This window comes from Nonomuraea sp. NPDC049504 (assembly GCF_040676845.1).
In the GTDB taxonomy this organism is placed as follows: Bacteria; Actinomycetota; Actinomycetes; order Streptosporangiales; family Streptosporangiaceae; genus Nonomuraea; species Nonomuraea salmonea.
On record NZ_JBFAPT010000039.1, the window covers coordinates 1 to 57,671 of the forward strand.

The following is a 57,671-nucleotide window of genomic DNA, read 5'->3' on the forward strand; positions in this document are numbered from 1 at the left end:
GGCGCATGCGGGCCGGTTGGATGAGGCGCTGGATGATCTGGCGGGTTTCTTCGTCAACACGCTGGTGATCCGGGCGGACGTGTCAGGCGACCCGTTGCTTCGGGAAGTGCTGGGGCGGGTGCGGGAGGCGGCGCTGGGGGCGCTGGCGCATCAGGACGTGCCGTTCGAGCGGTTGGTGGAGGAGCTGGCCCCGTCCCGGTCGCTGGCCCGGCATCCGCTGTTCCAGGTGATGCTCACCGTCCAGAACAACACCGAGGCGACGCTGGACCTGCCCGATGTGGCGGCGTCCGGCATGGTCGCCGGAGAGGTGTCCGCCCGCTTCGACCTCGACTTCAACGTCGGCGAGGTCTTCGACGAGCAAGGAGCCCCGGCCGGGCTCAGGGGGTCGCTGATCGCGGCGACCGACCTGTTCGACGAGGGCACCGCCCACGGGTTGGTGCGGCGGTGGGTGCGGCTGCTCGAACGGTTCGTGGAGGACGCCTCCGTCCGGCTGTCCGACCTCGACGTGCTCGACGCGACCGAGCGCCGGCAGGTCGTACGGGACTGGCAGGGCGAGCTCACCCCGCGCACGCCCACGTCGGTGGTGGAGCTGTTCGAGGCGCGGGCGGAGGCAATCCCCGATGCGGTCGCGGTGGTGTGCGGCGGGGTCGAGGTGACGTACGCGGAGCTGGAGGCGCGGGCGAACCGGCTGGCCCGGCATCTGATCGCGAAGGGCGTGGGTCCTGAGTCTCCGGTGGGGGTCGTGCTGGAGCGCGGGATCGGCGTGGTGGTGGCGATGCTGGCCGTCTGGAAGGCGGGCGGCGTGTACGTGCCGATCGACGTCGAATACCCGGCCGACCGCAGGGCCTGGATGCTGGCCGACGCCGCACCGGTCGTGGTGGTCACCGAGGGAAGGCTGGAGACGCCGCCGGAGGTCGAGCGGGTGACGCTGGACGACTCGGCGACGCTGCCGGACGAGCGGCCGGGCGTCGCGATCGACGGTTCGAGCCTGGCGTATGTGATCTACACCTCGGGTTCGACCGGAGTCCCGAAGGGCGTGGGCGTCGCGCATGCCGGGCTGGTGAACCTGATCGAGGTGTTCGGCCCGGTGATGGGGGTCGAGCCGGGCGTGGGGGTGCTGCAGTTCGCCTCGTTCGGCTTCGACGCCTCGGTCCTGGATGTCGCCGTGACCCTGAGCCGGGGCGGCCGGCTGGCGATCGCCGGCAGGAGCGAGCGCATGGACACGGCACTCCTCAAGGACCTGCTGACCTCCGCCGACGTCCGTGCGGCCAGTGTGGTGCCGTCGCTGCTGGAGGTCGTGGACCCCGCCGATTGGACCGGGGTGGAAACGGTTCTGGTCGGTGCCGAGCCGATCGCGAGCACGACGGCACGGGCCTGGGCCCAGGACCGGAAGCTCGTCAACACCTACGGGCCCACGGAGGCGACGGTGATGGTGACCGCCGGCCCGGTGGAGCACGTCAACGGCGTCGTCCCCTTCGGCCGGCCCATCACCAACACCCGGCTGTACGTGCTGGACGACCACCTGGCCCCGGTGGCCCCGGGCGTCGCCGGCGAGGTCTACATCGCGGGCGTCCAGGTGGCACGCGGCTACGTCGGCCGGCCCTCCCTGACCGGAGAACGGTTCGTGGCGTGCCCGTTCGAGGGCGGCCGGATGTACCGGACGGGCGACGTCGCGAAGTGGACCACCGACGGCGAGCTGGTGTTCGTCGGCCGGGCCGATGAGCAGGTGAAGATCCGCGGCATGCGCGTGGAGCCGGGCGAGGTGCGGGCGGTCCTGGCCGCGCACCCGGACGTGGCCCAGGCGGCGGTGATCGTGCGCGCCGACGCGGGCGAGAAACGCCTGGTCGCCTACGTCGTCGGCGGCGAGGCCGAGAACGTCAGGCGCTACGCCGCCGACCGGCTGCCCGCCCATCTGGTGCCCGCAGCGGTGGTCGTGCTGGACGAGCTGCCGCTGACCGTCAACGGCAAGCTCGACCGCACCGCGCTCCCGGCGCCGCAACAGGAGACCACCACGGCCGCCGGCCCAGTGGGGCTGCACGAGGAGTTGCTGTGCGCCGCCTTCGCCGACGTGCTCGGCAAGCAGCGGGTCGGCGTCCACGACGACTTCTTCGCGCTGGGCGGGCACTCGCTGCTGGCGGTGCGGCTGGTGAGCAGGATCCGCGCCATCCTCGGCGTCGAGGTGCCGATCAGGACGCTGTTCGAGCACCCGACCGTGGCGGGGCTGGCCGCCGGGATCGCCGAAGCCGGCGCGGCCAGGCCGCCGCTGACCCTCCGCGGCCGCCCGGAGCGGGTGCCGTTGTCGTTCGCGCAGCGCCGCCTGTGGTTCATCCACCGGCTGGAGGGCCCGAGCGCCACCTACAACCTGCCCACGTCGCTGCGCCTGACCGGCGAGATCGACAGGGAGGCGCTCGACGCGGCCCTGCGCGACGTCATCGCCCGGCACGAGGTGCTGCGGACGGTGTTCCCGGTCGAGGGCGGCGAGCCGTACCAGCGGATCCTCAGCATGGACGAGCTGGAGTGGGAGCTGCCGGTGGTCCGGGTGGCTCCCGATGAGCTGCATGAAGCGGTGACGCGGGCCGAGCAGCACGCCTTCGACCTGGCCTCCGAGGTGCCGATCAGGGCGTGGCTGTTCGACGCCGGGCCGCAGGAGCAGGTGCTGGTGGTCGTCGTGCACCACATCGCCGGCGACGGCTGGTCGATGACCCCGCTCGGACGTGACCTCTCCCTGGCCTACGCCGCCCGCCGCGCCGGGCAGGACCCGCGGTGGGAGCCGCTGCCCGTCCAGTACGCCGACTACGCCCTGTGGCAGCGTGACCTGCTGGGCGACGAGGACGACCCGGGCAGCCTGCTGTCCCGCCAGGTCGCCTACTGGCGGGAGACGCTCGCCGGGGCACCGGAGGAGCTGACGCTGCCCAGCGACCGGCCGCGCCCGCCGGTGGCCGGTCACCTGGGTCACGTGGTGCCGCTGCACGTCCCCGCCGAGGTGCACGCGCGGCTGCAGGAGGTGGCGCGGGCCGAGGGCGTGACGCCGTTCATGGTGCTGCAGGCCGCGCTGGCCGTCCTGCTGTCCAGGCTGGGCGCGGGCCGTGACATCCCGATCGGCACGGCCAACGCGGGACGCACCGACGAGGCGCTGGACGACCTCGTCGGCTTCTTCGTCAACACGCTGGTCCTGCGTACGGACCTGTCCGGCGACCCCACCTTCCGCGAGGTGCTCGGCCGGGTCCGTATGGCGAGCCTGGGAGCGCTGGCCCACCAGGACGTGCCCTTCGAACGCCTGGTGGAAGAGCTGGCGCCGGCCCGGTCGCTGGCGCGGCACCCGCTGTTCCAGGTGATGCTGACCCTGCAGAACGTCGCCGACGCCGACGTCGACCTCCCCGTCACCGGCGCTGCCCCGGGCGGGGACGCCCGGCTCCAGCCGTCCGCCAAGTTCGACCTGGAGCTGAACCTCAGGGAGACGGCGGACGGGCTGCGCGGCGCGGCGATCCTGGCCGCCGACCTGTTCGAGGCGGGGACGGCGGAGCGGTTCGCGCAGTGGTGGGCCAGGGCGCTGGCCGTGGTGGTGGCCGCACCCGGCACCCGCCTGTCGCAGGTGGACGTGCTGGACACGCACGAGCGTGACCTGGTGCTGCACGGCTGGAACGACACCGGAGCCCCGCAGCCCGGCGGCTCGCTGGTCGAGCTGATCGAGGCTCAGGCGGTCCGGACGCCCGGCGCGACGGCGGTGGTCTTCGACGGGGCCGAGCTGTCGTACAGCGAGCTCGACACCCGCGCCAACCGGCTCGCCCGCCGCCTCATCGAGGGCGGGGCGGGCCCCGAGTCGGTCGTCGGCGTCGCGCTCGAACGCGGCCCCGACCTGGTCATCGCGCTGCTCGGCGTGCTCAAGGCCGGGGCCGCGTACCTGCCGCTGGAGCCCGAGCACCCGGCGTCGCGCATCGCCCTCATGGCGGCGGACGCGCACGCCGGGATCGTCGTGGCCGCCGCGAGCACCGCGCACCTCGTGCCGGACGACGCCGCCTGCCTGCGGGTGGACGAGGCGGCGGACGTGTCGGGCCAGCCGCTGACCGAGGCGGAACGGGGACGGCTCAGCCCCGACCTGCCCGCGTACGTCATCTACACCTCCGGCTCGACCGGCCGCCCCAAGGGCGTGGTCGTCCCGCACTCGGGCATCGTGAACCGGCTGGCCTGGATGCAGCGGCGGCTCCCGCTGACCGGCGACGACCGCGTGCTGCAGAAGACGCCGTTCGGGTTCGACGTGTCGGTGTGGGAGTTCTTCTGGCCGCTGACCGTCGGAGCCGCCCTGGTGGTGGCCCGCCCCGGCGGGCACCGCGACCCCGCCTACCTCGCCGAGCTCATGCGGCGGGCCGAGGTGAGCGTGGCCCACTTCGTGCCGTCGATGCTGGAGGTGTTCCTGCACGAGCCGGGCAGCGCCGGCGTCCCGCTGCGGCAGGTCGTCTGCTCGGGCGAGGCGCTCCCGCAGGATCTGCAGGAACGGTTCTTCGCCCGGCTCGCGGACACCGAGCTGCACAACATGTACGGCCCCACCGAGGCGTCCGTCGACGTGACCGCGTCGCGCTGCCTGCCGGGGCACCCGGTGACGATCGGCGCCCCGGTGGCGGCCACGCGGGCGTACGTGCTGGACGAGAGCCTGCGGCCGGTCCCCGTGGGCGTGCCGGGCGAGCTCTACCTCGCCGGGGTACAGCTCGCCCGCGGCTACGCCGGGCGTCCCGCCCTGACCGCCGAGCGGTTCGTGGCCTGCCCCTACGGCGGGCGCATGTACCGTACCGGGGACCTGGTCAAGTGGAACGCCGACGGCGAGCTGCTGTTCGGGGGCCGGGCCGACGACCAGGTGAAGATCCGCGGCATGCGGGTCGAGCCCGGTGAGATCCAGGCGGTGCTCCAGCGGCACGACCGGGTCGCGCAGGCGGCGGTGGTGATCCGCGAGGACATTCCGGGCGACCCGCGGCTGGTCGCCTACGTCGTCCCGGCCGGCGAGGTCACGGACCTGCCGGGCCACGTGCGGCGGCACGCCCGGCAGTGGCTGCCCGACCACATGGTGCCGTCGGCGGTGGTCGTCCTGGACGCGCTGCCCGTCACGGTCAACGGCAAGCTGGATCGCAGGGCGCTGCCCGCCCCGCAGTACGCCGCCGGCAAGGGCCGTGGCCCCGCCGACGCCCGTGAGGAGCTGCTGTGCGAGGGGTTCGCGCACGTGCTCGGGCTGGAGCGGGTCGGCGTGGACGACGACTTCTTCGCGCTGGGCGGCCACTCGCTGATGGTGGTCACCCTGGTGGAGTGGCTGCGCGAGCGCGGCGTCAGCGTGTCCGTACGGGCCCTGTTCCAGACGCCGACCGTCGCCGGCCTGGCTGTCGCGTCCGGACCCGAGCAGGTGACCGTCCCACCCAACGCGATCCCCGACGACGCCACGGAGATCACGCCCGAGATGCTCCCGCTGGTGGAGCTGTCCCAGGCGGACATCGACCGGATCACGGCGGGAGTACCGGGCGGCGCGGCGAACGTGGCCGACGTCTACCCGTTGGCCCCGCTCCAGGAAGGTCTGCTCTTCCACCACCTGCTCGCCGAGGGCGGCGACGACGCCTACGTGACGCCGACGGTGCTGGCCTTCGAGTCGCGGGCGAGGCTGGACGCCTTCACGGAGGCGTTGCAGCGCGTGATCGATCGGCACGACATCTTCCGCACGGCGGTGAGGTGGGAAGGGCTCCCGGAGCCGGTCCAGGTGGTGTGGCGAACAGCGGAGCTGCCGGTATCCGAGGTCACCGGCGATCTGGTGTCCACGGTCGGCCTGTCGATGGACGTGGGCCGCGCGCCGCTGCTCGACGTGCACGTCACGCAGGACGATGACCGCTGGCTCGCTCTGGTGCGGGTGCACCACCTGGTGCAGGACCACCTCGGCCTCGACCTGCTGCTCGGCGAGGTCCAGGCGTTCCTGGCCGGGCGGGGCGACGAGCTGCCCGAGCCGCTGCCGTTCCGCGACTTCGTCGCCCAGGCCAAGGGAGCCGTGCGCGCCGAAGAGCATGAGCGCTTCTTCGCCGGCCTGCTCGGTGACGTCGAGGAGACCACCGCGCCGTTCGGCGTGGTGGACGTACGCGGGAGCGGGGCCGACGCCAGGGAGGTTCAGGCCGCGATCCCCGATGAGGTGGCGGCAGGCGTGCGGCGGATGGCGCGCGAGCTCGGCGTGAGCCCGGCGACGGTCCTGCACGTGGCGTGGGCCCGGGTGCTGGCGGCCGTGGCCGGACGCGACGACGTGGTCTTCGGCACGGTGCTGTTCGGCCGCATGAACGCGGGCGCCGGCGCCGACCGCGTGCCCGGCCCCTACATCAACACACTCCCGGTCCGGGTCAAGGTCGGTGAGACCGGCGTCGCACAGGCGATCACCGCGATGCGCGGACAACTGGCCGAACTCCTGGCCCACGAGCACGCCTCGCTCGCGGTGGCGCAGCGAGCCAGCGGAGTCCCAGGAGACGCACCCCTGTTCACCTCGCTGTTCAACTACCGCCACAACAGCGCCGACGACCAGGCCACCGACACCTTCGACGGCATCACCATCACCTTCTCCCAGCAACGCGACAACTTCCCCCTCTCCGTGGCCGTGGACGACGACGGCCGCACCCTCGGCCTGGTGATCGGCGCGGTGGCGCCCATCGACCCCGCGCTCGTCGCCGAGCTGCTCATCACGACGGTCGGCAACCTGGTGCACGTCCTGGAGACCGACGCGGGAACGCCGTTGTCGGCGGTGGGAGTGCTGGACGAGGACGATCGGCGCGTGCTGGAGGAGTGGAACGACACCGCCGCCACGGTTCCGGACGCGACCGTGGTCGATCTGTTCGAGGCGCAGGCCGCGCGGACACCGGACGCGGTGGCCGTGGTGCGTGAGGGCGTCGAGGTGAGCTACGCCGACCTGAACGGCCGGGCGGATCGGCTCGCGAACGCGCTCGTCGAGCGTGGGGTGGGGCCGGAGTCGATCGTGGGGGTGGCGCTCGAACGCGGCATCGACCTGATCGTGGCCGTGCTCGGCGTGCTCAAGGCCGGCGGCGCCTACCTGCCGATCGACGTCAGTCACCCCGCCGAACGCATCGAGGATGCCCGCCCTGTGACGGTGCTCGCGTCGGCGAGGACGGCGGCCTTGCTGCCTGTCCCGGCGCTGACCCTGAACGATCTGCTCGGTGCCGAGGGGCCGGTCCGCGGGGCGGGGCTGCGGCCGGAGCATCCGGCCTACGTGATCTACACGTCGGGCTCCACCGGCCGCCCGAAGGGGGTGCTGGTCGAGCACCGGTCGCTGGCCAATCTGCTGCACTGGGCCACGGGCACGTTCACCGAGCTGTCCCGGGTGCTGGCGGCCACGTCGCTGAGTTTCGACGCGTCGGTCTTCGAGATCTTCGCGCCGCTGGTGTCGGGCGGCTCCATCGAGCTCGTCGACGACCTGCCAGCCCTCGCCGATCGCCCAGCAGTGTCGCTGGTCAGCGCGGTGCCCTCGGCGCTGTCGCAGGTCCTGACGGAGACGACGGCGCGACCGAGCCGGGTGGTCCTGGCCGGTGAGAGGCTGAACGCTCCTGTCATGCGCGCGGTGAGGGAAGCGCTGCCGGGCGCACAAGTGGACAACATCTATGGCCTCGCAGAGGCGACGGTGTACGCGGCGGCCTGGCACGGGGACACCGAGGGTGCTCCGCCGATCGGCCGGCCGCTCACCAACACCCGCCTGTACGTCCTCGACCGCGGGTTGCGGCCGGTCCCGGTCGGCGCGGCCGGCGAGCTTTACGTCGCCGGTGCCGGGCTCGCGCGGGGCTATGTGGGCCGGCCGGGCCTGACCGCTGAGCGGTTCGTGGCCTGCCCCTACGGCGGTCGCATGTATCGCACCGGTGACCTGGCCCGGTGGAACGCCGACGGCCAAGTGGAGTACCTCGGCCGCGTGGATGAGCAGGTCAAGGTGCGCGGCTTCCGGGTGGAGCCCGGCGAGATCGAAACCGTGCTGGCAGCGCACCCTTCGGTGACTCACGCCGTGGTGGTGGCCCGCGAGGACACGCTGGTCGCCTACATCGTCCCCGACGAGCCCGGCGTGGCGGAGGAGGTGCGGCGCTTCACCGCCGACCGCCTGCCCGGCCACATGGTGCCGGCGGCGGTGGTGGAGCTGGAGGCCCTGCCGCTCAACGCCAACGGCAAGCTGGACCGCCGCGCCCTGCCGGCGCCCGAGATCTCGGTGTCGGCGGCCGGTCGGGAGCCCGCCGACGCGCGCGAGGAAACCCTGTGCGGCCTGTTCGCCGACGTCCTCGGCCTGGACCGGGTGGGCGTGGACGACGACTTCTTCGACCTGGGCGGCCACTCGCTGCTGGCCGTACGGCTGATCAGCCGGATCCGTGCCGACCTCGGCATCGAACTGCCGCTGCCCGTGCTGCTGGAGTCGCCGACCGTGGCGGGCGTCGCGCAGCGGCTGGGCGAACAGCGGCCCACTGTGAGACCCCCTTTGCAGCCGATGCGTGACCAGGAGGAACGTTCATGATCCCGTTGTCGTACGCGCAGCGTCGGCTGTGGTTCATCCAGCAGCTCGAAGGGCCGAGCGCGACCTACAACATCCCGATCGCCCTCCGCCTGGCCGACGACGTGGACCCGGGAGCACTCCAAGCCGCCTTCCTGGACGTCATGGCCAGGCACGAGGCGCTGCGCACGGTGTTCCCCGTGGCGGGCGGCGAGCCGTACCAGCACGTCCTGCCCGTGGACGAGCTGGAGTGGGAGCTGACCGTCCGGGAGATGGCGCACGGCGCGCTCGGCGGCGCCGTGGACGAGGCGTGCCGGCACGCGTTCGATCTGGCGGGGGAGCCGCCGATCAGGGCCTGGCTGTTCGTGACGGACACCGGCGAGAACACGCTCGTCGTGGTGATCCATCACATCGCCGGCGACGGCTGGTCGCTGAAGCCGCTCACCCGTGACGTGTCGGCCGCGTACGAGGCCCGCTACTCCGGCAGGGCCCCGGACTGGGAGCCGCTGCCGGTCCAGTACGCCGACTACACGCTGTGGCAGCGCCGGCTGCTCGGCGACGACCAGGACCCGGACAGCCTGATCTCCCGCCAGATCGGCTACTGGCGGGGCGTGCTCGACGGCCTGCCGGAGGAGCTGCCGCTGCCGTACGACCACCCGCGCCCCGACGTGCCCGGCTACCGCGGCCACGTGGCGACCGTGGACATCCCGGCCGGCCTGCACGCGCGGCTGGTGGAGATCGCCAGGGCCGAGGGCGCCACCACGTTCATGGTCCTGCAGGCCGGGCTCGCGGTGCTGCTGTCCAGGCTCGGCGCGGGCACCGACGTCCCGATCGGCACGCCCGTAGCGGGCCGGCTGGACGCGGCCCTGGAGAACCTCGTCGGCTTCTTCGTCAACACGCTCGTGCTGCGCACCGACCTGTCCGGCGACCCGAGCTTCGGCGAGCTGCTCGGCCGCGTCAGCAAGGCAGGATGGGAGGCGCTCTCCCACCAGGACGTGCCGTTCGAGCGCCTGGTGGAGGAGCTGGCCCCGAACAGGTCGCTCTCCCGCCACCCCCTGTTCCAGGTCATGCTCACCCTCGACACCGCCACGGAGGGCCCGGACGACGGCGACGGCGTGCCGACGGCCGCCCCGGCGGCGAAGTTCGACCTCGAGATCAGCGTCACCGAGACCGTGGACGCCGCAGGACGCCCCGCGGGCATCCGCGGCTCCCTGCTGGCCTCGGCGGACCTGTTCGACGCGCCCACCGCCGCCGCCCTGGCCGCCCGCTGGACGCGGGTGCTGCGGCAGGTGGCCGCCGACCCGCGGACCCGCACCGGCGCGGTGGACCTGCTGGACGACGACGAGCGCCGACTGCTCGCCACCTGGAACGACACCTCGCTGCCCGTGCCGCGGACGACGGTGCCCGAGCTGTTCGCGGCGCAGGCGGCCCGCACCCCCGGCGCCGTGGCCGTGGTGTGCGGCGGCGCGCAGGTGTCGTACGCCGAACTCGACGCCAGGGCCAACCGGCTGGCGCACTTCCTCGCCGAGCGCGGCGTGGGCCCCGAGACGCTGGTCGCGGTCGCCCTGCAACGCGGGATCGACCTGATCGTGGCGCTGCTCGCGGTGTCCAAGGCGGGCGGCGCCTACCTGCCGATCGACGCCTCCTACCCGGCCGAGCGCGTCGCGTTCATGCTCCAGGACGCCGCGCCGGTGCTGGTGCTGACCACGGCGAAGGAGGAGCGGACCGGCGCCACCCCGCGCGTGCTGCTCGACGACCCCGCCACCGCCGCCGCCGTCGCGGCCATGCCGGCGCAGCCACCCGCCGGCGCGCCGACCCCCGCGCACCCCGCCTACGTGATCTACACCTCGGGCTCCACCGGGCGGCCGAAGGGCGTGGTGGTCGAGCACCGGTCGGTCGGCAACCTGCTGTCGTGGGCGGCCGCCGAGTTCGGGGGCGAGCAGTTCTCCCGGGTGCTGGCCTCGACCTCGCTCAACTTCGACGTGTCCGTCTTCGAGATCTTCGGCCCGCTGGTGTCGGGCGGCTCCATCGAGATCGTGGACGACCTGCTGTCCCTCGCCGACCGTGACCGCTGGGACCTGAGCCTGATCAGCGCGGTGCCGTCGGCGTTCTCGCGGCTGCTCGACGTCGACGGGCTCGACGTGCGGGCGCGTACGGTCGTCATGGCCGGCGAGGCGCTCACCCCGAACGCCGTCGCCGCCGTCCGGGAGGCGCTGCCGGACGTGCGGCTGGCCAACATCTACGGCCCCACAGAGGCCACCGTCTACGCCACCGCCTGGTACGGCGAGACCTCCACCGGCGCCCCGCCCATCGGGCAGCCCATCACCAACGTCCGCGCCCACGTGCTGGACGCCGCCCTGCGCCCGGTACCGCCCGGCGTCCCAGGCGAGCTGTACGTGGGCGGCGCCGGCCTGGCCAGGGGCTACCTCGGCCGGCCTGGGCTGACCGCGGAACGGTTCGTGGCCGACCCGTTCGGCGGCCCTGGCGCGCGGCTCTACCGTACGGGCGACCTGGTGCGCTGGAACGCCGAAGGCGACCTCGACTACCTGGGCCGCGCCGACGACCAGGTGAAGGTGCGCGGCTTCCGCGTCGAGCCGGGCGAGATCGAGAGCGTGCTCACCGGCCACCCCGCCGTGCGCCACGCGGCGGTGATCGCCCGGCAGGACCTGCCCGGGGACAAGCGCCTGGTGGCCTACGTGACGGGCACCGGCGTCGCCCCCGAGGAGGTGCGCGAGCACGCGGCCCGCAGCCTGCCCGGCTACATGGTCCCGTCGGCCGTCGTCGTCCTCGACGCGCTGCCGCTCAACGCGCACGGCAAGCTGGACCGCAAGGCGCTGCCCGCCCCCGCGTTCGCCACCGGCGCCGGCAGGGGACCGGCGAACGCGCGCGAGGAGCTGCTGTGCGCCGGGTTCGCCGCGACACTCGGGCTCGACGGCGTCGGCGTGGACGACGACTTCTTCGCGCTCGGCGGCCACTCGCTGCTGGTGGTGTCGCTCGTCGAGTGGCTGCGGGCGCGCGGCGTCACGATCTCCGTACGCGCGCTCTTCCGGACCCCGACCGTCGCGGGGCTCGCCGCGGCGGCCGAGGACGAGCAGGTCACCGCACCCCCCAACGGCATCCCCGGCGACGCCCGGCACATCACCCCCGCCATGCTCCCCATGGTGACGCTGACCCAGGACGAGGTGGACCGGGTCGTCGCCGCCGTGGACGGCGGCGCGGCCAACGTCGCCGACGTCTACCCGCTGGCGCCGTTGCAGAGCGGCATCCTCTTCCACCACCTGCTCGCCGACGGCGGCGAGGACGCCTACGTGACGCCGACCGTCGTGGAGTTCGACTCCCAGGCCCGGCTGGAGGCGTTCCTGGCGGCCCTGCGGCGGGTGATCGCCCGGCATGACATCTTCCGCACCGCGGTGCTGTGGGAGGGGCTCGCCGAGCCCGTCCAGGTGGTGTGGCGGACGGCGACGCTGCCGGTCACGGAGGTCGCCCCGGCGGCACCCGAGGAGCTGGTGTCCGCCGTCGGCCTGGCCATGGACCTCAGGCGGGCGCCGCTGCTCGACGTGCACACCGCCCGGCACGGCGACCGCCTGCTGGCCCTGGTGCGGGTGCACCACCTCGTCCAGGACCACCTCGGCCTGGAGATCCTGATGAACGAGGTCGCGGCGTTCATGAAGGGCGAGGAGCCGCCGGAGCCGCTGCCGTTCCGCAACTTCGTCGCCCAGGCCAGGGGCGGGCTCACCGAGGAGGAGCACGAGCGGTTCTTCGCCGGCCTGCTCGGCGACGTGGACGGCCCGACCGCGCCGTTCGGCGTCCTGGACGTGCACGGCGACGGCAAGGACGTCGTCCGCGCCGAGCTGGACCTGCCGCAGGGCCTGCCGGACCGGGTCCGGGAGACCGCGCGCCGGCTGAGCGTCAGCCCGGCGACGCTCCTGCACGTGGCGTTCGCCCGCGTGGTGGCCGCCGTGTCCGGCCGCGACGACGTCGTGTTCGGCACGGTGCTGTTCGGCCGCATGAACGCCGGCGCGGGCGCCGACCGCGTGCCTGGGCCGTTCATCAACACGCTCCCGGTCAGGACGCGGATCGGCGGCGCCACGATCGCGGACGCCGTCGCCGCGATGCGCGGGCAGCTGGCCGAGCTGCTCGCGCACGAGCACGCGCCGCTGGCGGTGGCGCAGCGAGCCGGTGGGGTGCCCGCCGGGACGCCGCTGTTCACCTCGATACTCAACTACCGGCACAACCCCGGACAGGACGATCAGGCAGCGGACGCCTTCGAAGGCATCAAGGTCGCCTACTCGCGCGAGAGCAACAACTACCCGCTCACCGTCTCCGTGGACGACGACGGGCAGGGCCTGTCGCTGGCCGTGGACGCCGTCGCGCCCATCGACCCCGGCCTGGTGGCCCGGCTGCTGAGCACCGCGCTGGACGGCCTCGTCACCGCCCTGCGCGACGACCGGGAGGCGGCGCTGTCCGGCGTGCCGGTGCTGGACCAGGCCGCCAGGCGGCAGGTGCTGGAGGAGTGGAACGGGACGCCCGCCCCCGCGCGGGCCGTGCCGGTCGTGGAGCGGTTCGAGCACTGGGCCGCGGCCACGCCGGACGCGATCGCGGTGACCTGCGACGGCGTGGAGGTGACGTACGGGGAGCTGGACGCGCGGGCGAACCTGCTGGCCGCCCGGCTGGCCGACCTGGGCGTCGGCCGCGAGTCGGTCGTGGGGCTCTGCCTGCCGCGCGGCATCGGGGCGCTGACCGCCATGCTCGCGACCTGGAAGGCGGGCGGCGCCTACCTGCCGATCGACCCGGCGCATCCCGCCGAGCGCATCCGGTTCGTCCTCGCCGACGCGCGGGCCGTGGCCGTGCTCGCCGACGCCGCCACCGCCGACGCCCTGTCCGGCGTGCCGGGGGTGATGGTCCTCGACGATCGGCCGGTGGACGGCGTGCCCGCGCCGGTGCGCACCCGGGCCGAGCCGGGCGGGCTGGCGTACGTGATGTACACCTCCGGCTCGTCCGGGCTGCCCAAGGGGGTGGCGGTCACCCACGGCGGCCTGGCCTCTTACGTGGCCTGGTCGGCCGAAACGTATGAGGTGGCGGGCGGCGCGCCCGTGCACTCGTCGCTGGCGTTCGACCTGACGGTGACCAGCGTGTGGGTGCCGCTCGCGGCCGGCGCCGGCGTGCGCCTCAGCGTGGCGGGCGGGGCCGAGGGGCTGGCCGCGCTCGTGCGCGAGCAGGGCGGCGGGTTCGGGCTCGCCAAGGTCGTGCCGGGACATCTGCCGCTGCTGCGCCAGGAGCCGGGGAACGTCGCGGCGGGCGCGCGCCACTGGGTCGTCGGCGGGGAACCGCTCGCCGGGGCCGAGGTGCGCGCCTGGCTCGCGCGGGCGCCCGAGTCGGTGGTGGTCAACGAGTACGGGCCCACCGAGGCGGTGGTCGGGTGCTGCACCTTCGAGGTGCGGGCCGGGCAGGAGGTGGGCACGTGGGCGCCGATCGGCCGGCCCGCGCCGGGCACCCGCCTGTACGTGCTGGACGGCGGCCTGGAGCCGGTCCCCGTGGGGGTGCCGGGCGAGCTCTACATCGCCGGCGCGCAGGTCGCCCGCGGCTACGCGGGACGCCCCGGGCTGACCGCCGAGCGCTTCGTGGCCTGCCCGTACGGCGGGCGCATGTACCGTACCGGCGACCTCGTGCGCTGGAACGCCGGCGGGCAGCTGGAGTTCCTCGGCCGCACGGACGACCAGGTCAAGATCCGCGGCTACCGCATCGAGCCGGGCGAGGTCCAGGCCGCCGTCGCCGCCCACCCCCTGGTCTCCCAGGCGGCGGTGATCGCCCGCGAGGACAGACCAGGCGATCTTCGCCTGGTCGCCTACGTGGTCCCGGCAGACGCGGGAGCCGGTGTCGCGGCCGGTGTCGCGGCCGGTGTCGCGCCGGACGAGGTGCTCGCCTTCGCGGCCGGGCGGCTGCCCGAGCACATGGTGCCCGCCGCCGTCGTGGTGCTGGACGCGCTGCCGCTCACGGTCAACGGCAAGCTCAGGCGGGACGCGCTGCCCGCCCCGGAGTACGCGGTGACCGAGGGCCGCGGCCCCGCCACCGTACGGGAGGAGATCCTCTGCGAGGAGTTCGCCCGCGTGCTCGGCCTGGACCGGGTCGGCGTGCACGACAACTTCTTCCGCCTCGGCGGCCACTCGCTCCTGGCCGTCTCGCTGGTCGAACGCCTGCGGGCACGCGGCGTCGCGGTGTCGGTGCGCGCCCTGTTCGACCGGCCCACGGTGGCCGGCCTGGCCGCCGCGGCGGCGGTGCCCTGGGTGGAGGTGCCGCCCGGCCGCATCCCCGAGAACGCGCGGGAGATCACCCCCGACATGCTCCCGCTGGTGGACCTGACCCCCCAGGAGATCGAGCGGATCGTGGCGAGCGTGACGGGCGGCGCCGCCAACGTCGCCGACGTGTACCCGCTGGCGCCGCTCCAGGAGGGCCTGCTCTTCCACCACCTCATGGCGGGCGGCGGCCGCGACACCTACGCCGCGCCCACGGTCGTGGAGTGCGACTCCAGGCAGGGCTTCGACGCCTTCGTCGAGGCGCTGAGGCAGGTGGTGGACCGCCACGACATCCACCGGACGGCGGTCGTGTGGGAGGGCCTGCGCGAGCCGGTGCAGGTCGTGTGGCGGCACGCGGAACTCCCCGTACGCGAGGCGAGCCTGGGGGACGGCGACGCGCTCGACGGCCTGCTCGCCCTCGCCGCCGAGCCGATGGACCTCGCCCGCGCCCCGCTGATGGACGTGACGGCGGCCCAGGACCCGGCCACGGGAAGGTGGCTGGCGATGGTCCGCATGCACCACATCGTCCGCGACCACATGGCGCTCGAAGCCGTGTACGAGGAGGTCTCGGCCATCCTCGCGGGCCGCGGCGGCGAGCTGCCCGAGCCGGTGCCGTTCCGCGACTTCGTGGCCCAGGCGCGCGGCGGCGTCACCCGGGAGGAGCACGAGCGCTACTTCACCGGGCTGCTCGGCGACGTGACCGAGCCGACCGCCCCGTTCGGCCTGGTGGACGTGCACGCCGACGGCACCGCGACCGAGCAGGCGCTGCTGCGCGTCGATCCCGGGCTGGAGGCGAGCCTGCGCGCGGTGGCGCGCCGCCTCGGCGCCAGCCCCGCCACGATCGCGCACGTCGCCTGGGCCCGCGTGCTGGCCGCCGTGTCGGGCCGCGACGACGTCGTCTTCGGCACCGTGCTGTTCGGCCGCATGAACGCCGGCACCGGCGCCGACCGCGCGCTCGGCCTGTTCATGAACACCCTGCCGGTACGGGTCCGCCTCGGCGACGGCGGGACGAGCGTGACCGGCGCCGTCACCGCCATGCGGGACCAGCTCGCCGCGCTGCTGGAGCACGAGCACGCCCCCCTGGCCGTGGCGCAGCGCGCGAGCGGCGTGCCCGCCGACGCCCCGCTGTTCACCTCGCTGCTGAACTACCGCCACAACACCGCCGCCCCCGACCGTCAGCCGGACGCGGACGCCGGCGGCGTCCGCGTCGCCTACACCAGGCCGGTCAACAACTATCCCCTCACCGTCGCCGTGGACGACGACGGCGACGGCACGGGCCTGGCCGTGGACGCCGTGGCGCCCATCGACCCCCACGCCGTCGGCGGGCTCGTCATGACCGCGCTGAAGAACCTGGTGGCGGCGCTGGAGACCGAGCGGGACGTGCCGCTGCGCGCCGTCGAGGTGCTCGGCGAGGACGAGCTGCGCCGCCTGCTGGAGGAGTGGAACGACACCGCGGCGGACGTCCCGGACCGCACGGTCGTCCGCATGTTCGAGGAGCAGGCCGCCCGCACCCCGGACGAGGTGGCGGTCGTGGGCGGCGCGACCCGGCTCACGTACGCCGAACTGGACGAGCGGGCCGCCCGGCTGGCCGCCTACCTGACCGCCCAGGGCGTCGGCGCCGAGTCGGTCGTGGGCCTGTGCCTGCCCCGGGGCGTGGAGGTGGTGACGGCGATCCTCGCGGTGTGGAAGGCGGGCGCCGCGTACCTGCCGATCGACCCCGAGCAGCCCGCCGACCGGATCGTGTACATGCTGTCCGACAGCCGCGCCGCGCTGCTGCTCGGCACCGGGGACATACTCGACGAGCTGCCGGTCGCCAGGATCCGCACGCTCGCGCTCGACGATCCGCTGGTCGCGGCCCAGATCGCCGCGGCCACGCGCGGCTCGACCGCGATCGCCGTCCCCCCGCAGGCCGTCGCGTACGTGATCTACACCTCGGGCTCGACCGGCCGGCCGAAGGGCGTGGCCGTCACCCACGGCGGGCTCGCCAACTACGTGGCGCACGTGCCCGGCGCGGTCGGCCTCGGCGAGCCAGGCGCCCGCTACGCCGTCCTCCAGGGCCAGGCCACCGACCTGGGCAACACGATCATGTTCGCCAGCCTCGCCCACGGCGGGCAGCTGCACGTCCTCGACGCCGGCACCCCCGTGGCGCCCTACCTGAGCGAGCACCGCATCGACTACCTCAAGGCGGTGCCCTCCCACCTGGCCGCGCTCGGCGCCGACGGCCGTCTCGCCGACGTGCTGCCCGCCAGGTCGCTGGTGCTGGGCGGCGAGGCCGCCCCCGAGCCGTGGGTCGGCGAGCTGCTCGCGGCGGCCGGCGAGCGCCGGGTGTTCAACCACTACGGCCCCACCGAGACCACGATCGGCGTGGCCACCACCCGGCTCGCGCCGGGCGGCCCGGTGCCCATCGGCCGGCCCGTCGCCAACACCCGCCTGTACGTGCTCGACCGCTGGCTGCGACCGGTCCCCGCCGGCTCGCTCGGCGAGGTGTACGCCGCCGGCGAGGGGCTGGCCCGTGGCTACGTCGGCCGGCCGGGGCTGACCGCGGAGCGGTTCGTGGCCTGCCCGTACGGCGGGCGCATGTACCGTACCGGCGACCTGGCCGGCTGGACCCCCGACGGGCAGCTGCTCTTCGCCGGCCGCGCCGACGACCAGGTCAAGATCCGCGGCTTCCGGGTCGAGCCCAGCGAGGTCCAGGCGGTCGTGGCCGCGCACCCGCGCGTCACCGGCGCCGCCGTCGTGGCGCGCGAGGACGTCCCCGGCGACCGGCGCCTGGTCGCGTACGTGACCGGCGACGGCGTCGAGCCCGAGGACGTGCGCACGTTCACGGCCGCCCGGCTGCCCGGCCACATGATCCCCGCGGCGGTGGTCGTGCTCGACGAGTTGCCGCTCATGTCCAACGGCAAGCTCGACCGCAAGGCCCTGCCCGCCCCCGGCCGCGCCACGGCGGCGGGCGACGGCCGCGGCCCCGCCGACCTGCGCGAGGAGCTGCTGTGCGCCGCCTTCGCCGACGTGCTCGGCCTGGAGCGGGTCGGCGTGGACGACGACTTCTTCCAGCTCGGCGGCCACTCGCTGCTGGCCGTCCGGCTCGTCAGCCGCATCCGCGCCGTGCTCGGCGTGGACATCGAGATCCGCGAGCTGTTCGAGGCGCCGACGGTGGCCGGGCTCGCGGTCCGGCTGGCGAGCGCGGGCAGGAGCCGGCCGCCGCTCGCCGCCAGGGAACGCCCCGAGCTGGTGCCGCTGTCGTACGGGCAGCGCAGGTTGTGGTTCATCGCCCAGCTCGAAGGCCCCGGCGACGCCTACAACATCCCGGCCGCCGTGCGCATGGACGGCGAGGTGGACCGCGACGCGCTCCGCGCCGCGCTGGGCGACGTGCTCCAACGCCACGAGACCCTGCGCACGGTCTTCCACGTGGTGGGCGGCGAGCCGTACCAGGTGGTCCTCGACCTCGACGACCTCGACTGGGAGCCGGAGTTCCGCGCCGTCGCGCCCGAGGACCTCGCGGCGGCCACCGCCCAGGCCGAGCGCCACGCCTTCGACCTGGCGCGCGAGGCGCCGATCCGCATGTCGCTGCTCAGCACAGGGCCGGCCGAGCACGTGCTGGTCGTGGTCATGCACCACATCGCCGGCGACGGCTGGTCGTGGTCGGCGCTGGCCAGGGACTTCTCCACCGCGTACGCGGCCAGGCGCGAGGGCAGGCCGCCCGCCTGGACCCCGCTGCCCGTCCAGTACGCCGACTACACGCTCTGGCAGCGCGACCTGCTCGGCGACGCCGGCGACCCGGACAGCGTCATCGCCCGCCAGATCGCCTACTGGCGCGGCGCGCTGGCCGGCGCGCCCGAGGAGCTGCCGCTGCCCGCGGACAGGACGCGCCCCGCCGTCGCCGGTCACCGCGGCGTCCGCGTCCCCCTGGACATCCCGGCCGCCACCCACGCGCGGCTCCTGGAGCTGGCCCGCGCCGAGGGCGTGACGATGTTCATGGTGCTGCACGGCGCGCTCGCGGTCCTGCTGTCGCGGCTGGGCGCCGGCACCGACATCCCCGTCGGGTCGGCGGCGGCGGGACGCGGCGACGAGGCGCTCGACGACCTGGTCGGCTACTTCGTCAACACGTTCGTGCTGCGCACCGACCTGTCCGGCGACCCGGCCTTCCGCGAGGTGCTCAGCCGGGTGCGGGAGACAGGGCTTGAGGCGTTCGCCCACCAGGACGTGCCCTTCGAACGGCTCGTGGAGGAGCTGTCACCGGCCCGGTCCCTGGCCCGCCACCCCCTGTTCCAGGTGGTGCTGCTGCTGGAGAACACCGCCGCGCCGGTCCTCGACCTGCCCGGCGTGCGCCAGGACGGCGGCGGCCTGGGCACCGGCGCCGCGGTCGTCAAGTTCGACCTCGACGTCAGCGTGGTCGAGGTGCTCGACGCGAGCGGCGCCCCGGCCGGGCTGCGCGGCTCGGTGACGGCGGCGGCCGACCTGTTCGACGCGGAGACGGCCGAGATGATCGCCGAGCGGCTGGCCCGCGTGCTGGACACGCTCGCCGCCGACCCCGGCCTGCGGCTGAGCCAGGTGGACGTCCTGGACGGCGGCGAACGCCACCGCCTGCTGCGGGAGTGGAACGACACGGCGCTCGACGTGCCCCGCGCGACCGTCGCCGGCCTGCTGGAGGAGCAGGCCCGCCAGGCCCCGGACGCCGTCGCCCTGACCTTCGGCGCGGACCGGCTGACCTACGCCGAGCTGCACGAGCGGGCGAACCGGCTGGCCCGCCACCTCGCCGGCAGGGGAGTGGGCCCCGAGACGGTCGTCGCCGTCGTGCTGGAGCGCGGCGTGGACCTGCTCGTGGCGCTCCTGGCCGTGATCAAGGCCGGCGGCGCGTACCTGCCGATCGACCCGGCCTATCCGTCGGAGCGGACCGCGTACGTGATCGCCGACGCGGGCGTGGTGTGCCTGCTGACCAGCGACGACCTGCGCGAGCGGCTGCCCGAGTTCGGCATCTCACCGGACGGCGAGGACGGCGTGCCCGTGCTCGTCCTCGACGATCCCGCGCTGGTCGCGGAGGTGGCCGCGCTGGACGGCGCGCCCCTGGCCCAGCGCGAGCGCACCGCGCCGCTGCTGCCCGAGCATCCCCTGTGGGTCATCTACACCTCCGGCTCGACGGGCCGGCCGAAGGGCGTGCTCGTCGAGCACCGGGCCGTGGTGAACTTCCTGACCTCCATGCGTGACCTGGTGCCGCTCGGCCCCGGCGACCACCTGGCGGCGGTCAGCACCGTGGGCTGCGACATGGGCGGGCTGGAGCTCTACCTGCCGCTCCTCACCGGCGCGCGGCTGGTCATGGCGGCGCAGGAGCAGGTGCTCGACCCCTGGAGGCTGCGCGCGCTCGTCCGTGAGTCCCTTGACGAGTCCGTCGACGCGGGTGGCGGCGTGACCGTGCACGCCACGCCCAGCCTGTGGCGCGGGCTGCTGGCCGACGACGGCGACCCGGTGGACTGGACGCGCGTCCGCGTCCTCGTCGGCGCCGAGGCGCTGCCCGACGACCTCGCCCGCGCCCTCCTGGACCGGGCCGGCGCCCTCACCAACCTGTACGGCCCCACCGAGACCACGGTCTGGTCGACCGCCGGAGCGCTCACCCAGGACCGGCCGGACGCCACGTCCATCGGCGTCCCCGTCGGCAACACCCAGGTGTACGTCCTGGACGACAGGCTCGCGCCGGTGGCGCCCGGCGTGGCCGGCGAGCTGTACATCGCCGGCGCCGGTCTCGCCCGCGGCTACCTCGGGCGGCCCGGCCTGACCGCCGAGCGCTTCGTGTCCTGCCCGTACGGCGGACCGGGCGCGCGCATGTACCGCACGGGCGACCTGGTGCGGTGGAGCAGGGACGGCGACCTGCGCTTCCTCGGCCGCACCGACGACCAGGTCAAGATCCGCGGCTTCCGCGTCGAGCTCGGCGAGATCGAGGCCCTCCTGGCCGCGCACCCCTCGGTCGCCCAGGCCGTGGTGGTCGTCAGAGAGGACACCCCGGGAGACCGCCGCCTGATCGCCTACGTGGTCCCCTCCGGAAGCGCTGATGAGCGCCCCGGGAATGAGCTGCGCGAGACGTTGCGCGGGCTCGCGAGGGACCGGCTGCCCGGTTACATGGTGCCGGCCGCGGTCGTGCCGCTCGACCGGATGCCGCTGATGCCCAACGGCAAGCTCGACCGCAAGGCGCTGCCCGCCCCCGAGTACACGGCGGGGGAGCGCAGCTCGGCCGGGCTCATGCTGGAGGAGATCCTGTGCGACGCCTTCGCCGAGGTGCTGGGCGTGCCCGAGGTGGGCGTGCACGACGACTTCTTCGCCCTCGGCGGCCACTCGCTGCTCGCGGTGGCGTGGGTCGAGCGGCTGCGCGAGCGCGGGGTGCAGGTCGAGGTGCGCGACCTGTTCGCCGCCCCGAGCGCCGCCGACCTGATGAAACGGCTGAGCATGTCAGCGGTGAGCGACTCCTTCGACGTCCTGCTGCCGCTGCGGGTCAAGGGCGACGGCCCGCCGCTGTTCTGCCTGCCGCCCGCCGCCGGGCTGTGCTGGGGATACGGCCCGCTGGGCCGCGTCCTGCCGGCCGACATGCCGCTCTACGGCCTGCAGTCGCGCGGCCTGGACGGGCTGAGCGAGCTGTCGCGCTCGGTCCGCGAGGCCGCGCGGACGTCGATCGAGCGCCTGCGCGCCGCCCAGCCGAGCGGCCCGTACCACCTGCTGGGCTGGTCGTACGGCGCGATCGTGGCGCACGAGATGGCCGTCCAGCTGCGCGCGGAAGGGGAGGAGATCGCGGCGCTGATCGTCCTGGACCAGTTCCCCGCGGGCCACGACCCGGACGCCGGCCTGGAGGACGCGGACGCCGAGCTGGAGCGGCTCACCGAGGTCGTACGCCGCCACGCCGGCGACGTCCTGGGCGCGGTCACCGAGGAGGAGCTGGTGCGCTTCGCCCGCGTCTTCCACAACAACCTGACCATCGGCAGGACCCACGACTACGGCACCTTCGACGGCGACCTGCTGCTGGTCGTCGCCGAGCACGGCCGCCCGCAGGACGAGCCCACCGCCGAGCGCTGGCGGCCCCACGTCTCCGGGAAGATCACGGAGGTCAGGCTGCCGTGCGAGCACAACGACATGAACCAGCCCGAGGTGCTGGCCCAGGTGTGGGACGCCGCGTCCGCCTGGCTGGGGCTGGACGGCACCAGGTGAAAAGGAGCCGGCCGGGGCGGCGTGCCCCGGCCGGCTCCTTGGGAGAGATCGGTCAGTAGATGACGCGTGAGTCGGCGCTGAGCCTGCTGCCCCTGGACTTGCGCAGGTCGCGGGAGATGTTCAGCCGCCTGAGCCAGCGGTCGGTGCCGTCGAACCTGGCGGTGAACGGCTTGCGGCCGTGCACGGCGCGGTAGTTGTCCAGGAAGATGATCTCGCCGGGCCGCAGCGCGTACCCGCCGATGGCCGCGTCGATCGCGGCGACCGTCGCCTCCAGCGCCGCCGCCTCCTCCGCGTCGCCGGGCGGGTCCATGAAGTACGGGTCGAGCCGCAGGTACGGCTGGTCCGGATGCCCGAACAGCACGGCGATGGGCGCCGGATCCGCCTCCAGGCCGGCGATCCAGTCGTAGCTGCGCTCCAGCAGCCGCCGCGTCTCCTCGTCGTCCGCGTCCGGCCGCCCGCTCACGCCGGGGCGGTGCGAGAGGTCGGGCCTGATGGGGAAGCGCTCCCGCCGCATGACCTCGGCCACCTCAGGGGGCAGCTCGACGTCGTCCACCGACGCGTACGTCGTCTCGACCCCGTCCGGGTTGCGCAGGCACATCAGGCCCACGTAGTCCGTCCGCAGCGGATGGAAGGCGTCCTCGGTGTGCCACGTGAGCAGCTCTTCGCTGCCCGAGCCCAGCTGCTCGCGCACGTGCTCCTTGATCGGGAACACGTCGTGCATCAGCCGGCCCTCCTGCTGGGTGGCCCAGCCGATCGGGTCGCCGAGCAGGGACGCGCACAGGAAGAAGTAGAAGTCCTCCTCCGGGGTGGTGGTGCGGCCGACGCAGTCCTTCCAGTGGGCCGGGGTCGGGCCGATGCGCTCGTCGTCGATCGGATAGCCGCCGATCACGCACACCGCGTCCGGCTCGCGCAGCCGGAACTCGTTCAGCCCGTGCCGCAGGCCGCGCGGCAGCTCCTGGGCGTGGGTCGTGGCGGTGGCGAGGAAGCGCGGGTCCTCGACCGAGGCGTACGAGCGGCGCAGCTCGCCGACGAGCCCGCCGATCGCCTCCAGGTCGGCGGCGCTCAGCCGGATCCTAAACATGCAGCACCTTGCCCAGCAGGTCGAGCCCGCGTGCGAACGGCTCGGCCGGACCGCCGAAGCCGAGCCTGACCCTGGCCGTATCGCCGAAGCAGGCCCCCGGCACCAGCAGCACCTGGTGCTCGCGCGCCAGGCGGTGGCACAGCTCGGTGGTGTCGTCGTGGCCGCGCAGCCGGGGGAAGGCACACACGCCGCCGCGCGGCTCGACCATGTCGGCCACGTCGGCGTTGTCGCGCATCCACTGCCGCAGCACCTCCAGGTTGCGCCGCGCCTGCGCCAGCCGGCCGGCCAACAGCAGGTCAGCGCCCCGCGCCACCCGGGTGGCCAGGAACTCCACCAGCGGCGACAGGTGCAGCGTCATCCGGTCCCGCAGGTGCAGGGTGCGGCCCAGCAGGTCAGGGTCGGCGAGGCACCAGCCCACCCGCAGGCCGGGCAGCCCGTACCCCTTGGACAGGGTGCCGATCGAGATCGCCCGCGGATGGTCGTGCCCGGGGTCGCGCAGCGGCTCGCCGTCGTGGGTCAGCTCGCGGAACGCCTGATCCCACACCAGGTGCACGCCCGCGTCCGCAGTGACGGCGACCAGCTCGTCGCGCTGCGCAGGGGTCAGCGTGGCGCCGGTCGGGTTGTGCGGGAAGTTCACGACGACGGCCTTGGTGCGGTCGTTGATCAGCTGCCTGAGCAGCCCCATGTCCGGCACGTACCCGTCCTCCGCGCGCAGCGGCCAGCCGCGCACCGCGCAGCCCAGGGTCTGCGCCACGGAGGTGAGCGAGTGGTAGGACGGCTCCAGCGCGACGATCTCGTCCCCGGGGTCGAGCAGCGTGCTCAGCACGAGGTAGATGGCCTCGCTGGCGCCGTGGGTGACCATCACGCGCTCCGGATCCCCGGCGCCCCAGCGGTCGGCGACGGCGGCGCGCACCTCCGCGCCGCCCAGCGAGGTGCTGTCACGCAGCGTGATCGCGTCGAGCTCTTCGGGCTCGATGCCGAGCAGCCTGCGCAGGTCGGCGAGCGAGTAGTCCTCGACCCCGCTACTGCCGATGTCGATCTCGGCCGAGAAGTAGTAGAGCCGCATCCACTCTTCCAGCGCAGCGGACTCGTATCTCATCGGGCGCCTCTCCTCACGACTAGATGAATCGGGCCGTCGCGGTGCCACGCCGTTCGCGTGACTTGCGGAAGTCGGTCGTCACGCTCACGCGCTTGAGCCAGCGGTCCGTGCCGTCGTAGGAGGCGGTGAACGGCCGCCTGCCGTGCGCGAGCCGGTGGTTGTTGATGAACAGGACGTCGCCGGGGCGCAGCACGACGTCCTCGGTCCTGCGCTCCAGCAGGCCGCCGACGGCGGCGAGCGCGGCGGCGGCCTCGTCGTCGCCGTCCGGGACCTCCATGAAGTACGGGTCGATGCGCAGGTAGGGGGCGGCCGGGTCGCCCCACAGGACCGCCACCCTGTTGTCGTCCCGCTTCATTTCCGCGATCTCCGCGAACTGCTCACGGTAGGCGTCCGACGGCGCGTTGTGCTCGGCGAGATGGGAGTCGTCCGGCCTGATCAGGAAGCGCGGCTGGAACAGCGTGCGCACGTGCGCCGGGTCCAGCAGGCGGGCGTCGAGCTCGGCGACGGTGGTGGCCACCCTGCGCGGGTTGCGCAGGCAGCCCAGCAGCAGGAAGTCGGCCCGCCACGGGTGGAAGGCGTCCTCGGTGTGCAGGGTGAGCAGGTCGGTGCTGCCGACGCCGAGCTGCTCGGTCTCGTACCCCTTGATCGGGAAGACGTCGTGGACCAGCCGGCCGTCCTGCTGGGTCTTCCACGCGAACGGCTCGCCCAGCAGGGACGCGTACAGCAGGAGCAGGATCTCCTCGGCGAGCTCCGGGCCGGGCCGCGGCCGGCCGCGCCAGTGGCGTGGCGTGGGCCCGATCCTGGTCTGGTCGACGGTGTGGCCGCCGACGACGCAGTAGCCGAGGGCGTCGTCGAGCGCGAAACCGCGCAGGAACCTGCGCTGCGCCGCGGGCAGCTCGGAGGCGACGACGGGCAATTCACGGAGCAGTTCCTCGTCCTCCGGGCCGTCGTATCTTTTGGCGAGCCGGAGAGTGAGTTCCTCGATCTCCTGAGCCACATCCGGGGAAACAGCCGACAATCGATCGGTCGCAGACGCCATGCGCTCACCTTGCCCCCGCCGGTGACCACAAGGGAAGTCGTATCACGACGCGGCGGGCAATTATTCTGCGCACCGGTGACGCGGGTCGCACAGTACACGAGGGCAGGCATTCATCGCGCCGGAGAACGGGCGCCCGGCTCGGTGTTCAACTGCGGTGCGATGACGGTTGAACACTTTTCCGCGGCGCTATTGCTGGCGTCCGCGACACCATTCTTGTTTCACTGTCCCGGTGCCGCGTCATGCCGTGGACCCGGACGCGGCGCGCTTCGCGGTGCGTGCCTTTATCGGCGCCCCTGCCACCCCTCCGGGATTTGCTGAATTATCCCGCGGAAAGGAGAGCCCAGATGTCCGACGCGCCGATGTTCCTGCGGTCGAAGGCCATTGTCGAACCGCTGGTCGACCGTTTTTTCGGATGGATGCACACGGTGGCGCCGGTGCAGGCGTCCATGAACCTGGCATACCTCCAGGTGCCCATGCTGGAGTCGTACCTGCAGTCGCCGCAAGTGCACATCGCGGCGAGCAACAACCCGGAGCTGCGCGGCGGGTTCTTCGTGAACATCGCCGAGGAGCGCAGCGACGAGGTGCGGGACCTGCTCGACTCCATCAAGCGCGACCGCGCCGCCATGATCCGCTTCGCGAACGCGATCGCCGAGGGCCAGGAGCTGCTGCGGGTCAACGCCACCGGCTTCGACCTCACCCCGCTCTACCCCAAGCTCCCGCCGGAGCTCAACGGCCTGGTGGAGCTGGCCTACGACACCGACAACCAGGCCGCCGTGCGCTTCATCGAGCCGCTGGTCTACAAGAGCCCGGTCTACATGGAGTCGCGGCAGTCGGTGCAGCTGTCGCTGGAGCCGGGCTACGAGCGGCCCTTCATCCTGAGCACGCCCCGGCTGCCCTCGCCCGACGTGCTGGAGCTGCCGCTGCCGTTCCGCCACGACGGCCTGAAAGAGCTGTTCATGGCCCGCGTACGCCCCACGTCGCTGAACGCGCTGCGCGAGGCGCTGGAGATCGGCGACGACGCCCAGGCCGCGCTGCTGGCCGGCCTGCTCAGCGAGCAGCCCAGCGGCGCGCCCGACCGGCACATCGAGGCCGGCGGCCGGGTCCGCTACTTCGGCCACGCCTGCCTGGTCATGCAGTCGCCCCAGGCGGCGGTGGTGACCGACCCGTTCATCAGCGCCGACAGCACGGCCGGTGACCGGTACACGCTGGACGACCTGCCCGACTTCATCGACCTGGTCCTCATCACCCACGGGCACCAGGACCACATCGTGCTGGAGACGCTGCTGCAGCTGCGCGGCCGCATCGGAGCGGTGGTCGCGCCGCGCTCCTCGCGGGGCAACCTCGAGGACCCGTCCATCGCGCTGTACCTGAAGAACCTGGGCTTCCCCGTCGTCGAGGTGGACGACTTCGACGAGGTGGAGATCCCCGGCGGCAAGGTCGTCGCCACGCCGTTCCTCGGCGAGCACTGCGACCTGGACATCCGCGGCAAGTCCACCTACTGGGTGGAGATGGCCGGCAAGGCGATGTTCGTCGGCGCCGACTCCTCCGGCATCGACCCGGTGCTCTACCGCTACATCCGCGAGCACCTCGGGCAGGTCGACCTGGCCTTCCTCGGCATGGAGTGCGACGGCGCCTCACTCACCTGGCTCTACCAGGCGCTGCTGACCAAGCCGGTGACCAAGAAGATGAGCGACTCGCGCAAGCTGTCGGGCTCCAACGCCGAGCAGGCCGCCGCCATCATGACGGAGCTGGGCGCCAGCGAGGCCTACGTGTACGCCATGGGCGAGGAGGACTGGCTGGGCCACGTCATGGCGACCACGTACAACGACGACACCTACCAGATCAAGCAGATCAACGAGTTCCTCACGTGGTGCTCCGACCGCGGCATCCACGCCGAGCACCTGTTCCGCCAGCGGGAATGGCGCTGGTAGCGGGCCAGGCCCGGGCTCCGAGCCGCGCCCTCGGCAGGGCGGACCTGCACGCCAGCGTCTCGGACCCGGTGCTGGACACCATGAACTTCCTCAACGAGATCACCCACCGCTACCCCGAGGCGATCTCGTTCGCACCGGGACGCCCCTACGACGGGTTCTTCGACACCGAGCAGGTCTTCACCCACCTGCGCCGCTACCTGGAGCACCTCGCCGGCAACGGGCACACCGACGCCGGGATCCGCGACGCGATCTTCCAGTACGGGCCCACCAGCGGACGCATCCGCGACCTCGTGGCGGACTCGCTGGCCAAGGACGAGGGCATCGACGTGCCGCCCGAGTCGATCGTGATCACCGTGGGCGCCCAGGAGGCGATGCTGCTGACCCTGCGCGCCCTCATCGCGGGCCCGCAGGACGTGCTGCTGGTGTCCAGCCCCTGCTACGTGGGCATCACCGGCGCCGCCCGCCTGCTCGACGCCGAGGTGGGCGCGGTCGACGAGGAGGAGGACGGCTTCGCGTGCGCCGCGCTCGAAGCCGCGCTGGCCAGGGAGCGGGCCCGTGGCCGCCGCCCCCGGGCCTTCTACGTGATCCCCGACCACGCGAACCCGTCGGGCACCACGATGTCGCTGGAGCAGCGGCACGCGCTGCTCGACCTCGCGGACAGGGAGGGATTCCTCGTCCTGGAGGACAGCCCGTACCGGCTGGTCAGCCCCGGCCGGCAGTTGCCCACGCTCAAGGCGCTCGACCGCACCGGCCGCGTCGTCCACCTCGGCTCCTTCTCCAAGACGCTGTTCCCCGGGGCCCGCGTCGGGTTCGTCGTGGCCGACCAGCCCGTCGCGGACGGCCGGGGCGGCGCGGGGCTGCTGGCGGACGAGCTCACCAAGATCAAGAGCATGGTGACCGTGAACACCTCGCCGCTCAGTCAGGCGGTGGTGGGCGGCATGCTCCTGGCGGCCGGCGGGCGTACCCGCGAGCTGAACGCCGCCGCCGCCGCGTACTACGAACAGGCCATGCGCGGCACGCTGCGCGCCCTCGACGGCTGTTTCACCGAGGCGGAACGCGCCGCGCTCGGCGTGCGCTGGAACCGGCCGAGCGGCGGCTTCTTCCTCGCGATGCGGGTGCCGTTCCACGCCGGCAACGCGGCGCTGGCCCGCTCCGCCGAACACTTCGGCGTCATCTGGACGCCGATGTCCTACTTCTACCCGCTGGGCGGTGGCGACCGGGCACTCCGGTTGTCCATCAGCTACCTCAGCGACACCGAGATCACCGAAGGCGCCGCCAGGCTGGCGCGCTTCATCAGGGCCGAGGCGAAGGAAGGGAGAGCGGCATGTTGACCGTCGTGCGACGGATCAGAAGCAAGACCCGCATGTGGGGGTGGACCTACCGATGACCATGACGCTGTCCGAGGCCGTCCTCGCCCCGCCGCGAACGTGGCAGGCGGCGGCCCCCGCCAGGATCGCCGGCGTCGGCACCGCGGTGCCCGCGACGTCGTACACGCAGCGGGAGCTGCTCGACCTGCTCCACGTCACCTCGCCGAAGGTGCGCTCGCTCTTCCTCAACAGCGCGATCGAGCGCCGCCACCTCGTCCTGCCCCCGGCCGGGGCCGACGGCGAGCGGCGGCCCGAGGCGCAGGGCGAGCTGCTCGCCAAGCACAAGCGCAACGCGCTCGACATGGGCGGCAGGGCCGTGCGGGCGTGCCTCGACGACGCCGGGTTCCGGCTGGAGGACGTCGCCTACCTGTGCTGCGTCACCACGACCGGCTTCCTCAGCCCCGGGCTGAGCGCGTACCTCATCGACGCGCTGGGCCTCGACCCCTCCTGCGGCCGGGCGGACATCGTCGGCATGGGGTGCAACGCCGGCCTCAACGGGCTCGGCGCGGTCACCTCCTGGGCCGTGGCCCACCCCGGCAGGCTCGCCGTGATGGTGTGCACGGAGGCATGCTCGGCGGCGTACGTCATGGACGCGACCATGCGCACCGCCGTGGTGAACAGCCTCTTCGGCGACGGCGCCGCCGCCGTGGCGCTCGTCGCCGACCCACCAGAAGGCGGGCGCGAGAACGGGCAGGGAGATGAGGGCGGATCCGCGGCGGGGCCGCGGGTGCTGTCGACCGCCAGCCTCCTCATCACCGACGCCATCGCCGCGATGCGCTACGACTGGGACGACGACCAGGGCAGGTTCAGCTTCTACATCGACCCCGACGTGCCGTACGTGGTGGGCGCGCACGCCGAGCAGGTCGTCGACCGCCTGCTCACCCCCGCCGGCCTGCGGCGCGAGGACGTCAGCCACTGGCTGGTGCACTCGGGCGGCAAGAAGGTGATCGACGCGGTCCGCGTCAACCTCGGCCTCACCCGCCACGACGTCCGGCACACCCGCTCGGTCCTGCGCGACTACGGCAACCTGTCCAGCGGGTCGTTCCTGTTCTCCTACGAGCGGCTGCTGCGCGAGGGCGTCGTCAGAGCGGGTGACTACGGCGTGATGATGACCATGGGGCCGGGCTCCACCATCGAGACGGCGCTGATCCAATGGTGAGCCCCGGGCCCGCGACGCTGCGGATCGACGGCGCCAGGCCGCTGACGCCCGACGTGGTCGCCGAGGTCAACGCCGCCTGCGACGCGGCCGTGCAGCACGGGATGCTCGTCGTGCACGTGACCGGCGCCCCCGGCGACGGCTGGCTGAGCGGCGTCACCGTCGCGTCGGTCAGCAAGTGGGAGCGGGCGCTGCGCGCGCTGGAACGCCTGCCCCTGCCCACCCTCGCGATCGCCCGCGGCGACTGCGGCGGCCTCGCCCTCGACGCCTTCCTGGCCGCCGACCACCGCGTCGCGATCGGCAGGCCGCGCCTCGTCCTGCCCGTGAGCGCCGGGGCGACCTGGCCCGGCATGGCGCTCTACCGGCTCGCCCAGCACGGCGGCGGCGCGGCGGCCGTCCGCCGGGCGGCGCTCTTCGGCACCCCGATCGGCCTGGAGGACGCGCTGGCCGCGCATCTCATCGACGCGGTCGCCGCCGACGAGGAGGAGGCGGTGGCCGTGGCGGGCCGGTACGGCGCCGGCATCGCCGGCCCCGAGCTGGCCATCAGACGTCAGCTGCTCCTCGAGGCCCCCACCGTCGGCTTCGAGGAGGCGCTCGGCGTGCACCTGTCGGCCTGCGAGCGAGCCCTGCGGCGCACGACCGCGGAAGGGAGCACCTCATGACAGCGGCTCTGGAGGAGGACCGCGCCGCCCTGGCACGGGCCGCCGAGCAGGAGGAACGCGTCCTGTCGGGGCTGCCCGAGCCCGCCGACCGCTCGCCCGGGCAGCGCGCCGCCGCGACGGCGGCCATCGACGCCGCCCGCGACGCCCGCTGCGCCTTCCTCGACGCGCACGCCGAGGAGGTCTACGACGAGCTGACCGCCGGCCGTACCCGCCGCCTGCGGCTGCCCGAGCTGGCCGCGGCCGCCGCGGCCGCCTTCCCCGGGCTGGTGCCCGGCCCTGACCGGCTGGCCCGCGAGCAGGCCAGGCAGCAGCAGGACAAAGAAGGCCACGAGATCGACATCGGCATCTTCTTCAACCGGGTGCTGCACGCGCCGCGCGCCGGCGACCACCTGCTCGGCACCATGCTGCGGCCCACGCCCCGCGCGCTCGGCCTGCTGGCGGAGTTCACCAGGACCGGCACCGCGGACCTCGGCTCCGTACGCATGGAGCGCAGGGACGGCGTGGCCCGGCTCACCATGTGCCGCGACGACTGCCTGAACGCCGAGGACAACCGGCAGGTCGAGGACATGGAGACGGCGGTGGACCTGGCGCTGCTCGATCCCGGCGTCGAGGCCGGCCTGCTGCGCGGCGGCGAGATGACCCACCACCGCTACCGGGGCAGGCGCGTCTTCAGCGCCGGCATCAACCTCAAGGCCCTGCACAACGGCACGATCTCGCTGGTCGACTTCCTGCTGCGGCGCGAGCTCGGCTACATCCACAAGCTGCTGCGCGGGCTGGTGACCGACGAGGGCCCGGCCTGGCGGGCCCAGCCGATCCAGAAACCGTGGGTGGCCGCCGTGGACACCTTCGCCATCGGCGGCGGCACGCAGCTCCTGCTGGTCTTCGACCACGTGGTCGCCGCGTCGGACGCCTACCTCAGCCTGCCCGCCGCGCAGGAAGGCATCATCCCCGGCGCCTCCGCGCTCCGGCTCACCCGGCACACCGGCCCACGGCCGGCCCGCCAGATCATCCTGGCCGGGCGGCGCCTCCCGGCCGACGAGGCGCGGGCCATCGGCCTGATCGACGAGGTGCACGACCCCGACACGCTCGACCTGGCCATCGAGGGCGCGCTCCAGCGGCTGCGCGGCGCCGCCGTGGTCGCCAACCGCAGGATGCTCAACCTCACCGAGGAGCCGCTCGAGGCGTTCCGCCGCTACATGGCCGACTTCGCCCTGCACCAGGCGCTCCGCCTCTACAGCATCGACGTGGTCACCAAGGTCAGCCGTTTCACCACCGCAAGCTCGCCCACCAGTGAGAGGCCCCAGACATGATCGAACTGACTCCCAAAGAGTCCCTGGCCAAGAACGGCTTCGCGGGTCCCTTCCCCCGCTTCGCCTCGGAAGAGACGATCACGCAGCTGCGGGACTTCTTCGCCACCCTGCTCGACGACGCCCCGCAGCACCCGCTCTACGGGCGCTACTCCGTCCGCGACTGGCACCTCGTCGACGAGAAGGTACGCGCCGTCATGAGTGCCCCCGAGCTGGTGCAGACCGTGCAGGAGGTCACCGGCGCCGACTCGCTCATCCTGTGGCGCTCCAAGCTCTTCGAGAAGTTCCCCGGTGACGGCCCCATCGACTGGCACCAGGAGTACGGCTACTTCGACGGCGAGGAGATCGGCGGCCACCGCCCCGCGCTGTTCCCGATGAACCCGGCCGGCGAATGGGACTGGACGGTATGGATGGCCCTGACCGACGTCTCAGAGGACGACGGGGTCATGGAGTTCGTCAAGGGCTCGCAGCGCAGCTCGTACCCGAAGCGGATGGTCAAGCTGGTGGAGTCGGGCGCGTACGTGAACCCGCGCAACCGCATCAGCACCAAGGAGGAGCTGCTGACCCGCGCGGCCAACAACAGCGTGCTGCTCGACATCGACACCCGCAACGTCTTCAGGGACGTCGACCCGGACAAGTACACCCTCGACGAGCTGTTCGACCGGCTCGACGCCTTCTGCGACGACCTGCTCGCGGTCGTCACCGAGCCGTTCGAGGTGAAGCCGGGCGACACCCAGACGATGCCGATGAAGGCCGGCGAGTACGTCATCTTCAGCGAGCGCTGCATGCACCGCTCGCGCGGCTCCCTGCCGGACGCCACGACCAGGCTCGCGCTCAATGCCCGCTACACCCTCGGCGACACCTGGGTATACCCGCAGCGCGCGACCGGCGACACCTACGACGGGTCGAACCTCGACATCAGCGGCCACCGCTGCGTGCCGGTGGCCGGGACCAGGTTCAACCCGAACAACGTCTACCTCGGATGATCCACCCCCGAAGCGGACGGGACGGTCATGAGCGCCGCAGAGGATGACCGTCCCCGCGTCCGCTACGCCAAGAAGGACCACGTCGCCTACGTCACGCTCGACCGGCCCCACGTGCTCAACGCGATGGACCTGCGCATGCACGAGGAGCTGGCGGCGATCTGGGACGACGTCGAGGCGGATCCGTCCGTCCGCGTGGCGGTGCTCACGGGAGCGGGCGAGCGCGCCTTCTCCGTCGGGCAGGACCTGAAGGAACGCGCCAGGCTGAACGCCGGGGGAGCGCCGCCCACCACCTTCGGCAGCCGCGACCAGCCCGGCTGGCCCCGGCTCACCGAGCGCTTCGCCTTCGCCAAACCGGTGCTCGCGCGCGTCGACGGGTACGCGCTCGGCGGCGGCTTCGAGCTGGCGCTCGCCTGCGACGTCATCGTCGCGTCGGATCGGGCGGAGTTCGGCCTGCCCGAGGCCGGACTGGGGCTCGTACCCGGCGCGGGCGGGGCGTTCCGCCTGGCCAGGCAGCTGCCGCTGAAGCAGGCCATGGGGCACCTGCTGACCGGCCGCCGCATGAGCGCGGCCACGGCCGAGCGGTTCGGGCTGGTCAACGAGGTCGTCGCGAGGGAGCGGCTGGACGAGTGCGTCGCCGGGTGGGCGCGCGACCTGGCGCGCAGCGCCCCGCTGTCGGTCAGGGCGATCAAGGAGGCGGTGCTCGCCTCGCTCGACATGCCGCTGGAGCGGGCGTTCGCCACGCGCTACGTGTGGGAGGAACGACGGCTGCGCGGCAGGGACCTCGTCGAGGGCCCTGAGGCGTTCGCCGAGAAGCGGGAGCCCGTCTGGAGCGATGATTGATCAACGCCACGCCGGTGCCACGCTCGCGCCACGGCCGTGTATGACCATGAGGACTGACCAGCAGAGGGGCCTCCAGAACCGGCGGGAAGGCGAGGTCAGGCCACGTGGCCGGCCGAGCCGTCCGTCATCGCGGTTGTGTACGGGGTGGGGCGTCCCGATGCCATGCTGCAAACCGGGAGGCATGGGTGGTTCGTGTAAGCGCCGCATCGCAAGCGCGGCGGAGGATCAGATCGATCGATGTGCAGACGGAACGACCACGGGTCGTCTCCGTGCCCATCCTGACGTTGCAGCTGGGGGAGTCGCCACGCCTGAAAGGCGAGGACAAGGCGCACATCATGCGCCTGGCGGAGACCGAGCAGCCGCTGCCGCCCATCATCGTGGACCGGCACACCATGCGGGTGATCGACGGAGTGCACCGCCTCATGGCCGCCTCCCTGCGCGGGCAGGCGACCATCGACGTCGAGTTCTTCGACGGCAGCCCGGAGGACGCGTTCCTCCTCGCCGTCCAGTCGAACGTGAAGCACGGGCTGCCGCTGTCGCAGGCCGACCGGCGGGCCGCCGCGCTGCGCATCCTCATGACGCATCCGCGCATGTCCGACCGGGCGATCGCGGAGTCGACGGGACTGGGCACCAAGGCGGTGGCGGAACTGCGGCGCTCGAACGACGCCGTGCCGCAGCTGAACGCCAGGATCGGCAAGGACGGCAAGGTCCGGCCCCTCAGCAGCAGGGAGGGGCGGCTGCGGGTGGCGGCGTTACTGGCCGAGCATCCCGAGGCGTCCTTACGCCACATCGCCAGGGTGGCCGGTGTGTCCGCCGCGACCGCGATGGACGTCCGCAAGCGGCTGGAGCGCGGTGAGGAGCCCGTCCCGCCCCAGCAGGCCGCCGGCGGTGGCGGTCGCTGGCCCAAGCAGGCCGCCGCGCAGGAGACCGACTGGCCCGGGCCGCCGCCGGGCCTCGCGCTGCAGAAGCTGCTGCGCGATCCCTCGCTGCGGCACAACGAGAAGGGCCGTCAGCTCCTGCGCCTGCTGCAGGAGAACGTCAGCGGCGCGAGCACCATGCATGACGTGGTGGCCGCGGTGCCCTCGCATTGCCTGTCGCTCATCATGCAGGTCGCCTGGCAGAATTCGGAGATGTGGCGGGAGGTGGCCTTGGAGCTGGAGAAACGGTCGAAGGTGACCGATCCGTTCACCAAGCAGAAGGCCGGCGACGCGCACGAGCGGCGGCTGGCGCAGTAGTCGGGCCAGGCCCAATAGCCGGCTCGCACCGCGGGTGGAGGGGCCCGCGTTTCCGCGAGTCAGGGCCGTGCGGGCCCTCGTCCATATGCGCCCCACACTTTCACCATACTTTCCGCGTGCCCATTGATTTAATTCTCTACTTCTTTCCCGGGCGGCTCCTGATCGGCGGTGTCCGCCCACGTCCTGGGCTCTTGACACCGCTTCGGCGCTTTTGCGCAGTTCGCTGTTGCACTCACCCGCATCATGGAGTAAGGACCAGAAAACGTCAGAGTGACGATTGGTGGAGTTTCCCTACGGCGCTTTCCGATACGTGAAGAAAACTTGTAGTATCTGCACTTGCAGAACAGCTGACATGTCTTTGCAGCCGCTGTCGTGCGTCCACGGCGACGGTGCGCACGGCGATGTCCTCACGGGAGAGCGTCACTGGAGGTCTGCATGCGGTTCGGGGTGCTCGGTCACTTGGAAGTGTCTGTGGACCACGAAGTGATCAAGATACCCTCGGCACGCCAGCGCATCACCCTGGCCGCGTTGCTGACCAGGCCGAATCAGGTCATCTCCGCCGACGAGCTGGCCGAGATCGTCTGGGACGGCACCCCCTCCGCAGGAGCGCGCACCACCCTGCGCTCCTACGTCATGCGCCTGCGGCGCTCCATCGGGCCCATCGCGGGCACCCGCATCGGCACCAGAGAGCCCGGCTACTACATCGAGCTCACCGACCACGAGCTCGACCTGCGCCTGTTCGACCAGCACTTCCAGCGCGGCCGCCACGCCGAGCGCATGGGCCGATGGCAGGAGTGCGTGCAGGAGATGTCGGCCGCGCTCGAGCTGTGGCGCGGCGACCCGCTCAGCGACATCCCCGCCCAATCGCTGCTGCGGGCCGAGGTGCCCCGCCTGATGGAGATCCGGCTCCAGGCCCTCGAGTCCCGCATCGACGCGCTGCTCCACCTGGGCCGCCACGACGACGTGATCCACGAGCTGGTCGAGCTGGTCATGGCCCACCCGCTGCGCGAGCACTTCGGCGCCCAGCTCATGCTGGCGCTCTACCGCGCCGGCCGCCAGGCCGAGGCACTCGACACCTACGGCGCCGCCCGCCAGCGGCTGGTCGCCGAGCTCGGCATCGAACCGTCGGGCGAGGTCCAGGCCCTGCACCAGCGCATCCTCGCCAACGACCCGCTGCTGATGCCCCCGCCGCAACCCCTGCGGCTCGACGAAGCCGCGCCCGTGCCCGCCGCCGAGCCGGCCCCTGCTCCTCCGGCCGGCCCCGCGAGCGTGCCCGTCCCGCGCCAGCTCCCGCCCACCATGAGGGACTTCACCGGCCGCGAGAAAGAGCTCGACGAGATCGCCGGCATCCTCAAGCGGGCCGACCGCGCCGCCGTGCCCATCGTGCACGTGCACGGCCCGCCCGGCGTCGGCAAGACCTCGCTCGCCGTGCTGGCCGCGCACCGGGTGGCCGACGCCTTCCCCGACGGTCAGCTCTTCATCCCGGGCACCCGCGAGGACGGCACCGCCCGCGAGCCGGAGGAGACGGTGCACGAGCTGCTCAGGACCCTCGGCGTGGCGCAGGAGGCCATTCCCCACACGCTCAGCGACGGCGCCGCCCTGTTCCGCTCGATCCTGGCGGGCAAGCGCATGCTCGTCCTCATCGACGACGCGCAGGACAGCGAGCAGATCCTGCCCCTGTTACCCGGCGCCTCCGGATGCGTGGCCGTCGTGACGAGCCGCAGGCAGAACATCCACCTGCCCGGCGCCCACCTGTTCGAGCTGCAGCCGTTCGACATGGACGAGTCCCTGCACCTGCTCCGTAAGATCATCGGCTGCGCGCGGGTCGGCGGGGAGCAGCGCGCCGCGGAAAGCATCGCCCACGCGTGCGAGGGCATCCCGCTCACCCTGCGGATCATCGGCGACCGCCTCGCGACCCGCGTGACGTGGTCGCTGTCCTACGCGGCCGACATGCTGACGCCGAGCTCCACTCTCGTCACCCAGGTCGGCCGCGACCCGCACCTGCGCGCCACCGTCGCCGGCAGCTACGCCACGCTCGACCCCGAGCTGCAGCGCGCCTTCCGCTACCTGGCCCTGGCCGGTCCGCACGACTTCTCCGAGTGGACGGCCTGCGTCCTGCTCCGCAGGGTCGGCGCCGAGCACCTGGTCGAGGCGCTGCGGGACCGCTCGCTGCTCCAGGACGCGGGCTCGTCGCCGCAGGGCCGGCCCCGCTACCGGATGCTCAACCTGTTCCGCAACTATGCCCTCGACCTGCTGGCCGAGGACCCGGAATACCCCGCCGCGCTGCGGCACGTGCTCACGTTATGGGCCGAACTCGCCGAGCTGGCCCGCTCCCGCCTGCCCGCCGGCACGTACGGCGCCGACGACCGCCCGCCCGCGCCGCCGTCCCCGAGCGGCGACCCGGTCGTCCGCGCGATCGCGGCGCTGGTGCGCCGCGATCCCGGCGGCTGGCTCGACCGTGAGTGGCCGCTGCTGATGGAGGCCGTCGACCTCGGCATCGGCGGCGGCCTGCCCGACCACGCCGTGCGGCTCGCCGCCCGGCTGCACCCGCATCTGGCGCGGCACCACCCGCAGCAGGCGCGCGAGCTGTGGCGGCGCTTCGCCTCCGTGCCCGATCAGCTGATCAGGCAGGAGGCGCTCTTCCACAGCGCCCGCCTGTGGACGTCCCGCGACGCCGACGCGTTCCGGCCGTCGGCGTAGCCCGCGCCGGTCGCCGGCGTACCGACGATCGCCTGGCCGCCGGTGCGGCTGATCACCACTCGGCGAAGGAGCCGTCGGGGTGCCGCCACAGCGGGCTGCGCCAGCGGTGGCCCTGCTCCGCCGCCCGCTCCACCGCGGCCTCGTCGATCTCGATGCCGAGCCCCGGCCGTTCCGTCCGGGTCGCGTAGCCGCCGGGGAAGGTCAGCGGGGCCGGGTCGACGAGGTAGTCCAGGACGTCGTTGCCCTGGTTGTAGTGAATGCCGACGCTCTGCTCCTGGATGAGGAAGTTCGGCACGGCGAAGGCCAGCTGCAGGCTGGAGGCCAGCGAGATCGGGCCCAGCGGGCAGTGCGGGGCCATGCTGACGTCGTACGTCTCCGCCATCGCGGCGATCCTGCGGACCTCCGAGATGCCGCCGGCGTGGCTCACGTCCGGCTGGGCGACCGCGATGCCGTGCCCGATGACGTCGCGGAAGTCCCACCGGGAGAACAGCCGCTCGCCGGTGGCGAGCGGGATCGAGGTCCCCGCGGCCAGCGCGGCGAGATTGCGCGAGTGCTCGGGCAGCACCGCCTCCTCCACGAACAGCGGCAGGTACGGCTCCAGCAGCGGCAGCAGCCGCCTGGCCATCGCCGTGCTGGCGCGCCCGTGCAGGTCCACCACCAGGTCGTGGTCGTCGCCGATGGCCGCGCGCACGGCGGCCACCCGGTGCACGACCTCCATCGTGCGGGCCGGGGTGTCGATGGCGGTCAGCTCACCCGAGCCGTTCATCTTCACGGCGGTGAACCCGGCCTCGATCTGCGCCTTGGCCTGCTCGGCGACCTCGGCGGGCCGGTCGCCGCCGATCCAGGCGTACATGCGGGCCTTCTCGCGGACAGGACCGCCCAGCAGCCGGTGCACGGGCAGCCCGGCGGACTTGCCGGCGATGTCCCACAGCGCCTGGTCGATGCCGGCGACCGCGCTGGACAGCACGGGACCGCCCCGGTAGAAGCCGCCCTTGGTGAGGACCTGCCAGTGGTCCTCGATGCGCAGCGGGTCCTGGCCGATGAGGTGGTCGGCCAGCTCGGCGACGGCGGCGCGGACGGTCTCCGCCCGGCCCTCGACGATCGGCTCGCCCCAGCCGGTGATGCCCTCGTCGGTGCGGATCCGCAGGAACAGCCAGCGTGGTGTGACGAGGAAGGTGTCCAGAGAGACGATCTTCATGCAGGTTTCCGTTCTAGGAGGAAGTGGTGGAGACGCTCCAGCCGCCGTCGACGTTGAGGCAGGCTCCGGTGATGAACGAGGCGTCGGGCGAGGCGAGGAAGGCGACGGCCGCGGCCACCTCGTCCGGGGTGCCGAACCGGCCCGCCGGCGTCTCGGCGATGGTCGCGTCGCGGCCCGCCTGGTCGATGCCGTCCCAGGCGGGGCTCATGATCGGGCCGGGCACGACGGCGTTGACGCGGACGCGGGGCGCGTACTCGACCGCGAGCTGCCTGGTCAGCGACTGCAGCCCGCCCTTGGCGGCCGCGTACGGCGCGCAGCCGGGGATGCCGGTCTGGGCGTGCACCGACGAGGTGATCACGAGCGCGCCCGCGCTCTCCGCCAGCAGCGGGCAGAACGTGCGCGCCGCCAGGTAGGCCGCCTTGAGCGAGACGTCGATCTGCAGGTCCCAGTCCGCCTCGGGCATCTCGTGGGCCGGGCGGGCGGGCACGACCCGGCCCGGCCCGTTGGCGTGCAGCACGTCGAGGCGGCCGAACCGCTCGCGCACCTCCTCCAGGGCGGCCGCCCAGCCGGCGGCGGAGGCCACGTCCAGGTGCAGGAAGGCGGCCCGCTCGCCGATCGACGCGGCCACCGCGCGGCCCCGCTCGTCGGCGACGTCCGCCACCAGCACCCGCGCGCCCCCGGCGGCCAGGCGGCGGGCGGTGGCCGCGCCGATGCCCGACGCGGCGCCGGTGACCAGGGCGGTCCTGCCGCTCATCGGCCCTCCGTGAAGATCCGGTTGGCGGTGACCTGCAGCTCCACGTCGTCCCACATCGGGTGCTGCGGGGCCGCGTTCGAGCAGACCACCGTGCCCCACGCGCCGAGCCTGCGGGCGTGGCGGACCGCGTCCAGGCAGATCTCCGCCCCCACCGGGCCCTCCTCGAACGTGCCGCGCAGCGGGGTGTAGCCGACCCAGCCCTCGCCGAAGACCAGCGGCAGCTCGCGGGCGGCGGCCCAGTCGGCGGCGACCTCCATCCACAGGCGCAGCTTCTCGGCCATGCCGTGACGGTAGGTGGCGTACCGGTCGTACAGCCAGCGGTCGAACAGGGCCGGGTCGCACCAGTCGTGCAGGTACACCTCGCGCGGCGGCACCACCGTGGCCGCGCCGCGCCACTCCTCCTCCGGATGCCACTCCGCGAGGTCGGGCGCGCCGGGGCGCAGCAGCTCGCGGCGGGCGCGCTCCTGCGGGAACGGCACGCCCGGGTCGCGCAGCGCGAACGTCTCGACCAGCTCGTCCAGCACGCCGTAGACGTAGGGGTGGAAGACGGCGACGTCCACGTTGGCGGGGATGCCGCGCATCTCGCCGTGCGGCACGCCCGCGTAGTTCACGGTCGCCGGCACGCCGGGATGCCGCGACTTGAACACGTCGAGCGCCTTCTCCAGGTACGGCCGCAGCCCCAGCACCGCGGACTCGCCCGGCGCGAGCACCTCGGTGAGCCAGGTGGCCTGGATCTCGTTGTGCAGCTCGACGAACGCGATCTGCTCGGCCAGCCCGTGCCCGGCCACGAAGTCCACCAGGCCGGCGAGCGCCTCGGCCAGCACGGTCGCCCGCCGCTCGGCCGGCACCGCGCGCAGCGCCTCGTACCAGGCGGGGTCGGCCAGGAAACTGGAGCTCTGCTGGTACTCCCAGGAGGAGACGATCACCCGGCAGCCGTGCCGCCTTGCCGCCTCGAACAACCTCAGCAGGTGCGCGCGGCCGTCCAGGGTGGACGGCTCGCGCACGTCGTACCAGCGGGTGCGGAGGCCGTAGCCGCGGCCGAACGGGGCGAACGTCAGCGCCGAGGTGTCCAGCCCCGACCCGAACAGCAGGTACGGCATCGCGCAGATCCGCACGGTGTCGTACCCGCGCGCCACCGCCTCGTCGAAGGCGCGGTCGAGGTCCTCGAACGGTTCGCCCGGGCCGGTCCTGGCGTACCAGGAGAAGTCCCAGAGCGTGATGGTCAAAGTGGACAACTCGCTCATCGTCGGCTCCTTCGTCGGGGGTGTGAGGCGCCCGGATGCGGAACTTCGTCTCGCAGGATGCACTCAGACTTCCCTGAAGTCAATAAAAAGTACGATTACTTTTTACACTAGTATGCTTAGAAATGATGTTGGTGATCTTGGGGGCGGTGGCCTGGAGTGCGGGCGTGGCATGATTCCGCCATGACGGAGATCGGGAGGTCCGGCGCGCACGACCGGGTGGTCAGCAGCCTCGGCACGGCCATCGTCAACGGCGAGCTCGTCCCCGACGACGACCTCGACGTGGTGGCGCTGCAGGAGCGGTTCTCGGTGAGCAGGACGGCGGTGCGCGAGGCGCTGCGCGTCCTGGCCGCCAAGGGCCTGGTGGGGGCCAGGCCCCGGCGCGGCACCTTCGTCGCGCCCCGCGAGCAGTGGGCGCTGCTCGACGCCGACGTGCTGCGCTGGCGCTTCGCCGACCGCGTGGACGAGACGTTCCTCGACGAGCTGGGCGAGGTGCGGCTGACCGTCGAGCCCGCCGTGGCCCGCATGGCGGCGCTGCGCCGCACCGACCGCGACCTCGCCGACCTGGAGGACGCGCTGGCGGCCATGCGAGCGGCGGCGGGCCGGGCGGCCGTCGATCACGTCGAGGCCGACCTGGCCTTCCACCACGCCCTCCTGCGGGCCGCGCACAACGAGCTGATGGCCCAGATGGCCACCGCCATCGAGGCGGGCCTGCGGCTGCGCGACCAGTTCGTGCACGCCACGCTCACCAGCGAGTCCGCCGACAAGCACGCCGAGGTCCTGCTCGCGGTACGCAAGCAGCGCGCCAAGGCGGCCGAGGCCGCGATGCGCGTTCTCATCGAACGCTCGATCGCCGACGTCGACCTCGCCAAGAAGGTCCACGGTTCAAGGTGAACGGCTCAGCCGTCCGAGCCGTTGCCTGTGATCACGTCGATCAGGCGCTTGGCTCGGGAGGTCAGGGCCGCCATGTCGCCGTCGGCGCAGGCGTCGCCGAGCAGCGGGGAGCCCATGCCGACGGCTCGGGCGCCGGCCCGCAGGTAGGCGGGGACGTCGTCGATGCCGATGCCGCCCGTGGGCACCAGGGGGATGTGCGGGAGCGGCGCGCGGACGTCCTTGATGTAGGCGGGACCGCCCGCCGCACCCGCCGGGAAGACCTTGACCAGGGCGGCGCCCTGCGACCACGCCTGGACGATCTCCGTCGGCGTGAACGCCCCCGGCAGGACCGGCACGCCGAGCCGCCGCCCTTCGGCGATCACCTCGGGGAGCACGGCGGGCGTGATGAGGTAGCCGGCGCCCGCGTCCACGGCACGGCGCGCCGAGTCCGCGTCGAGGACCGTCCCCGCCCCGACCGCCACCCCCGGGAGCCCGGCCGCCCGCCGGATCGCCGCCTCCGCGCCGGGCGTCGGCATGGTGACCTCCATCGCCCGCACCCCGGCGCCGGCCAGCGTCTCCAGCGCGGCGTCGAGGTGGCGCGCCTCGGCGGCCCTGATGATGGCGATGACGGGCAGCGCGGCCAGCGCATCGTCCAGCGTCGTCAAGATTCCTCCTGGGTGAGCATCGTACGGGGCACGGGGACGAGGGTGACCGAGCGCAGCTCCAGCACGGAGCCGCCCGGATACGCGGCAGGCCGCACCTGCGGCGAGACGAACACGGGGGCGTCCGCGCGCAGCGGCAGCAACCGTACCTCGATGCCGTGCTCCAGCACCTCGTCGCGGAAGCGGCGCAGCCCGATCTCCCACGCGGGCCCGTACCAGAACTGGTCGGCCACGAGACGGCCGCCGACGTAGGCGCGGCCCACGTCGCCGGTCCAGTCGAGCCGCAGCAGCACCTCGTCCTTGCCCGCGAACGCCTCGGCCGGCACGGTGACACGGTAGACGGCGGCCTGCTCGAAGTCGGCGTCGGCAGGCGCGGAGGCCCGCCCCGACGCGGGGTCGATCACCGGCTCCCTGGCCGGACCGGCCTGCCGGACCTCCTCCACCTTCACCTCGGGCACCCCGGGCATCCCGGGCACCTCGGCGGCGGCGACAGCGGGCAGCAGCGCGAACACGCCGTCGGTCCGGGGAGCGCCGGCCGGCGCGGGGAAGACCCGCACGTCCGAGGAGCCCTCGCCGTACACCACCAGGCGATCGTCCTCGATCACCACCGGCCGCTCGCTGAGCACCAGCCGCCGCGCACCCCAGAGCCGGCCCGCCGCCGCGCTCAAGGCACGTGCGGCGTCCAGCACCAGGACGGCCGCGCGGCCACCGGAGGCATCCCGGATCCGCAGCAGGCAGCCGGTGCCCGGCGTGAGATCGGTGAGCACGAGCCGGTCGCCGTCGCGCGACACCGTCGCGGGCCCCTCGACCCCGGTGACGGTGGCGGCGTCGAAGACCAGCTCGACCGGGATGCCGGCGGTCTGGAAGAACACGTGGACGCCGGCGTCCACCACGCCCATGGGTTGCGCGGTGGCGGTGAGCAGCGTGGCGCCGCCGACCGGGCGGGCGAGCGGCCACACGAAGTGCGCGCCGGACGGCACCGTCACCGGCTCGCGCGGGACGACGAGCTCGCGGCCGTCCAGCTCGACCGCGAACTGCACGTCCTCGTGGGCGGGCAGCGTCTCGACGGGCTGGTGATTGTTGACGAACAGGAAGCCGGAGCGGCCGTCGGAGCGTACGCACCAGCGCAGGGTGTCCCGGTCGGCCGGGTCGTCGGGCGCGTCCTGCGGCATGACCAGCGTCATGGTGGCGAGGCCGGGCCCGTCACTCGCCAGCCACAGATGTTGCCGCCGCAGGTGCCGGAACGACTCACGGAACTGGCCGTACTCGCCGAGCGGCGCTTGGAAGTCGTAGCTGACGACCGGGCAGTCGTTCGGGTAGCCGGTGGCGTGCGACTCCTGCAGCGTGGACAGCGCGCCGATCTTCTGGGACGCCCCGTGGTACATGTAGTAGCCCTGCCACACCGAGCCGCTGCCCAGCTTGACCAGGCCGAGCGCGGCGATGTCGGCCGCCTCGACGATCGGCCTGCGGTGGTAGGAGGTGTACATGCCGCCGCCCAGCTCGCAGGTGGCGAACGGGTAGCGCGCCAGGTGGCTCTCGTCGGAGCCGGTCACCTCGGTCGTCCGCAGGTCCGCGCCGATGGAGTCGTCGTCGCGGCCCGGCCCGAAGAAGTAGTGGGCCCTGCTCTGCCGCGGCCAGCCGTCGTGCGCGGTGTCCCACGCGGCCTCGGAGTACCCGCCGAACAGCGGGATCAGCTCGTCCGCCGGAAGCCGCGCGTGCCCCCACCCGGTGGCGGTCCACAGCGGCGCGTCGATGCCCGCCTCCCGCGCCATGCGCTTGAGCGTGACGAGATGGCCGGGCTGGTCGTACAGCTCGTTCTCCACCTGCACCGCCACCACGGGGCCGCCGTGCTCGCGGGTCAGCCCGGACAGCTGGCCGCCGATCTGCTCGAACAGTGGCCGCACGAGGCCGAGGTAGCGGGGATCATCGGTACGCGGCACGCAGCCGGCCTCCAGCACCCAGTCGGGAAACCCGCCGTTGCGCGACTCGCCGTGCCCCCAGGGCCCGATCCGCACCACCACGTCCAGTTCCAGGTCGGTGCACGTGCGCACGAACCGCCGCAGATCCCGGTCGCCGCTCCAGTCGAAGACGCCGCGCCGCTCCTCGTGCAGGTTCCAGAAGACGTACGTGGAGACCACCGTCACCCCGCCCGCCCGCACCTTCAGCAGTTCCTCCCGCCACTCGGCCGCCGGGTAGCGCCCGTAGTGGAACTCGCCCGTGATCGGGAACCACGGCATACCACCCCTGCTCAGGTGGCGGGAGTTCACGGTGATCGCATCGGGCGCACCGGGCGGATCACCCAGCCGCAGATGGCCTTCGAGCGGCGGGGCAGTCTCGCCCGGGACGCCGATTCGTCGCACAGCCGCACCTTTCCTCAGAGTCGTACAACCGCCGTGCAGTACTATGACTGAGCGAAAAAATACTACTAGTTGGTGCGGGCGGGCACGACGCCGGTGCGCGCGACCTCGCCCAGCCAGGCCAGCGACGGCTTCGGGCGGCGGGCGAACGTCTCCCGATCCCACGCCACCAGCCCGAACGTCGGCTCGTAGCTGCCCCACTCGTAGTTGTCCAGCAGCGACCAGTACAGGTAGCCGCGCACGTCCACGCCGTCGTCCCAGGTGCCGGTGAAGGAGAAGATGGCGACCACCGCGACCAAGCGGCCTGGCCAGCGGGATCATCGTCACCGAGACCGGGATCGCCGTGGTGGCGACGATGGCGAAGAACGCGACGCCGCTGCCGGGGAACTTCCGCCGGGCGAAAGCGTACCCGGCGAGCGGGGCGACCACGCAGTTCACCGCCACGGCCAGCAGCGCCATGATCATCGAGTTGCCGAGTGCGTGCAGCAGGTCGATCTCGTTGAGCGCCGCGCGGAAGTTCGCCCAGGTCCGCCGATGCTTGAGCCGAGGGGCCTCGGCAAGTCGTACGGCCCGACCAAGGCGCTGACCGGCGTCTCCCTGACGATCGCCGAGGGCGAGATCGTCGCCGTCACCGGGCCGAGCGGCGTGGGCAAGTCGACGCTGCTGCACCGCCTGGCCGGGATCATCAGGCCGGAGTCGGGCGAGGTCACGCTGGACGGCAGGCGCATCGACACGCTGACCGAGGCGGCGCTGACCAGGTTACGGCCACGTTCCTGGTCGCGCCGGTCGCCGGCCTGGTCAACCAGGCCAACCGGCTCGCCTCGGCCACCAGAGAACGACGGCTGGCGGCCCTGCGCCTCGCGGGGGCGACACCGGGCGACGTGCGCCGGCTGGGCGCCATGGAGGGCGGGCTGCCGGCCCTCTCCGGTTCGCTGGCCGGCGGCCTGCTCTACGTGCTCACGCACCTCGGCGGACCGCTGCCGCAGGTGCCGGTGGTCGTGGTGCTGGCGGCGTGCCGCGCAGCCTGTTCGGGATCCCGGCAGGTACGGCGCCTCGATCGTTGTAAGCGGTCACGGGAAAATCCTGGCTGGTGGCCATGTCGGTCCAGGTAGATGGCTACCTGGTTCCTGATGGACGGACAGGAGAAATCCTGGTGGGCGGTCAGCTGGCTCGCCTTGCTGATTGTCGTCCGGGCTGAGCGTTCAGTTCGATAGATCAGGTCAGCCCAGGAGCGTAGACCGACTGTTGCTTCCTCGTGAACCGGTCGAGATCCAGGCGAACGCCTGTCAGCGCCTCAACGGTTGCGAGTGCGGTCTCCCAGTCAGGGTAGGGCGTAGCGGGTTCTACGCCCGCCTCGTCATCGGCCTTCATCCGCTTTCCCAGCGCCCGCAAGGCCCCTAGATGGGCATCGAGCGCGGTGGGGTCCTGGCCGAAGCACTCCGGTCCATAGGGCGACGAGATTTGCCCCACCGACGTGACGAGAACGCCGTCGGCCGCATAGAACAGCTCGTGGGCGTTGTTGACCAGGCACCAGAAGCCCCATGCTTGCGCGTTCTCGGTCAGGCGGGCCCAGATGTCAGGATCGCTGGGATAGGCGTTGTGCGCCAGCACGATCACACCATGGTCGCTCTGTTCCAGGACGACGTGTTCCCCCAGTTCCAGCACAGTGCCGGGACTTGCGGCGTCGGGGTCGGCCCCCAGTCGGCGTGCGACATCGGCGACCGTAAGGGGCTCTCCATGACCTCGCACGACCATCCAGAACATCGCGTCGTTGATGTAAGGGTCCACTCGACCCAGGGCCTGGCGGAGCTGCACGTAGTAGTTGATCATTTCGGGCGTGACCGGGCTCATGCTCTCCCCTCTCGCATGGTGGAGACGACAGGGTAGCGGCCGGGTCCGACATTTCCGATCAAGCACGGTGACCATTGGCCTTGAGAGATGGTGGCCGTCTACCTGGAGAAATCCTGGCCGTGGACCAGGATGCTCATGGCCGAGTATCAGGAGAACTTCATGTCCGTCCACAATCGTCATCGCGGCCGGGTACGTCATGCTGCTGCTCGGCGCGGCAGCCGGCGCCCAGCAGGCCGCAGGCGGCTACACGGGAGCCCACGCGCTGGTGGCCGCCGCCCTCCTCGTCGCCCTGGCCGCCCGCCCCCTGCTCCGCGCCGCCCTCCGCTTCGAGCCCCGCGCCTGAACGCCGCTGACCAACCGGGGGAGAGGGGAGGGAGGAGCTGTGGGTCAGCCTGCGAGGTCGGTTGCGGGTCGGCTGGGGGTCAGCTGGGGGTCAGCAGTGCCTTGGCGACGGCGTTCGCGCCTCTGTTGACCGCCGGCAGGCTGCTGGCGTAGTAGATGTCGCCGGCCGTGAGCTCGCCGATGGCGAAGAGGTTCAGCCGTGGATCGAGACGTGCGGTGACGGGGTCCGTCCTGAGCCCGCCGTAGGCGTCCCAGGCGGCCAGGCCGTTGCGGTCGAGGGCGGCGACGAGCCGGCCCTGGGGTCCTCGCGTCCTGGCGGGGCTCGCCCTGGTCGCGTCCACCGCCACCTCGGCCGTCACGACCGCGTCGCCCGCGAGCGCGGTGAACGCGCCGTGCGCGGCGCGGACCTCCCGCACGCCGGCGAGCACGGTGAGCCGGCCGGAGTCCATCGCCGCCAGCAGCGTGCGGGCCGTCCCCGGCGGCATGGGGCACTGCAGGCTGCGCAGCGTCGGCTTGTAGCCGCCCAGCATCAGCGCCACGTCCTCGTCCGGCAGGGCGGCGCGGATCGCGCGGGCGAGCGGCGTCGGCAGGGACAGCAACAGGGACTGCACGAGATTCGCCTCGGGGTGCGTGAGCTGGTGGCGCAGGTAGCCGGCGGCCGATCGCCCGCGCCGGTACCAGTCCAGCTCGGCCCGCGCGTCGAACCCGGCGGCGCTCAGCTCCTCGCGCAACAGGTCGATGACCGCCCGCCGCCCCAGCCTGCCGTCCGTGCCCCTGCGCTGGTCGAGGCCCTCGCCGGTGAGATGCAGGCGCCGCCACTCCCGGGCCGGAGCCAGCACCTCGGGCAGGACGCCGTTGCGCGACACCATGGTGACGCGCCCCTGGTGCCCCGATGCGAGCAGGCCGAGCACGGTGTCCACCGCGGTGAGCCCCGTGCCGACGATCAGCACGTGCGCCCCTCGATCCACCTCGGGCAGCCGCTTCTTCAGCGGGTAGGGGCCGGCGATGTGGTTCGGCGCGCCCGCCAGCCGGTACGGGTCCGCCGGCCCGCCGGGCCCCACCCCCAGCACGACGTGGGTGTACGCCCGCGTCCCCCGGTCCGAGCGTACGAGGAGGCCGCCGTCCCCGCCGCGCGCCACCTCCAGCACGGTCTCAGGACGCACGCCGACCCGCCAGCCCTGCTCCCGCGCGGCCGCCCGGCAGGCCGCGAAGTGCTCGCGCAGGTAGCGGCCGAAGATCCGGCGCGGCGCGAACCCGTCGGGCCGTACGTCGATGCCGGGCGGGAACGGAACGGCAGGCCGCTCCAGCCAGCGCAGGAAATGGTCGCGCTCGGCGTCGCGGATCGACATGCGCCCGTTCGGCAGGTTGATCAGGGCGCAGTCGAGGTCGTCCGCGAACGCCAGGCCCTGCCCGAGCTCCCCTGGCTCGTACACGCACAGGTCGAGAGCCACGCCGCCGGGGTTCACGGTCAGCAGGCTGTCCAGGAGGCTGACCGCGGCCGCGCCTCCGCCGACCATCGCGATGCGCATGAGGGTCTCCAGTCGCTAGGCGAGGGTGAGGCGGCCGGGCGCCGTGGAGCGCAGGGACGCGACGTCCGCGCCGCAGTAGGCGTCCACGTAGGGCCGGTGTTCGAGGAGGTGGCCGCCCGTGGCGTCGTCCTGCCGGTCGAGCAGGAAGTGGAGCTCCTCCCTGCTGCTCGTCCAGGCGTGGCCGTTGAAGACCTCCATCCCGGCGAACCGGGTTTTGTAAAGGTCCCCCCGCGTGTAGCACGAGCCGAGGTAGCAGTGACGCAGCCCTCGTGCCTGGAGCTCGGCGAGCACGCTGCTCATCATGTGGTTGCCGATGCTGATCGGACGGTAGCGGGTGTCGTAGACGGGGATGCCGTACTGGGCGAGCCCCGCGCTGGCGAAGAGGGGCACGAGGCCGGCCGCGCGTCCGTCCCGTACGTCGTGGAACAGCGCCACATGCGTGGTGAAGGGCGCCTCCAGCATCTCCTCGAAGCGGTTCCTGCGGTAGCCGGCGTTGATCTCCTGCTGGTCGAAGTAGTCCGCGTACAGGGCCTTGTACTCCGGGCTCCAGCGGAACTCCCGGCGGTCGAGCAGTTCCCACCCGATGTCCTGGCAGCGCCGCCGGACGTAGCGCACCCGGCCGGTGCTCGTGTACCGCCGCAGGTCCACCCTGACGCTGCGGGTGAGGTAGAAGCGCGACAGGTCGAGGACGCCCGGCAGGAACCCGTTCTCGTACGGCACCTCGATGTCCTCGCCGTCCTCGAGGAACGCCCACACCTGGTAGGGAAAGACGTAGGACCCGTAGTCGGGGGCGCACTCGGAGAAGACGACCTTCATAAGTCCTCACCCGCCGGACGGCCGGGTGCTGCTGGTTCACGCACGAGACGTCTCCTGACTCGCATCTCGGACTAGGACACCGCGAAACGTCTGCCGCCCGCCAGGAACTCCGTGCGCACCTCGGTGACGCGGGCGTGGCGGCCGTTTCGCGCCTCGATCATCCGGCGGTCGCCGGCGTACATGCTGACGTGATCGATCGCGCGCGACGCGCCGTCGCGATCGTCGGTGTAGAAGAGCAGGTCGCCCGGCTCCAGCCCGGCGGTCGCGTCCACGTCCCGGCCGGCGGGGTGCAAGTGCTGGTCGTCGGCGTCGCGCGGAAGGGGGAGGCCGTGGATGTGGTGGACCAGGGAGGTCAGCCCCGAGCAGTCGACGGCCAGCCCTGAGCGCCCCGCCCACAGGTACGGCAGGCCGAGGAAGAGCGCCGCCGTCGCGACCAGATCGACGCCGGAGGGCCGGGGGATGTCGTCCACCGACCGGCGCACGGTGACGGCTGCGGCGGGCAGCCAGCCGGACGCGCCGCACGGCGTCGCCACCTGGACGGCGGGGCCGTCCTCGGCGAGCACGGGCAGGCGGGTGCCCGCGCTGATGCGCAGCAGGGCGGAGGCGAGCCGCGGGTCCTGGTACAGCACCGTGGTGCGGGCCCGGTCCACCTGGGCGAACGGTACGGTCGCGCGCAGCTCGCCGAAGGCGGGGCCGGTCACGAGCTGGGCGGCGGGGATCCAGCCCGGATAGCCCCTGTCGTCCTTCCTGCTGGCCTGCCCCGGCACGGCGACCTCGCACCATCCGTCCTTCCCGCCCACGATCTCGACCTCGTCCCCGTAGAGGGCCTGGGTCTGGGTGAGGCCGCCGGACATGAGGCCCTCGCGGTCGGCCGACGTGGCGGCCAGCCAGCCCGGCACGTCCACCGGGTTGCCGAGGCCCGGTGCGTCCTGCGGGCGGGGGCTGGAGCTGCCGGTCCACACCGTCGCGACGCTCACCGCGACGTACGCCGTCCCGCGCGCTACGTCCATGGGAAACCCGCCCTCTCCGCCGCGATCTGACGGGCTGTGAGCACGTCCTTCTTCCCACTGGACAGCAGAGGCAGGTCGGCGACCGGGAGGACGCGGTCCGGCACCGCGAAGGCGGGCAACCGGCGCAGGAGCGCCGCGCGCAGGCCGGCGGGATCGGGATCCTCGCCGGTGACCACGGCGACCAGCCTGGTCTGACCGTCCGGCCCGGCCAGCGGCACGGCGACGGCCCTGGTGACGCCGGGTTCGTTCTCCAGCAGCGCCTCGATCTCGGTCAGGTCGACGCGGTTGCCGCGGATCTTGGCCTGGCGGTCGATCCGGCCGACGAACTCCAAGGACGCGTCCTCGCGTACGCGTACGAGGTCCCTCGTGTGGAACCGCCGCCGGCCGCTCCCGTCCCGCCGGAAGCGTTCCGTGGTCAATTCGGGGTCGTTGAGGTAGCCGCGCGCGACCGTCGCGCCGCCGATGGCGAGTTCTCCGGTGGTGCCGGCCGGGAGCGTGTCGAGCGGGCGGCCGTCCACGTACGCGACGATGCCCGGCAGCGGCCGGCCGATGGGCGGCGGCGCCTCCGGCGGCGGTCGCCCGTCTATGTCGGCCTGCAGCGCGAGACCGAACTCGGTGGACCCGTAGGTGTTCACCAGCCGCACCCCCGCAGGGGCGACCGCCTGCCATTTGCGCACCGAGTGCCGGTCGAGGCCGTCGCCGCCGATCACGACCAGCCGGACGCCGGAGGGCAGCGCGGCCTCCCCGCGGTGCAGGAAGTCCGTCAGCTCACGCCAGAACACCGTGGGCAGGTCGAGGACGGTGATGTCGTTCTCGGCCACGAAGGAGACGAACGCGCCCATCGGCAGGAAACGCAGGCCGGGCTCGACGTACAGGGTCGCTCCCGCCGTGAGGCAGGTGAAGATCTCCTCGCCGCTGTTCGCCCAGGCCAGCGCCGAAAGCTGGACGAACCGGTCGGCCGGCGTGATGTGCCAGTCGGCCACCAGGTTGCGGACGTAGGCGGCGAGCGGGCCGTGCGGCATCATGACGCCGCGCGGGCGGCCGGTGCTGCCCGAGGTGTAGAAGACGCAGGCCAGTGCGTCGAGGTCGTCGGCCGTGGGCGGAGCAGACCATCGCGTCGCCGGGTCCTCCGGCGGCGGCGTCGACTCGTCGATCAGGATGCGCAGGCGCGCGTCGCGGGTGATCTCGGCCAGCCGCTCCGGGGGACAGGCGGTGTCGAGCGGGAGGAACGCGCCGCCGGCGGCCATCGCGGCAAGCATCGTCACGACGGCGTCCCGGCCGTTGGGCAGGGCGATGCCGACCAGTTCGCCCGGTTCCTTCATGCGCCTGCTCAGGTGCTCGGCACGGCGGAGCGCCTGTTCCGTCAGCTCCCGATAGGTGACCTGCTCGCCACCGCCGCGCAGGGCGACGTGGTCACCGTTCCGCTCGGCGTGCTCGCGGATCCGCCGCCACACGGATCGAGGACGGTGATCATCGGCCTGTGCCTGCGCGGCGGGCCCGGCCAGCTCGGCCAGCTCGGTCAGCTCGGTCAGCTCGGCCAGGAACCGCGCGCGGACCTCGGCTGCGGCCTGCGCGGGAACGACCGCGCGGTCGTACTCCAGCGCTCCCCTGATCCGCCCGTCCTGCGACGGCCACAACTCCAGCGACAGGTCGGTCTGCGGTGCGACCGGGTGGACGTCGAGCGGCTCCACCCGCACCCCCGGCACGTCCCAGTCGGCGGAGATCGTGTTCTGCCAGATGAACTGCGCCCCGAAGATCGGGTCCCGGTTCCCCGCCCGGCGGATGCCTCTGGCCAGGTCGTGCGGTGACGTGCCTGACCAGCGCATCGCCTGCCGCCAGGTCTCCAGCAGGCCGGCCGGCGAGCCGTCCAGCTCCCCGTCCCGCAGCGGCACGACCGCCTCGCGGACGAAATAGCCGATGGTGGCGTGGGCGGCGGGGTCGTCGCGTCCCGCCGTGGGAACGCCGACGCGGAACGACCGCGCCCCGGTGACCGCGCGCAGTGCGCGCCCGAACCGGTGCAGGGCCAGGACGAACGGCGTCACTCCCGCCGTGCGCGCCGCCGCCTCCAGCGCCCGGCAGGCGGCTTCGTCCGGATCGCAGGCCAGCCGGCCGTAGCGGTCGCCGGCGCCGCCGGGCGGTTCACCCGGCCAGGTCAGGGGCTCGGTGGCGGCCAGCTCGGCGATCCACCCCGCCGGCGCCGTGCGGTCACTGGCCTGGGCGCCGTACGCGTGCGCGAACGACCGTACCGGCGGCAGCCGCTCGCCCCGCAGGAACGCGTTCAGCTCCGCGGCGAACAGCGCCTCGCTGTGCCCGTCGAACGCGATGTGCGCCACGGCGGCGACCAGATCCGTCCAGCCGTCCCCACACTGGAGCTCTACCGCGATGAGCGGCCCGTCGGCGACGTCCACCGCCCGCGCCAGCGCCGATGTCCGTTCGGCGAGCCCGCCGCCTGCCTCGGTGACGTTCAGCCGCAGGGCGCGCTCCTCCGGTACCGTCACCGCGACCGGCATGCCGTCCTCGTCGGTGGTGATGCCGGTGCGCAGGGCGTCGTGCCGCCGGACCACCTGCCGGATCGCCTCCGTCAGCCGGGTCGTGTCCAGCGGGCCGGTCATGCGGAAACCGAACAGGACGAGGTTGCCGAGTGCCAGCTCGGGGCGTACCTGGCCGTCCAGCCACAGGGCCAGCTGCCCCGTGGTCGGGACGCTCACCTCGGCCGCCCCGGTCTCGGCGCGCGACGGACGGGCGGACTGGGCGGCCAGCTTGGCGAGCGCGGCCACCGTGCCCGCGTGCAGGGCGGCGTCCGCGCGGAGCGCCAGGCCGTGGTCGGTGTACAGGCGCCGGACGAGACGCATGGCGGCCAGCGAGTCCAGGCCCATCGACCACAGGCCGGCGTCCGTCTCGACGGTCGCGACGCCCAGCAGCTCGGCCACGTGGCCGGCGATCACCCGCGCCAGCCGCTCCTCGTCGTCGATGACGCTCACCTGGCCCCCTTTCGTACGGTCTCGCCGAGCAGGCGGGCCGCGCGCGCCGCCAGCGCGTCGATCGCGTCACGGTCGAATTGGTCGGTGCTGAACTTCACCCCGATGTCCAGGCGGTCGCCGATGACGTCGGCCTCGAACATGAGCAGGTAACGCTCACGCTGCCGGGGCGAGCGGTGCCTGCCGGTGTCCTCGTCGGCGTCGGCGAGGATCGCGTCGGAGGCGCGCCGGCTCAGCCGGTCCATCTGGCTCCGGTAGTTGAGCCGCAGGACCGGCCGGGGCAGCGCCGCGAGCGCCGATCGCTCCTCCGCCGAGGGCGACAGGAACCGCAGGGCGTCGAAACCGTACGGGCGGGGCGGGGCGTACCGGGGGCCGTCGAGTACGGAGCGCACCGCCTTCACGCCCGTTCCCTCGACCACGGCGAACTCCGGATGCGTGGTCTGGATGTAGCCGATCGTTCTGGTGAGGTCCAGCCCTCCTGGAGGGTTCACCCGGTTGTTGCCGTACACGTCCACGGCCTGCACCGGCACGCCCGTCCACTCCGCCACCGCGACGAGCAGGCAGGCCCGGAGCAGGGCGTCTGGCCGGCCGATGCGGGAGGAGGCTCGCAGGAAGGCGTCCGTGTCGCCGGCGGGCAGCAGCGCGTGGCTCGTGACGATCGTGGGCAGCAGCCCCGCGCCGTCCCGCCGTACGCCGTCCAGCGTGTCCAGCTCGGACCAGGGCGCCGCCAGCCACGCGGCGTGGTCGTGGCGGGCCTGGTCGCTCGCGACGTACCGGGCGATGTGCGCGGCGTAGTCCGCGACGCTCGCCGCGGGAGGGTCGAGCCGCGCCTGCCCGGTACGTGCCCAGGTGCTCAACGCGGTCTCGACCTCGTCGGTGAGCAGCGCCATCGACCAGCCGTCCACCACAGCGTGATGGGCGGCGACCAGCAGCCGATGCCGCTCTCCCGACCGCAGCCTGACCAGCCGGAACAACCCGCCGAGCGCCGGATCCATGCTCGACAGGATCCGCTCGGCGGCAGGGGGCAGGACGGCGTCCATCGGGCCTGCGGGCAGCTCGACGATCTCCACCGGGTCCACGGCGTCCACGGGCAGTTCGCGGATCGCGGGAGCGCCGAAGTCGATCGAGCTGCGCAGAGCACCGTGCGCGGCCACGATCGCCCGCCCCGCCGCCTCGACCGCCGCGTCGGGCAGCGCGGCCGGGATGCGGAACAGGTTCGGCAGCACGAAGTGATGAATGTCAGGCACCGGTCCGTCCAGGATCCACCGCAGCTGCGACGGCATCAGCCGCCCGGCCGGCGTGGCGGCCGGAGTGGATCCCGTCCGCAGGGGGTCGGCGCCGGGCCGGGGCTGCGGCGTCGTACCGGTGGAGGTCGTGGCGGTCGCGGCCAGGGCGATGCGTTCGAGTGAACCGTGCTGGAGGACCATGCTCGGACTCACCGCCAGGCCGAGGGCGCGCGCCCGTGCGGCCAGCCGCACGGCCAGCAGGGAGTCGCCGCCGGAGTCGAGGAAGTCGTCCGATGGGGACGGGTCCGGCATGTCCAGCACATCCGCCCAGATCCGGGCCAGCAGGGCGAGCGGCCGGTCGTCATCCGAGGACGGCGGGCGGGCGTCCCGGGCGCCGCCCGCTCCTGCGGCGATCGCCTCCGCCACCCTGACCCGGTCGATCTTGCCGTTGACGTTCAGCGGCACCTTGTCGGCCATGACCCACACCGCGGGGATCATCGCGGGCGGGACGGAGGCGGCGAGCGTGCCGGCGGCCTCGGCCGCCTGCCACGCCTCCGGGCAGCGCGGCACCACCAGGGCTCCCAGCAGCGGCTCCGCATGCTCCCGTGGCACCAGCGCGGCGGCCGCGTCGCGGACCGGGCCGAGCTCCCGCAGGGCGGCGTCGACCTCGCCCAGCTCGATCCGGTACCCCCGCAGCTTCACCTGGTCGTCCACCCGGCGCAGGAACACGAACCCGTCGCCGTCCGCCGGCACCCGGACGATGTCGCCCGTCCGGTACATCGTCCGCTCCTCGCCCGCGATCCGGCGGCGCACGAAGCGGCGGGCGGTCAGCTCGTCGCGGCCGACGTAGCCGTCCGCGATCACACCGCCGACGAGCAGCTCGCCCTCCTGCCCAGGACCCGCCGTCCGCCCGTCGGGCAGCAGGGCGACCGCCACCCGCCCGGGCAGCGCGGCTCCGATGGGGAGCGACCCGGCCGCAGAGTCCACCGGATCCGACGGCCCGAAGCGTCGCGCCGTCGCGGTCACCACGCATTCGGTGGGGCCGTAGCCGTTGACCAGGTCGGCGCCCGCCAGCGCGCCGCGCCGATGAGCACGCAGGTCCGCCACGGAGGCCGCCTCACCGCCGATGCTGACGCAGCGCAGCCCCTCCCATCCCGCACGGGAGACGCCGTCGAGCTCGCCGGCCAGGGTCCGCCAGTACGCGGTGGGCAACGACAGCACGCTCACCCCGGAACGGCGGACCAGCTCGCCCACCTCGTACGGACCGAGCACCCGCGCCCGCTTGACCACCAGCGCCGCGCCCGCCGCCCAGGTGCACCAGATCTCCTCCAGCGCCGTGTCGAACCCCAGGGAGCTGAACTGCAGGACCCGATCCGCCGGCGTGAGCCCCAGGAACTCCGCGAAGACGATCGCGTGGTCGGCGATCGCGGAGTGCCTGACGCGGACCCCCTTGGGCCTCCCCGTGGACCCCGACGTGTAGAGGACGTAAGCCTCCATGTCCGGCCCGGGCGGGGCCAGGGAGGCCACCGGCGCGTCCGGCTGCGGCGGCGACAGGGAGGTCACCGGCGCGACGCCGGCGAGTTCGCTCGTCGTGATCACCGGGCAGCCGCCGGGCGGCGGCCCCCGCAGCGCCCCGGCGCTGTCCGTGACGATCAGCCGGCAGCCCGAGTCGGCGAGGATGAAGGCCACGCGTGCGGGCGGGTTCGCGAGATCCACGGGCACCAGCGAGGCCCCGCAGCGCGCGACCGCCGCGACCACCGCGAGCGCCTCGGCGTCGCCCTTGAGCGCGACCGCGACCCGGTCGCCGGGCCGCACGCCGCTCGCCCGCAGCGCCAGCGCCCGCCGTGTCGCCTCCGCGTCCAGGCGCGCGTACGACCAGTGCTCGTCCCCGATGACGGCCACCTGGTCCGGCAGGCGGGAGACCGTCGCGCGGAGCACCGCGTCGAGCGTCGTCACAGAAACAGCCATGCCATCCTTCCCGGAAGCCTGCACCGAAAGGCAGCAGGGGGCCCGCGCCATCGATGGAGGGCGCCGCACGTCCCGAACGTTAGGCAGGCGGCCGGGCGCGTTTGAAGTTTGTGCTCATAACGTGCTCGGGCGGGCGGCGGGGCCAGGTCTCCTATTGAGCAGAACATTCCGGGCCGGTGCATCGCCTCGTAATGTCGGCGGCAGGTCAAGTCCCGTCGGCGCGAGAGGTCGTGGCGTGCGAAACACCTTTCTTCGTGATCTGATTCCGGATTCCGGGGCGGCGTGGATTCTGGTGAGCACGGTGGCGATCGGCTCGATCGGCACGGGCCTCTTCCTCGCCGGCGGCGTGCTCTTCTACACGCGGGTCGTGCACCTTTCCGCGGCGGAGATCGGCATCGGGCTCTCGCTCGCCGGACTGGCCGCCACCTTGGCCGCCGTCCCGGCCGGAGCGCTGGCCGACCGAGTCGGGCCGCGGCAGTTCATGGTCGGTCTCCATGCGACGCGGGTGCTTTTCTTCGCGCTGCTGGCATTCGTCACGAATTTCTGGCAGTTCGTTTTCGCCGTGATAGCCGTCACGGTGAGCCACCGGGTCGCCTTCCCGGTCAACCAGGCCCTTATCGGCCGCATTTTCGAGGGGCACAAACGCACACAGACGATGGCGCTGATCCACTCGGTGCGCAACGTCGGCCTGGCGGTCGGCGCGGCACTGTCCAGCGTGGCGATGGTGACGGACACGCCGATCGCCTATCAGCTGCTGATCCTCGGAAACGCGTGCTCGTTCATCCCCATGATGTATCTCATCAGCCGGCTGAAGAAGTACGAGAAACCGCTGCCCCCGCAGGAGAAGGAGGGCGGCCCCAAGGTTCATCCGCTGCGCGACGTGCCGTACCTGACGCTCGCCATGACGAGCGGCTTGCTGCTGCTGAACGACAGCCTGCTGTTCGTGGCCCTGCCTCTCTGGATCACCCAGCACACCGAGGCGCCCGCGGTGATGGTCGCGGTCATCACGTTCGTCAACACGGTGATGACCGCGCTCGGGCAGGTGTGGTGGACGCGGTGGACCAAGGACGTGACGTCGGCCGCGCGCGGGCTGCTGGCCAGCGGGGTGCTCCTCGCGGCGGCCACCCTCGTCTTCGCCGGCGCCCACTTCTTCGGCGCGGTGGCCGCGTCCCTGCTCCTGGTGCTGGGCGTGATCGTGTTCACCGCAGGGGAGAACCTGCACTCCGCGGGCTCCTGGCAGGTGTCCTACGATCTGTCGCCCGAGAAGGGGCGCAGCAAGGCGCTCGCGGTCTTCCACCTCGGCGAGACCACCCAGGACGTGATCGGGCCTTCGCTGGTCACGGGCCTGCTCATCACCGCGGGGCCGGTCGGCTGGCTGGGCCTGGCCGGCATCTTCCTGGCCGCCGGCGGCGGCGCCAAGGCCGGCGTGCGTTGGGTGCTGCACTCGCGCCGGATGGGGACGGTGGCCTCCGCCGCCGGCACGCAGTGACAGAC

30 protein-coding genes are annotated in these 57,671 nt (G+C 73.1%); 15 read left to right on the forward strand and 15 right to left on the reverse strand.

From position 1 onward, the window contains the following. Positions 1-16: 16 nt before the first annotated feature. The gene (locus AB0K28_RS45645) at positions 17-8,512 is read left to right on the forward strand and encodes an amino acid adenylation domain-containing protein (protein WP_364383219.1); all 8,496 of its coding nucleotides are present in this window, start codon (positions 17-19) and stop codon (positions 8,510-8,512) included. Then, the gene (locus AB0K28_RS45650; RefSeq protein ID WP_364383221.1) at positions 8,509-21,969 is read left to right on the forward strand and encodes an amino acid adenylation domain-containing protein; all 13,461 of its coding nucleotides are present in this window, start codon (positions 8,509-8,511) and stop codon (positions 21,967-21,969) included. The genes AB0K28_RS45645 and AB0K28_RS45650 overlap by 4 nt, the downstream gene beginning before the upstream one ends. 52 nt (positions 21,970-22,021) lie before the next feature. Here the strand turns inward: AB0K28_RS45650 and gntD are convergent, their stop codons facing one another. From gntD to vioC, 3 genes are read right to left on the reverse strand one after another with little or no spacing between them, the layout of a single operon-like run. Then, positions 22,022-23,050, reverse strand: a complete 1,029-nt coding sequence (gntD, locus tag AB0K28_RS45655) for a guanitoxin biosynthesis L-enduracididine beta-hydroxylase GntD (protein WP_345409185.1) — start codon at positions 23,048-23,050, stop codon at positions 22,022-22,024. After that, complete coding sequence (gene vioD, locus AB0K28_RS45660; protein ID WP_364383224.1) at positions 23,043-24,149, reverse strand: capreomycidine synthase; 1,107 nt, start codon at positions 24,147-24,149, stop codon at positions 23,043-23,045. The genes gntD and vioD overlap by 8 nt, the downstream gene beginning before the upstream one ends. 19 nt (positions 24,150-24,168) lie before the next feature. Beyond that, positions 24,169-25,188, reverse strand: coding sequence for an arginine beta-hydroxylase, Fe(II)/alpha-ketoglutarate-dependent (vioC, locus tag AB0K28_RS45665; protein ID WP_345409183.1), 1,020 nt, complete (start codon positions 25,186-25,188; stop codon positions 24,169-24,171). A 344-nt stretch (positions 25,189-25,532) separates the two neighbouring features. On the opposite strand from vioC, the gene AB0K28_RS45670 reads away from it, so the two are divergent. The 9 genes from AB0K28_RS45670 (at position 25,533) to AB0K28_RS45710 (ending at position 37,372) form a co-directional block, all read left to right on the forward strand. Then, positions 25,533-27,119 (forward strand): MBL fold metallo-hydrolase, encoded by a 1,587-nt coding sequence (locus AB0K28_RS45670; RefSeq protein WP_364383226.1) that lies wholly within the window; start codon positions 25,533-25,535, stop codon positions 27,117-27,119. After that, positions 27,107-28,450: a PLP-dependent aminotransferase family protein gene (locus AB0K28_RS45675; RefSeq protein ID WP_345409181.1), complete on the forward strand. Its 1,344-nt coding sequence runs from the start codon at positions 27,107-27,109 to the stop codon at positions 28,448-28,450. Before AB0K28_RS45670 ends, AB0K28_RS45675 begins: the two co-directional genes overlap by 13 nt. A 52-nt stretch (positions 28,451-28,502) precedes the next feature. Then, positions 28,503-29,645, forward strand: coding sequence for a 3,5-dihydroxyphenylacetyl-CoA synthase DpgA (dpgA, locus tag AB0K28_RS45680; RefSeq protein WP_345409180.1), 1,143 nt, complete (start codon positions 28,503-28,505; stop codon positions 29,643-29,645). Next, positions 29,639-30,304 carry an enoyl-CoA-hydratase DpgB gene (dpgB, locus tag AB0K28_RS45685; RefSeq protein WP_364383229.1) on the forward strand — a complete coding sequence of 222 codons (666 nt, stop codon included), beginning with the start codon at positions 29,639-29,641 and terminating at the stop codon, positions 30,302-30,304. Before dpgA ends, dpgB begins: the two co-directional genes overlap by 7 nt. Beyond that, positions 30,301-31,614, forward strand: coding sequence for a (3,5-dihydroxyphenyl)acetyl-CoA 1,2-dioxygenase DpgC (dpgC, locus tag AB0K28_RS45690; protein ID WP_364383231.1), 1,314 nt, complete (start codon positions 30,301-30,303; stop codon positions 31,612-31,614). Before dpgB ends, dpgC begins: the two co-directional genes overlap by 4 nt. Next, complete coding sequence (locus tag AB0K28_RS45695) at positions 31,611-32,597, forward strand: phytanoyl-CoA dioxygenase family protein (RefSeq protein WP_345409177.1); 987 nt, start codon at positions 31,611-31,613, stop codon at positions 32,595-32,597. The genes dpgC and AB0K28_RS45695 overlap by 4 nt, the downstream gene beginning before the upstream one ends. 27 nt (positions 32,598-32,624) lie before the next feature. Next, positions 32,625-33,437 carry an enoyl-CoA-hydratase DpgD gene (gene dpgD, locus AB0K28_RS45700; RefSeq protein ID WP_364383234.1) on the forward strand — a complete coding sequence of 271 codons (813 nt, stop codon included), beginning with the start codon at positions 32,625-32,627 and terminating at the stop codon, positions 33,435-33,437. Between the two features lie 239 nt (positions 33,438-33,676). Further along, the gene (locus tag AB0K28_RS45705) at positions 33,677-34,672 is read left to right on the forward strand and encodes a ParB N-terminal domain-containing protein (protein WP_364383236.1); all 996 of its coding nucleotides are present in this window, start codon (positions 33,677-33,679) and stop codon (positions 34,670-34,672) included. 483 nt (positions 34,673-35,155) lie between these two features. After that, a complete protein-coding gene (locus AB0K28_RS45710) occupies positions 35,156-37,372 on the forward strand; it encodes a BTAD domain-containing putative transcriptional regulator (protein WP_364383238.1) in 2,217 nt (738 codons plus the stop codon). A gap of 52 nt (positions 37,373-37,424) precedes the next feature. Here the strand turns inward: AB0K28_RS45710 and dgoD are convergent, their stop codons facing one another. From dgoD to AB0K28_RS45725, 3 genes are read right to left on the reverse strand one after another with little or no spacing between them, the layout of a single operon-like run. After that, positions 37,425-38,570: a galactonate dehydratase gene (gene dgoD / locus AB0K28_RS45715; protein WP_364383240.1), complete on the reverse strand. Its 1,146-nt coding sequence runs from the start codon at positions 38,568-38,570 to the stop codon at positions 37,425-37,427. A 13-nt stretch (positions 38,571-38,583) separates the two neighbouring features. Then, positions 38,584-39,324, reverse strand: a complete 741-nt coding sequence (locus AB0K28_RS45720) for an SDR family NAD(P)-dependent oxidoreductase (RefSeq protein WP_364383242.1) — start codon at positions 39,322-39,324, stop codon at positions 38,584-38,586. Further along, positions 39,321-40,568, reverse strand: a complete 1,248-nt coding sequence (locus tag AB0K28_RS45725; protein ID WP_364383244.1) for a cellulase-like family protein — start codon at positions 40,566-40,568, stop codon at positions 39,321-39,323. Before AB0K28_RS45725 ends, AB0K28_RS45720 begins: the two co-directional genes overlap by 4 nt. A gap of 180 nt (positions 40,569-40,748) precedes the next feature. Between AB0K28_RS45725 and AB0K28_RS45730 the strand changes: the two genes are divergently transcribed. Next, complete coding sequence (locus AB0K28_RS45730) at positions 40,749-41,459, forward strand: FadR/GntR family transcriptional regulator (protein ID WP_364383247.1); 711 nt, start codon at positions 40,749-40,751, stop codon at positions 41,457-41,459. A gap of 5 nt (positions 41,460-41,464) precedes the next feature. Here AB0K28_RS45730 and AB0K28_RS45735 read toward each other — a convergent pair whose 3' ends face one another. The 3 genes from AB0K28_RS45735 to AB0K28_RS45745 all read right to left on the reverse strand — a co-directional run bounded on the left by AB0K28_RS45735 (position 41,465) and on the right by AB0K28_RS45745 (position 44,747). Continuing rightward, positions 41,465-42,103 carry a bifunctional 4-hydroxy-2-oxoglutarate aldolase/2-dehydro-3-deoxy-phosphogluconate aldolase gene (locus AB0K28_RS45735; RefSeq protein ID WP_345409169.1) on the reverse strand — a complete coding sequence of 213 codons (639 nt, stop codon included), beginning with the start codon at positions 42,101-42,103 and terminating at the stop codon, positions 41,465-41,467. Continuing rightward, positions 42,100-44,460 (reverse strand): beta-galactosidase, encoded by a 2,361-nt coding sequence (locus tag AB0K28_RS45740; protein WP_364383250.1) that lies wholly within the window; start codon positions 44,458-44,460, stop codon positions 42,100-42,102. Before AB0K28_RS45740 ends, AB0K28_RS45735 begins: the two co-directional genes overlap by 4 nt. Positions 44,461-44,525: 65 nt before the next feature. Further along, entirely contained in the window at positions 44,526-44,747 is a 222-nt protein-coding gene (locus AB0K28_RS45745) for a family 1 glycosylhydrolase (RefSeq protein WP_364383253.1), read from the reverse strand. Between the two features lie 244 nt (positions 44,748-44,991). Here AB0K28_RS45745 and AB0K28_RS45750 point away from each other — a divergent pair, with 244 nt between their 5' ends. Then, positions 44,992-45,588 carry an ATP-binding cassette domain-containing protein gene (locus AB0K28_RS45750; RefSeq protein ID WP_364383329.1) on the forward strand — a complete coding sequence of 199 codons (597 nt, stop codon included), beginning with the start codon at positions 44,992-44,994 and terminating at the stop codon, positions 45,586-45,588. An 84-nt stretch (positions 45,589-45,672) separates the two neighbouring features. Here the strand turns inward: AB0K28_RS45750 and AB0K28_RS45755 are convergent, their stop codons facing one another. Beyond that, positions 45,673-46,308 carry a hypothetical protein gene (locus AB0K28_RS45755; protein ID WP_364383256.1) on the reverse strand — a complete coding sequence of 212 codons (636 nt, stop codon included), beginning with the start codon at positions 46,306-46,308 and terminating at the stop codon, positions 45,673-45,675. A 196-nt stretch (positions 46,309-46,504) separates the two neighbouring features. Between AB0K28_RS45755 and AB0K28_RS45760 the strand changes: the two genes are divergently transcribed. Then, positions 46,505-46,651, forward strand: coding sequence for a hypothetical protein (locus AB0K28_RS45760; protein ID WP_345409163.1), 147 nt, complete (start codon positions 46,505-46,507; stop codon positions 46,649-46,651). Positions 46,652-46,730: 79 nt separating this feature from the next. Here the strand turns inward: AB0K28_RS45760 and AB0K28_RS45765 are convergent, their stop codons facing one another. The 5 genes from AB0K28_RS45765 to AB0K28_RS45785 form a co-directional block, all read right to left on the reverse strand. After that, the gene (locus tag AB0K28_RS45765; protein ID WP_364383260.1) at positions 46,731-48,179 is read right to left on the reverse strand and encodes an FAD/NAD(P)-binding protein; all 1,449 of its coding nucleotides are present in this window, start codon (positions 48,177-48,179) and stop codon (positions 46,731-46,733) included. Positions 48,180-48,194: 15 nt separating this feature from the next. Beyond that, positions 48,195-48,995: a hypothetical protein gene (locus AB0K28_RS45770; RefSeq protein ID WP_364383263.1), complete on the reverse strand. Its 801-nt coding sequence runs from the start codon at positions 48,993-48,995 to the stop codon at positions 48,195-48,197. Positions 48,996-49,066: 71 nt separating this feature from the next. Then, positions 49,067-50,005, reverse strand: a complete 939-nt coding sequence (locus AB0K28_RS45775; RefSeq protein ID WP_345409160.1) for an NlpC/P60 family protein — start codon at positions 50,003-50,005, stop codon at positions 49,067-49,069. Continuing rightward, entirely contained in the window at positions 49,996-52,986 is a 2,991-nt protein-coding gene (locus AB0K28_RS45780; RefSeq protein ID WP_364383268.1) for an AMP-binding protein, read from the reverse strand. Before AB0K28_RS45780 ends, AB0K28_RS45775 begins: the two co-directional genes overlap by 10 nt. After that, positions 52,983-56,177 (reverse strand): amino acid adenylation domain-containing protein, encoded by a 3,195-nt coding sequence (locus AB0K28_RS45785; RefSeq protein ID WP_364383271.1) that lies wholly within the window; start codon positions 56,175-56,177, stop codon positions 52,983-52,985. Before AB0K28_RS45785 ends, AB0K28_RS45780 begins: the two co-directional genes overlap by 4 nt. A 121-nt stretch (positions 56,178-56,298) precedes the next feature. Between AB0K28_RS45785 and AB0K28_RS45790 the strand changes: the two genes are divergently transcribed. Then, positions 56,299-57,666, forward strand: a complete 1,368-nt coding sequence (locus AB0K28_RS45790; RefSeq protein ID WP_364383274.1) for an MFS transporter — start codon at positions 56,299-56,301, stop codon at positions 57,664-57,666. Positions 57,667-57,671: the final 5 nt, after the last annotated feature.

Excerpts from the sequence above, each read along its gene's own strand:
- dpgD (WP_364383234.1), top strand. The coding sequence starts at position 32,625 with ATGAGCGCCGCAGAGGATGACCGTCCCCGCGTCCGCTACGCCAAGAAG.
- dpgB (WP_364383229.1), top strand. The coding sequence starts at position 29,639 with ATGGTGAGCCCCGGGCCCGCGACGCTGCGGATCGACGGCGCCAGGCCG.
- AB0K28_RS45750 (WP_364383329.1), top strand. The coding sequence starts at position 44,992 with ATGCTTGAGCCGAGGGGCCTCGGCAAGTCGTACGGCCCGACCAAGGCG.
- AB0K28_RS45785 (WP_364383271.1), bottom strand. The coding sequence starts at position 56,177 with ATGGCTGTTTCTGTGACGACGCTCGACGCGGTGCTCCGCGCGACGGTC.
- dgoD (WP_364383240.1), bottom strand. The coding sequence starts at position 38,570 with ATGAAGATCGTCTCTCTGGACACCTTCCTCGTCACACCACGCTGGCTG.
- vioD (WP_364383224.1), bottom strand. The coding sequence starts at position 24,149 with ATGAGATACGAGTCCGCTGCGCTGGAAGAGTGGATGCGGCTCTACTAC.
- gntD (WP_345409185.1), bottom strand. The coding sequence starts at position 23,050 with ATGTTTAGGATCCGGCTGAGCGCCGCCGACCTGGAGGCGATCGGCGGG.
- AB0K28_RS45775 (WP_345409160.1), bottom strand. The coding sequence starts at position 50,005 with ATGGACGTAGCGCGCGGGACGGCGTACGTCGCGGTGAGCGTCGCGACG.
- AB0K28_RS45765 (WP_364383260.1), bottom strand. The coding sequence starts at position 48,179 with ATGCGCATCGCGATGGTCGGCGGAGGCGCGGCCGCGGTCAGCCTCCTG.
- AB0K28_RS45670 (WP_364383226.1), top strand. The coding sequence starts at position 25,533 with ATGTCCGACGCGCCGATGTTCCTGCGGTCGAAGGCCATTGTCGAACCG.
- AB0K28_RS45725 (WP_364383244.1), bottom strand. The coding sequence starts at position 40,568 with ATGAGCGAGTTGTCCACTTTGACCATCACGCTCTGGGACTTCTCCTGG.
- AB0K28_RS45770 (WP_364383263.1), bottom strand. The coding sequence starts at position 48,995 with ATGAAGGTCGTCTTCTCCGAGTGCGCCCCCGACTACGGGTCCTACGTC.
- AB0K28_RS45760 (WP_345409163.1), top strand. The coding sequence starts at position 46,505 with ATGCTGCTGCTCGGCGCGGCAGCCGGCGCCCAGCAGGCCGCAGGCGGC.
- AB0K28_RS45695 (WP_345409177.1), top strand. The coding sequence starts at position 31,611 with ATGATCGAACTGACTCCCAAAGAGTCCCTGGCCAAGAACGGCTTCGCG.
- AB0K28_RS45675 (WP_345409181.1), top strand. The coding sequence starts at position 27,107 with ATGGCGCTGGTAGCGGGCCAGGCCCGGGCTCCGAGCCGCGCCCTCGGC.
- AB0K28_RS45720 (WP_364383242.1), bottom strand. The coding sequence starts at position 39,324 with ATGAGCGGCAGGACCGCCCTGGTCACCGGCGCCGCGTCGGGCATCGGC.
- dpgC (WP_364383231.1), top strand. The coding sequence starts at position 30,301 with ATGACAGCGGCTCTGGAGGAGGACCGCGCCGCCCTGGCACGGGCCGCC.
- AB0K28_RS45755 (WP_364383256.1), bottom strand. The coding sequence starts at position 46,308 with ATGAGCCCGGTCACGCCCGAAATGATCAACTACTACGTGCAGCTCCGC.
- vioC (WP_345409183.1), bottom strand. The coding sequence starts at position 25,188 with ATGGCGTCTGCGACCGATCGATTGTCGGCTGTTTCCCCGGATGTGGCT.
- AB0K28_RS45730 (WP_364383247.1), top strand. The coding sequence starts at position 40,749 with ATGACGGAGATCGGGAGGTCCGGCGCGCACGACCGGGTGGTCAGCAGC.
- AB0K28_RS45650 (WP_364383221.1), top strand. The coding sequence starts at position 8,509 with ATGATCCCGTTGTCGTACGCGCAGCGTCGGCTGTGGTTCATCCAGCAG.
- dpgA (WP_345409180.1), top strand. The coding sequence starts at position 28,503 with ATGACCATGACGCTGTCCGAGGCCGTCCTCGCCCCGCCGCGAACGTGG.